Consider the following 56,673-nt stretch of genomic DNA (forward strand, 5'->3'; position numbering starts at 1 on the left):
CCCACGACGACGGGCCCGCCCCCGCCGCGAAGCCCCGGAAGGAGAGGGACACGGACCGCGCGGAGCCGAGGCACGAGCCGCGCGACGCCGCCCCCGGCGAGCGGGCGGGCCGGCACGAGCCCCGTTCCGCGGCGCACGACCGGGCGCCGCGCGCTGAGCGGCTCGACCAGCGGCCGCTGCCCATGACCGGCGTGTCGATCTGGATGCTGGTTCTCGGGACGGCGGTACTGCTGGCGATCGGCCTGCTCGTACGCTATTTCTCCCGCCGCGACCGGGCCAGCGGGATCCCCTGATTCCAGCCGCTGCGCGGCGCCAGCGCGTCACGCGTCCACGTCCCGAGCACCAGCAGCGTCTTCGTGCCCGTCACGTCGCCGGCCCTGCGCAGCCGGTCGATGACCTGCTGGAGGTGCCCGAGGTCCCGCACCCGTACGTGGATCAGCGCGTCGGGGTCGCCGGCGATGGTGAAGACCTCCTGCACCTCGGGCACGTCGGTGGCCGTGCGGACGATCTCGCTGACCGGGGTGGTGCCGGGGTAGCGCAGCTCGGTGAACGCCTCGATGCCCCATCCGAGCTTGGCGTAGTCGATCTGCACGGTGAACCCGGTGATCACGCCCAGGTCCCTGAGCCGGTCGACGCGCCGCTTGACGGCGGCCACGGACAGGCCGACCCGCTCGGCCATCTCGGAGAACGTCCTGCGCCCGTCCTCCCGTAGCAGGCGCAGCACCTGGTGGTCGATGTCGTCGACGTCCGGCATGCGAGAACCTTCCCCTGGGCGCAAACAACTTCGACCATCAGGCGTGCCGCCGTACATTGTTTGCGTCTTGCGAGCGCTTTCTCATCTCATACTTGCGCATCGTGTGCCCGCATTGCTGTGCTGGGAATCCCACGTACGAAGCCAGGAGGTCCGCATGAGCCCCAGCGAGACTCCCGCCCCCGTGTCACTCGACGACAAGTACGCGGCGCTCGACGGTCGGGTGCTCATCTCGGGCGTTCAGGCCCTGGTGCGCCTGACGCTGGAGCAGCGCAGGCTCGACCGGGCGCGCGGGCTGGACACGCGGGCGTTCGTGTCCGGCTACCAAGGGTCCCCGCTGGGCGGTGTGGACCTGGAGATGGGGCGGGCGTCGCGGTTCCTGGGCGAGATGGGCGTGGTGTTCAAGCCGGGCCTGAACGAGGAGCTGGCGGCCACGGCGGTGGCCGGCACCCAGCTGCTCGACCAGGTGCCGGGACGCCGCCACGAGGGCGTGACGGGCTTCTGGTACGGCAAGAACCCCGGCCTCGACCGGGCCGCCGACGCCATCAGGCACGCCAACACGGCGGGCACGGCCCCGCTCGGCGGCGCGGTGGCCTGGATCGGTGACGACCCCGGCTGCAAGTCGTCCACCCTGCCCAGCTCGTGCGAGCCGATGTGCCAGAGCCTGGCCATGCCGCTGCTCGCGCCCGGCTCGGTCGCCGAGATCATCGAGTTCGGGCTGCACGCGGTGGCCCTGTCGCGCGCGACCGGGCTCTGGGCAGGGCTGAAGATCGTGGCCGACATCGCCGACGCGTCCGCCACCGTCGACCTCGGCCCGCTGCGCGCGCACATCCCCGCCCCGGACCGCGCCGCCCGCGCGTCGTCCCCGATCCTGCTGGGCGCGGCGGCGCTGGACGCCGAGCACGACCTGCTGACCCGCCGCCTCGACCTGGCCCGCGCGTACGCTCGCGCACACCGCCTGAACCGGGTGATGTCCGGCGAGGGCAACACCGCGCTGGGGATCGTCGCGTCCGGCACGACGTACGCGGTGGTCCTGCGGGCGCTGGCCGACCTGGGCCTCGACCGCTCCGCTCTGAACGACGCCGGGCTGCGGCTGATCCGGCTCGCGATGCCGTTCCCGCTCGACCACGCCGAGCTGGCCACCATGACGTGCGACCTCGACCGGGTGCTCGTGGTCGAAGACAAGGTGCCGTTCCTGGAGGGGCAGCTCAAGCAGGCTCTGTACGGCCGCGACCGGGTGCCGGCCGTGCTGGGCAGGGAACTGCTGAGCGCCCGCGGCACCCTGAGCGCCGAGGACGTCGCCAAGGCCCTGGTCGCCTGCCTGGATCCCGACCGGCTGCCCCGGTCCGCCGTCACCGCCGCCCCCACCGGCCCGGCCGAGGGCCAGCGCGAGGGCCAGGCGAAGAAGCCGCGGCCGCTGCTCCCGCTGGTCGCCGCGCGCACCCCGTACTTCTGTTCGGGCTGCCCGCACAACACCTCCACCCGCACCTCCGACGGGACGCTCGTCGGCGTCGGCATCGGCTGCCACGCCATGATCGCGCTGGACGGGCACGGGCGCGGCACCCAGGTCGGCATCACGCAGATGGGCGGCGAGGGCGCGCAGTGGATCGGGCTGGCGCCGTTCACCGAGGACCGGCATTTCGTACAGAACCTCGGCGACGGCACCTTCCACCACTCCGGCTCGCTGGCGATCAGGGCGGCGGTGGCCGCCGGGGTGACGATGACGTACAAGCTGCTCTACAACGACGCCGTGGCCATGACCGGCGGGCAGCGCGCGGAGGGCCGGCTCGACGTGCCCACGCTGACGCAGGAGCTGGCGCTGGAGGGCGTGCGCCGCGTCGTGGTGACCACGCCGGAGCCGGAGACGTACCGCGGGGTGCGGCTGGCGCCGATCGCGTCCGTACGGCACCGCGACGACCTACCCGAGGTCGAGAAGGAGCTGGCCGCGCTCGACGGCGTGACCGTGCTCATCCACGACGACCGGTGCGCCGCCGAGGAGCGGCGGCTGCGCAAGCGCGGCAAGCTGCCCGCGCCCACCGAGAAGGTCGTGATCAACGAGCGGGTCTGCGAGGGCTGCGGCGACTGCGGCGACGTCTCGACGTGCCTGTCCGTGCAGCCGGTCGAGACCGAGTACGGCCGCAAGACCCGCATCCACCAGGCGTCCTGCAACACCGACCTCAGCTGCCTCAAGGGCGACTGCCCGTCGTTCCTGCTGGTCGAGCCGGGCACCAAGCGGCCACACCAGGCTCCGCCGCTGCCCGCCGAGCCGCCGGAGCCCACCGTCCGGGTGGGTGACGACGTGCTCATCAGGATGCCCGGCATCGGCGGCACCGGCGTCGTCACCGTCTCGCAGATCCTGCAGATGGCGGCGCACCTCGACGGCCTGCACACGGCCGGGCTGGAGCAGACCGGGCTGGCGCAGAAGGGCGGGCCCGTGGTCAGCGACGTGCGGATCTCACCGCGCCCGCTCGCGGGCTCCGTACGCGCCTCGCACCGCATGGCCGACGTGCTCATCGGGTTCGACCTGCTCGGCGCGGCAGCCGACGCCAACCTGGCCGTGGCCGCACCCGAACGTACCATCGCCGTGCTGAACACCTCCGTCGTGCCCACCGCCGCCATGGTGACCGGCCGCGCACCGGTGCCGGGCCACGCCGGCGCGGTCGCCCGCGTCGAGCCGGCCGTCAAGACCGTCGAGTGCGTGGCCGCCCACGAGCTGGCCGACGTCCTGTTCGGCGACCACATGCCGGCAAACCTGCTGCTGGTCGGCGCCGCCTACCAGCTCGGCTGCCTGCCGGTCTCGGCCGCGTCCATCGAACGGGCCATCACCCTCAACAGGGCCTCCGTCGAGCAGAACCTCGCCGCCTTTCGCTGGGGCCGCACCGCCGTGTCCGACCCCGCCGCGGTGCGCGAGATCATGGCGCCCGCGCCGGTGCCGGAAGGGTTCGACGAGGTGGTGGCCGCGCGCGCCGCCGACCTGACCGGCTACCAGAACGCGACGTACGCCCGCTCGTACACGGAGGACGTGCTGCGGGTGCGCGCCACCGCGGTCCAGCGCGCCGGTGAGCAGGCAGGCGCCGAGATCGCCCTCGTCTACGCCCGGGGCCTGCACAAGCTCATGGCCTACAAGGACGAGTACGAAGTCGCCCGCCTGCACCTCGACCCGGCCGAGCAGGAGCGGCGCGAGCGCGAGTTCGGCGCCGACGCGGCCGTGTCCGTGCTGCTGCACCCGCCGCTGCTGCGCGCGATGGGCATGAAGCGCAAAATCAAACTGCGCCGCTCGGCCCCCGTGCTGTTCCGCGGGCTGCGGGCCGCGCGGGTACTGCGCGGGACGGCGCTCGACGTGTTCGGCCAGGCAAAGGTACGCCGCGTCGAACGCGAGCTCGTCACCGAATATCGTGAACTGGTGCGCGCCGCCCTGTCCCGGCTCACCCCCGGCACCGCTGCCGTGGTCGCCGAAATCGCGGGCCTGCCCGACCTGATCCGCGGGTACGAGGACATCAAGCTCGCCCGGGTCGCCGACTTCCGCGAGCGCGCCAGGACCGCCCTGGCGCGGCTGGACGAGCCCGCCGCCCCGACCCAGGAGTGACCGTGACCGTCGACCGTCTGCTTCCCGACCAGGACGCCAAGGACCTCATCGACCTGACGCGCGAGATCGCCGACAAGGAGCTCGCCCGCCGGGTGGACGAGCACGAACGCGCCGAGACCTACCCCGACGGGCTGTTCGCCACGCTGGGCGGCGCCGGGCTGCTCGGGCTGCCGTATCCGGAGGAGCTGGGGGGCGGCGGGCAGCCGTACGAGGTCTACCTGCAGGTGATCGAGGAACTGGCGATGCGGTGGGCGGCCGTCGCGGTCGCGACCAGCGTGCACACCCTCGCCTGCTTCCCCGTCTACGCCTACGGCACGCCCGAGCAGCGCGAGCGGTGGCTGCCCGACATGCTGGCAGGACGCCTCGTCGGCGGCTACAGCCTGTCGGAGCCGCAGGCCGGATCCGACGCCGGCGCCCTCACCTGCAAGGCGGAGCGGGTCGAGACCGGCTACCGGATCACCGGCAACAAGACGTGGATCACCCATGGCGGGATCGCCGACTTCTACGCCCTCTTCGCCCGCACCGGTGAGGGGTCTCGCGGTGTCTCCTGCTTCCTCGCCCCTGGAACCGCCGAAGGGCTCTCCTTCGGACGCCCGGAGGAGAAGATGGGCCTGCACGCGATCCCCACGACCAGCGCCCACTGGGACGGCGCCGTCCTGGCCGGCGACCGGCTCATCGGCGAGGCGGGGCAAGGGCTGCAGATCGCGTTCGGTGCCCTCGACTCCGGCCGGCTCGGCATCGCGGCCTGCGCCACCGGCCTCGCCCAGGCCGCGCTCGACGAGGCCGTCGCCTACGCCAAGGAGCGGCAGACGTTCGGCAAGCGCATCATCGACCACCAGGGGCTCGGGTTCCTGCTCGCCGACATGGCGGCCGGGGTGGACAGCGCACGGGCGACGTACCTCGACGCGGCCCGCCGCCGCGACGCGGGGCTGCCGTACGGCAGGCAGGCGAGCGTCGCCAAGCTGGTCGCCACGGACGCGGCGATGAAGGTGACGACGGACGCGGTGCAGGTGTTCGGCGGGTACGGGTACACGCGGGAGTTCCGGGTCGAGCGCTACATGCGCGAGGCCAAGATCATGCAGATCTTCGAGGGCACCAACCAGATCCAGCGCCTGGTCATCAGTCGGCATTTGGCCAAGTAGCCCCTGACATGCGAGGACTCCACTCCCCTGTGCTGGGATGCGGGGTTCTTTGTGTGGGGATCGGGCCTGCCGACCGCCGCCAACGACCCCCTGGTGGAGTTGCTCGGCCGGACCCGCGCTGAGATGTTCCGCTGATCGTGGCCACGCGGGACTGCACCACGAGCGGGCTCCATCGCCGGGCGGGATGAACCAGGACGGGAGGAAGCCCTTGGTCGACCAGAGCGACAGGCGTTGCCCGGCGACACCCATGCCTCACCACCCACGCCACTGACCATCCCCCCGGGCAGCGGGCCGTCCTCGCTGATGCGCAGGAAGCCGGAAGGATGGTCAGTCGTGGTGCGGTTCCTCGCTGGTCCAGCCTGCCATGTGGACGTCGGTCTCCTCCAGGAGAGTGCCCGGCCCCAGCCCGCGGAACGACCCGCCCTTGACGGTCTTCCTGCCGCTCACGAGCTGGTAGGTATTTGGCTCAAGAGTGATCGTGTACTCGAAGGCGGCGCTGCCGTCCCGCATCTCGCCGTCCGCGGCGATCGCGATCCCGCTACGGCCGTCGGAGGTCGTCACGCCCTTCGTGGTCCGTACACCGGGCAGGCCGGCGAGCAGACGGAACGTCGCGGCCCTGACCTCGGAGGAGGACGCCTCCAACAGCAGGAAGGAAAAGCCCCGCTGCAGCTTCTCCGCCGCACTCCAGCTTTCGGAGCCCGGCGGGAAGATCAGTTCCTGGAACCGGCTGGGATCCGCGGCCATCTCCTGCCGTTCGGGGGCCTTGGCGGCGGTGACGGCGTCTTTGGCGGCGGCCTCCTCACATCCCTTGGGGTCCGGCTCCTGGGCGCACATCCGGCTGACCAGCCGCTTGCTGTCCTCCGGGGTGGTCTTTTGCTCCTTCCAGCCGGTGTCGGCGGGGGCGCCGGTGGCCACGTACCGGCTGTCGCGGTAGGTGAAGGACGTGGGCGAGCCCGCCCGTTCCCACGCCCGCCTGTCCCTCTGCGTCAGCGGGCGCGCGGAGAGTGTTCGTTCGAAGGCCACGTGGGTGCCCTCCTTCGAGCGGGGGCGCCAGATGTCTATCTCCTGCGGGACGAGGATCGTGTACGGCTCGGCCCCGTCGACCAGGCCCGCGAGGGCCTCCACGGCGTGGGCCCTCCAGAATCGTCCCTCCGGTTCCGCCTCTGCCCGCTCGGCCGCGGCGAGGAGGATCGTCCTGGCGGAGAGCTCCCCCCGGGAAGTCGGCGGGACGGGTGTGCGGCCGACGCCGGTGATCGTCAGGGTGATCGTCACCGCGGCCGCGGCGGCGATGGCTCCCAGTGTTACGGCCCGCCTGTGCCACCGGGGACGGGCACGGATGGATGCCGCGCCGCCGCCCGCCTCCAGCGCGAGCCTCGCCCGGATGCCGTGCTGCAGCCGCGCGTCGGGCGTGATCTCACCATAGGCCTCACGCACCATCTTCAGGTCATCCACGGCCAGGGGTCCTTTCTGAGCTGCCGGGCTGGGCGTCGTGCATGGGGTTGGTGTCGCCGAGGGCCGCGCGCACCTTTTTCCTGGCGCGGTTGAGCCGGGACCCCACGGTCCCGTACGGGATGCCGAGTGCGGCGGCGATCTCCTCATGGCTCAACTCGGCCAGGGCCACGAGCAGCAGCACGTCACGGTCGCCGTCGTTGAGCGAGCTGATCGCTTGGGCGATGGCCGGCTGCAGTTCCTGGGCCGTGACGCTGGTGACGACCCGGTTCTCTGGTCCCTCGACCGTGAGGTCGGGTGGCTGGCGGCCCATCGCCCGCAGGGCGCGCATCTCGGCACGGCGCTGCATGCTGATCAGGTTGGTCGCGATACCGTACAGCCACGTCCTGGCGCTGCTGCGGGCGGCGTCGTAGCGCGACCTGTTACGAAACGCGGTGAGGAAGGTGTCGGCGACGACGTCCTCGGCGGCGCTCAGCCCCAACCGGCTCGCCACATAGCGGTGGATCTCGGCAAAATGCGCGTCGAATATCGCGGCGAAGCGTTCGGGTTCGGCGGCGGAGAGCCGCAGCTCGGTGGATTCGTCCATATGTTGGGGAGCTGTCACGTAGGGGGCCTGGGCATCGGTCGCCTCTCGACGAGGTGGGCTATGTCGGTGTGTATAGTCCGATCTCCCTCATTGCTTTCACGGTCGGCGGAAACCCGCAGTGGCCTCTCCAGCCCTCGCTCGGCAACCCCGCCTCACATCCGGAACGCAGGCGACGGCGGAGGAGAGGTCAACCGGGCCTCACCGCATCACGTTCCCATCGCGCCACGCTGAAGAGCTTGAAGAGGCTGAGCCGGAAGAAGACGGCCCTTCATCAACCTCTGGAGCGTCTCCTGACGGTTCGTGCACGGAAGGTGCTGAGTCTGACTGCGGTGGAAGCCGGCACCTGTGGTCACAACCAAGTCACTGCCGACCACCTCTTGATGGGCTCGTCCCGTCTGAACGAGAGGGTAGCCGTCACGGCGCTCGGCAGCGATCTTGCTCACAGATGGATGTCCGCCGTCGAGGAAGTGCGCCATCAGCGCCTATTCAGGCACCTGCCCGGGCTCTGTCCCCGGCTGGAGGGAGTCACCTCCGGCAGGGGAGACGTACCCGGTGAAGCGGCGCAACTCTCGGCTGAGCGTAGCTACAGCAGCAGTCACGCCAAGCAGCCCGCCCAGTACGACGAGCGCCACCGCGCCGCCCAGTGCCGCAGCCGGTGTCCCGCCGAGAACCGGGCCGAAGGGTTTGAGTGCCATGCCGCCCACTGCGGCCGAGGACCCTGGTGATCGGGGTGGAACCGGACCTGGCCTCGGATGCGGCGCAGAGCCTGCGCGAGGGCCGGCGCGTCGCGTGGGAACCCGAGCAGACGTACCGGACCGTGGCCGACGGCCTGCGCACCACTGGCCTCGGCGTGGTGCCGTGGGAGCAGATCCGCCGCCATCTGGACGAGATCGTGACCGTCGGCGAGGAGCAGATCCTGGACGCCGTACGGCGCCTGGCCGTGGACGCCCGGCTCGTCGCCGAACCCAGCGGCGCGGTGACCTTCGCCGCCTACCTCGCCGGGGAGACGGCCGGCAAGCACGTGGCCATCCTCAGCGGCGGTTCGGTGAATCCCGAACTGCTCGCTCGCGTACTGACCCAGCCCGACCTCCAGGAGGCTCTTCATGACCACTGATCCGCAACATCCGTACAGCCCGGCCACGGTCGCCTGCGGGCTGGTCTTCGTCTCCGGCTCGCTGCCGCTGCGGGAGGATGGCACCGTGGTGGCCGGCGGCCGGGCGGCGCTGGACGCGGCGGTGGACACCATGCGGCGGCGGATGTCCACGGTGGGGGCGCGGCTGGAAGACGTGGTGAAGCTGACCTACTTTGTCACCGACATCGCCCTGCGGGATGTGGCCAACCAGCAGTTCCTCGACCTCTGGCCCGAGCCGAGGCCTGCCCGCACCGTCGTCGGGGTGTCCGAACTGCCCTATGGCAGCCCGGTGGAGATCGACGCGGTGGTGAAGGCGCCCTGACCTGCGCTCACCCGCCCCGGCACACGGATGTCGCGGTCGCCCAGGAGCCTTCCGGCATGGCCATGGCCGGTTCAGGCGGTGGCGAAGCGGGTGAGCACCGCGTCGGGACGGACGGCGGGCAGCGCCCGCCGGAAGATCCGGTAGTAGGCGAGTTCTTCCTTGGTACGCAGCTCGATGCCGGACTCCTGGACCGCCGCGGCCAGTTCGCCGTCGCCCACGCGTGCCTCGAAGTGCGGCGTCAGGAGGTCCTGGGCGCCGCTGCCGGTGCCGAACTGCACCTTGCGCCGCCACAGCAGCCGCTCGGGCAGCCAGCCGGTGAAGGCGCGGCGCAGGTGTCCCTTCTCCATGCCGTCGGGCTCCAGTGACTTGAGCTCGGGCGGCAGGGACATGGCGTGCGCGATGACGTCCGCGTCGAGGAAGGGGACGCGGGCCTCCAGGCCGTGCGCCATCGTGACGCGGTCGCAGCGCTGGAGGTTGAGCCCGTGCAGCCGGCCGAGGGTGCGCTTCAGCTCGCGCTGCAGCCGGCCGGGTGCCGCGTGGCCGCGGTGGTAGTAGTCGTAGCCGGCGAACAGCTCGTCGGCCCCTTCCCCGGTCAGCACCGCCTTGACGTGCTGGGCAGCCAGCTCGGACAGGAACCAGTTGGGTACGGCGCTGCGGATCAGGCTGGCGTCGAACGACTCCACCGAGGCCACCACCCGGTCCACGACGGAGATGGCCCGGTCGGCGTCGAGAAGGGTCTCGTGGTGCTCGGTGCCGAGGAACTCCGCCACCTCGCGGGCCGCCAGCAGGTCGGGCGATCCAGGGGCGCCGACGGCGAACGTCTTCAGCCGTTCGCCCCTCGATCCGTACTCGGCGGCGGCGACGGCCGCGACGATGCTGGAGTCGAGGCCGCCTGAGAGGAACACGCCGACGTCCACGTCCGCCATCAGGTGCCGGATGACGGAGTCGGCCAGCACCTCGCGGGTGGCCGACTCGGCGCCGGCGGCCGGGACGCCGTCCCACCGGCGTGTGCGGCCCCGTGGTACGGCCTCGGCGAAGCGCACCAGGCCGGTCTCCGGAGTCCAGTAGCACCCGGGCGGGAACGCCTCTGTGGCGGCCTGCGCCTCGGGCGGGAAGGCCCGCAGCTCGGAGGCGAAGCGCGCGCCGTCCGCGGTGCGCGCCCAGTACAGCGGCTTGATGCCGAGCGGGTCCCGGGCGGCGACGAACCGGCCGTCGGGTGCGGCGGCGCACAGCGCCCACATCCCCTGGAGCCGGTTCAGCGCGTCCGGCCCGCACATCCGCAGCAGCACGAGCGCCGCCTCGCTGTCGGAGGCGGTGGCGAACCACTCCTGCCCGAGGCCCTTGCGGATGTCGGTGTGGTTGTAGATCTCCCCGTTGCAGACCAGCGACCAGCCGTCGGGTGCGGCCATCGGCTGCCTTCCCCCTGCGAGGTCGACGATGGACAGCCGGGTGTGCCCGAGCCACGCCCGCTCGCCGACGAGCCGGTGATCGTTGTCGTCCGGGCCGCGGTGCGTGATGCGTGAGAGCATCCACTCGCCCGCGGCGCGGGTATGGAGGGGGTCGGTTCCGGTCGGTTCGCTGTAGAGAGCCGCAATGCCACACATGGTATTCGAACGTAGTCCCGACCGGCGGTCATCGACAAACCATCCCGCGGCAGGAGGCGACGAGCTCCCTCGGCCGCGCCTTCCGTACGCGGCCTTCCGTATGGGTGCGCGCGTGGTCGGTGATCGCGCGCATACCCTGCTGGCCGTGCTCGCCCTGCACGGACGGGCAGGGGCCGGTGACAAGCGCCTGGTCGAGGAGTTGTGGCCCGACGAGGCGCCGGCCAACCCGACGAAGGCGCTGCAGGTGGTCGTCTCGCGGACCAGGGCGGCGACCTGCGCCGACGTCGTGGTGCGGGTCCCGCGCGGTTACCGGCTCGGGCTGGCCGCCGATCAGGTGGACGCGCTGCTGCTCGGCGCGCTGGTGGAGCAGGCACGGGCCGCGCTGGGCCAGGGCGACATGGCGCTCGCGGTCCGCCGCGCGGAGGAGGCCATGAGTCTCGTGGCGGGCGGCGTGGACGGCGCCACGGGCGCCCTCGCCGAGCTGAAGGACGTCGCGGCGACGCAGGTCGCCGAGGCGCGTCGCGTGGCGGCGATCGCACGGGGCAGGAGCGGCGCTCACGAGAGCGCGCTGCCGCTGCTGGAAGAGGCTGCGGCCGACCGGCCGCACGACGAGGAGCTGCTCGCCTGCCTGCTGCGCAGCGAGGCCGCCGTACGCGGTGCCGCCGCCGCTCTGGAGCGCTACGAGCGGTATCGCGCGGGCCTGGTCGCCCGGCTCGGCACCGGGCCAGGGCCCGAGCTCGCCCGCGTGCACGCCGAGCTCCTCGCCGCGGACCGGCCGGTGCGCGCGGGCATCCAGTTCGACGGTTCCTCGCTGCTCGGCCGCGACGGCGACATCAGCGCGGTGCACGCCCTGGTGCAGGCCCATCGCGTGGTCTCCGTCGTCGGCCCCGGCGGGCTGGGCAAGACGCGGCTGGCTCACGTCGCGGGCAGGAACGCCGCGCAGCCCGTCGCTCACTTCGTCGAGCTCGTCGGCGTCTCCTCGCCGGAGGGCGTGGTGGGCGAGGTGGGCTCGGCGCTCGGAGTCCGCGACTCGGTCAGCGGGCGTCGTGCCCTGACCGCCGAGCAGCGCTCCGACGTTCGCGCCCGGATCGCCCGGCATCTCGACCAGGCTCCGGCGCTGCTGATCCTGGACAACTGCGAGCACGTGATCGAGGCCGTCGCCGACCTGGTGGCGTTCCTGACCGTGACGACCCGCGACCTGCGGGTGCTCATCACCTCACGTGCCCCCTTGTCGATCCCCGCGGAGCGCGTCTACCTCCTCGGCGAGCTGCCCACGGGCGACGCGGTCGAGTTGTTCCGCCAGCGCGCCACGGCCGCCCGCCCGGGTGTGCGGATCGAGGAGGGCGTGGTCGAGAAGGTCGTCGCCCGCCTCGACGGGCTGCCGCTCGCCATCGAGCTGGCCGCCGCCAAGGTGCGGGTGATGTCGGTGGAGGAGATCGCGCGCCGCCTGGCGGACCGGTTCGCCCTGCTGCGCGGCGGGAACCGTACGGCCCCCGACCGGCACCAGACGCTGCTCGCGGTCATCGACTGGTCGTGGAACCTGCTGGGCGAGCAGGAACGGCGGGCGTTGCGATGGTTGTCGTTGTTCGGCGACGGTTTCACGCTGGCCGCGGCCGAGCACGTCCTCGGCCTGGACGCCCTGGGCGCCGTGGACGCGCTGACCCAGCAGTCGATGCTGAGCGTCCGCGAGACGGCGTACGGCCTGCGCTACCGGATGCTGGAGACCGTCAGGGAGTTCGGGCGGATGCGGCTGGAGGAGGCCGGCGAGGAGGCGCCCGCCCGGGCGGCGCAGCTGGCCTGGGCGACGGCGTACGCCGAGGAACACGCCTCCGCCCTGTTCGGCCCGGCGCAGTTCGCGGCGGCGGAGGCGTTGCGGGCCGAGGAGAGCAATCTCGCCGACCTGCTCAGACAGGCCCTCGGCGAGCCCGATCCCGCCACGGCGGTCCAGTTGCTGGTCGGTGTCGGCGCACTGTGGTCGATCCGCGGCGACCACGTCAGGATCCTCGTGCTCCTGGACGCGATCACCGACGTGGTCAGCGGCTGGGCGCCGCCGCCGGACCTCGTCGAGTCGGCCAGGGTCGCCGTTCTGATCACGCTCATGAACACCATGATCATCACTGGCCGCCACAGCGACCCGCTGCGCGACCTCCTGCGTACGCTGCCCACCAGTGACGCGACGGATCCCCGCGTGGCGGCGACGGCCACGGTGGTGCTGGCGTGCGGCGACGGCGACGACGTACGCCGCCGGCTGGAGGAGTTGCGCGGGAGCCCCGACCGTCACGTGGCCCTGGCGGCGGCGCAGGCGAGCGTCCACTTCCTGGAGAACGCGGGAGACCTGACCGGGGCGACCGAGGCCGCCGAGCAGACCCTGTCGATGCTCCACGACGATGAAGGACCATGGATCGCCGCGACCACGCATGCCGTGCTGGCTCACCTGGCCACGCACCTCGGCGACCATCGGCGGGCGGTCGGGCACGCGCGCACCGCCATCCCGGCGCTGAGCCGGCTGGGCGCCGTCGACGACGAGACCCAGCTCCGCGCGGTGCTGCTGACCTCCGCGCTGGCCGACGGCGAGGTCGGCGCCGCGGAGGCCGAGCTCGCGACGATCGTCCGGATCAACGACAACGAGGCGGTGCTGGGCGGGGCGGCGCTCGTCTCGTTGTGCGCGGCCGAGCTCGCCCTAGCCCGCGGCGAGACGGCCGCCGCGCTCGCGGAATACCGCCGGGCCGTCCAGCGGGCTCGCGACCTGCGGTTGCCCGGGGTGCCGCGCACGGACACCATACCTTGGACGATCATCGCGGAATCGGTCACCCTGACGGCGTACGCGTACCACGCCCAGCCGGAGGACGTCCGCTACGGCGAGGAGCTGTTCTCCGCCGTGCGGAGCCACGACATGCTGGCCGTGTCCGCCCCCGTGCTCGACTTCCCGCTGTGCGGCTCGATGCTCTTCGCGCTCGGCGCGTGGGGGTTGCTACGGGAGGCGACGGCTCCCCGCGACGCCATCAGGCTGCTGGTGCTGGCCGAGCGTTTCTCGTTCAACAGCAGCATGCCGACCATGGCCTTCGAGCGGATCGAGCCGCACGCGGAGCGGGCCGCGCCCGGCATGATCGCCGCCGTGCGGGCCGGATACGGCGGCCGACGCGGCTCCGACCTGCTCGACGAGGCCCGCAGGCAGGTCGAACAGGTCTCCGGCCGTGACGGCGGCGGTCACATGTGCCGCTTGTAGCTGCGTACCGACAGCGGCGCGAAGATCGCGATGACGATCAGGCACGCCAGGAGCGTCCAGGCCACCTCTCCGCTGACGAGGGCGCTGTTGGCGAGGTCGCGGGCGGCCGTGACCAGGTGTGAGACCGGGTTGACCCGGACGAACGCGGCCAGCCAGCCGGGCAGGGTCTCGACGGGGACGAACGCGTTCGACAGGAACGTCAGCGGGAACAAGATCATCATGGAGATGCCCTGCACGGCCTGGGCGCTCCTGGCGATCGTGCCGACCCACGTGAAGACCCACGCCAGCGACCAGCCCGTGAAGATCGCCAGCAGGATCGCGGCGAGCACGCCGCCCGCGTTGCCGCCCGGACGGTAGCCCATCACCAGGCCCATGCCGAAGGTCAGCGTGGCCGCGATCGTGTAGCGCAGGAGGTCGGCCACCATCGGCCCGGCGAGCGGCGCGATCCGGGCGATCGGCAGCGACTTGAACCGGTCGAAGACGCCCTTCTCCATGTCCTCGCGGAGTTGTGCGCCGGTGGCCATGCACGTCGTCAGCACGGTCTGGGCGAGGATGCCGGGGACCATGAGGGGGAGGTAGCTCTCCACGTCGCCGGAGATGGCGCCACCGAAGATGAAGGCGAACATCGCGGTGAACAGGATGGGCTGCAACGCCACGTCGAAGAACTGCTCCGGGTTCCGGAGCATCTTCTTGAGCGCCCGCCACGCCATCGTCATGGTCTGACCGAGCGTCTCCCCCACGGTGACGCGCCGCCTGGCGGCCGCCACGCGGTCGGCGGCACTGACCGCCTCGCGGGCGGGTGCCATCGTGGTGGTCATCGCTCCTCCCCCGTTCCATGGCCCGTGAGGGCGAGGAACACCTCGTCCAGGCTGGGCTTGGCCACGCTCACCGAGGAGATCGACACCCCGGCGGTACGCAGCTCGATCAGTACCTCGCCGGCCAGGTCGGCCTGGTCGAGGGCGACGTTGAGGCGGCCCCGCTCCGGGCTGAGCACCGGGTCGGAGCCGAGGACGCGCCGGACGACCTCCACGGCGGCGGGCACGTCGTCCGGCTCGGTGAGCAGCAACTGGAGGGCGGAGTCGCCCACCGCGGTCTTCAACTCGTCGGGGGTGCCCTCGGCGACCTTGCGGCCGTGATCGATGACGGCGACGCGATCGGCCAGCTGGTCGGCCTCGTCCAGGTATTGCGTGGTCAGCAGCACCGTGCACCCTTGGGCGACCAGGCCGCGGATGGTGCCCCACATCTGGCCGCGCGTACGCGGGTCGAGACCTGTGGTCGGCTCGTCGAGGAAGATCAGCGGAGGCCTGGTGATCAGGCTGGCCGCCAGGTCGAGGCGCCGGCGCATGCCGCCGGAGAACTGCGCGATGGCCTTGTCGGCGGCCTCCTCCAGGCCGAACTGCCCCAGTAGCTCGGCGGCGACGCGCCGGGCGCGCGGCGCCGCGATGCCCTGCAGGCGGCTGAAGAGCCAGAGGTTCTCGCGGGCCGTCAGGTTCTCGTCGACCGACGCGTACTGTCCGGTGACGCCGACCAGCTGGCGGATCACGTGCGGGTTGCCGGCCACGTCGACCCCGAAAATCTCGGCGCGGCCCGCGTCGATCGTCAACAGGGTGGCCAGCATCCGCAACATGGTGGTCTTGCCGGCCCCGTTCGGGCCGAGGACGCCGAAGATCTCACCGGCGCGTACGTTCAGGTCGATCCCGTCGACGGCACGGTGCTCGACGAACGTCTTCACCAGCCCTTCCGTGCGTACGGCGGGATCGGTGCCCCCGCCGGGTGCCGGGCCGCCGCCGGTACGTCCGAGTTCTGTGATGCTCATGGCCCCACTCTCGGCGGCGGCGGTTTCACGGCACCCTCGACCGGGTTTCACCGGTTGCAGGGAGCTCGGCCGGGAGGTTCGGTCACGCGGTCTCCCCGGAATGGGGCGGGAGGCCGAGGCGGGTGCGGATGGCCTGCTGGACCGTGGTCTTGTCGGCGCGGGCGTCGATCGTCATGACGTACTCCTTGCGCCGGAACAGCTCCACGACCGGATCGTTCTTGGTGTGGTAGTCGCGCAGCCGCCTGGCCAGGGCGTCAGGGGTGTCGTCCGTCCGGGTGACGAGCTCCCCGCCGCACACGTCGCAGCGCCCCTCGGTCGAGGGCCGGTGCGCGATCAGGTTGTAGTCCATGCCGCAGCGCGAGCACAGCCGCCGGGCGAGGACGCGCCGGCGTACCTCCTCGTCCGGCAGGTCGAGATGGATCACCCCGTCGAGGTCGTAGCTCTCCAGGAAGAACTCGGCCTGGCGGCGGTTGCGCGGGAAGCCGTCGATGATGAACCCGTAGTTCCAGTCGTGCTGCTGGAGCCGGTCGCGGACGACGTCCTCCACCAGGTCGTCCCCCACCAGCTCCCCCGCCGCGACGAGGCGGCGCACCTGGGCGCCGAGCTTGGTGTGGTTCTTGACGTGCCAGCGGAAGATGTCGCCCACGCTGATGTGCACCAGATCGAGGTCATCGGCGAGCAGGGCGCTCTGGGTGCCCTTGCCGCTCCCTTGCACGCCCATGATCACATATTTCCGCATGTCACACTTCCCGGGGGTCATTTCTTATCTCTTGCGCATCGTCACCATCCCATCAGTGTTCATGCAGGCCGGAACGGAAAATCCCGTCATGAAGGTGGGATGACGATACGTAGATTTCCCGATGCTTTACAGACCGGTTGCGCCTATTGTCAGCCGGATCGAGCGCCTTCGGAGAAGGTGGGTCCATGCGTACGCCGCCGCCCGTATTCCTGTCGTTCCTGTCCTTCCTGTCCTTCATGTCGTTGCTGTCAAGCCTGCTCATCGCCACGACGTCCGCCGCTCCGGCGGGCGCGGCGGCGGGCTCGGCGGCGGGCTCGGCGGCGGGGACCGCGGACGTCACCCCGGACGTCGTCTTCCAGCGGGCCGACTTCGCCACCGGCACGGCCGAGGGCACCACGGCGGGCGACGGGCTGACGTTCGGCTCGGCCGCGGGCACCGTCTCCTACACCGACGCGCTCGGCACCAGGACATGGGAGCACGCGCGCTGGACGGGCACCGAGCGGGCCGTCGGGTTTCCCGCCACCGAACTGGTCGCCTCCTGGACGGCGGACGTCCCGCCGCGCTCATGGATGCAGGTCGAGACCCGCGCCAGGAACGCCGAGGGCCTCACGAAGTGGTACTCACTGGGCAGGTGGGCGTACGCGGAGGGCGACATCCGCCGCACGTCGGTGCCCGGGCAGGGCGACGGCGACGCGTCGGTGGCCGTGGACACCCTGGTCGCAGCCGCGGGCAAACCCATGACCGCCTACCAGCTGCGGTTGACCCTCTACCGCGCGCCCGGCTCCTCGGTGACGCCGCGGGTGCGCACGTCCGGCGTCATGGCCTCCCACGTGCCCGACCGCAAGTCGGTGCCGGTCAGCCCCGGCGGCGGTGCTTGGGGCACCGAGCTGGACGTGCCGCGCCGCTCGCAGAACGTGCACCAGGGCCACTACCCCGAGTGGGACGGCGGCGGCGAGGCATGGTGCAGCCCGACCTCGACCACCATGGTCCTCGGCTACTGGGACAAATGGCCCAGCGCCCAGGACACCTCCTGGGTCGACCCCTCCGATCCCAATCCCGAGGTCGACTACGCCGCCCGCTACACCTACGACCACGCCTACGAAGGCGCGGGCAACTGGCCGTTCAACACCGCCTACGCGGGACGGTACGGGATGGACGGGTTCGTCACCCGGCTGCGCTCGCTGACCGAGCTGGAACTGCTGATCAAGGCGGGCATCCCGGTCGTCACCTCGCAGTCGTTCAAGGAGAGCGAGCTGCCCGGAGCCGGATACGGCACCAACGGCCACCTCATGGTGATCGTCGGCTTCACCTCCGCCGGCGACGTGATCGCCAACGACCCGGCCTCCTCCGGCAACTCCACCGTACGCCGCGTCTATCCGCGCGCGAACTTCGAGAACGTGTGGCTCCGCAGTTCGAGCAGCGGCGGAGTGGCGTACGTCATCCACCCGCCCGGCCACACCCTGCCCGCCACGACTCCCGGGCTGCCCGCCAACTGGTGACGGCCGACTCGACGACGGGCGGAGACCTGCGTACCCTGTCAATCGGGAAAGGCGGGCCAGCTCGCCTGATTCCCTGCGTACAACGCCGATCGGGGGGTCGTCCGGTGAGCTGATGTCGCTGCGCACGGCGCCCTCGACAACCGTGCCCGACCCATCTCCCCATGCCGTGGAGCGCCGGATGACCGAGGACGATGCTGCGACGCTCGAGAAGACCCGGCTGGTGTGGCCTCCACGGCGAAGCCGTCCTTCCCTGCTGCTGTCGGACGAAGGCGCCCGCGTGCTGGTCGCGGGCACGGGCGCGCACCGTGCGCCGTCGCGGCTGCCGCAGGTGCCCGCCGTGCCGCCGACTGTCAACGACGTCGCCCAGTGCCTGGTGGAGCGGGCGGGCCTGGCCACGTCCGGCCTGAACGTGCTGCTCGACCCGGCGACCCCGGCCAACCTGGGCGAGGCGCTCGAGCGGGCGGCGCGCGAGGCCACCTCCGTGCTGATGTTCCACTACATCGGCCACGCCGTGTTCGGGCCCGACGACGAGCCGCACCTGGCGACGCGGGCCACCATCGACCTCGGCGACGGGGTGCCCGGCTACCAGGCGCTCCCCTACTCCGCTGTGCGCGACATCCTGTCGTCCTCGCGGGCCGAGCTCACCGTCGTGGTCCTCGACTGCTGCTTCACCGGCGCCGGCCGCCCCGTGCCGGCGAAGGCGATGGAGAAGGTGATCGACGCGCCCTGGCCGGGCGCTCACGTGCTCGCGTCGTCCGCCAAGGACGAGAACTCGTGGGCGCTGCCCGGCGTCCGGCACACGGCGCTCAGCGGGGCGCTGCTGCGGCTGCTGAACGAAGGCGATCCCGCAGGGCCGCACGACTTAACCCTCGACCACGTCCATCACCACCTGGCCCGCGTGCTCCCGGAAGGCGGGTTCCCCCGCCCTCGCCGCCAGGCCGCCGCCGGCCTGGGCGAACACCCGCCGCTCGCGCTCAACCCCGCCCAGACGGCCCGCCGCCCCCATGCGGGCCCGCCGATCGCCTCGCCCGGCGACCTGTCCAGCCCCTACCGCGGCCTTGTCCCCTACACGGCCGAGCAGGCCGAGCTGTTCTTCGGCCGGGAGAGCGCGACGAGGTCGCTGGCCACGCGGGTGCGGCAGGCCCTGCGGGAGGACCCTCCGCCCGTCGTCGTCGGCTCGCAGGCGTTCGAGGCCGGCGGGCCGCTCATCGTCACCGGCGCCTCGGGTTGCGGGAAATCGTCGTTGTTGCGGGCCGGGCTGATCCCCGCCATGCGGCGCGACCTCGGTGACGAGCTGCCGTGCGTCGTGCTGACCCCCGGCGCGGAGCCGACGGCGGCGCTGGCGCGCGAGCTGGCGGCGCTGGGCGGCGGCGCGCCCGACCGGCTGCGCGCGGTCATCGAGTCCGATCCCGGCGCGGCGCGGCGGGCGCTCACGGGCGTCAAGGGACGCACGCTGCTGGTGGTCGACCAGTTCGAGGAGCTGTTCATCGCCTGCACCGACGAGCGGGCTCGGCGCCGGTTCGTCGAGGCGCTCGCCGACCTGTCCAGGAACGTGGCCGTCGTGCTCGCCGTGCGCGCCGACTTCTTCGGGCGCTGCGCGGCCTACCCCGGCCTGCTGGAGGCCATGAAGCGGCCCGAGATCGTCTCACCCATGACCGGGGCCGAGCTGCGCGCGGTGATCGAGCAGCCCGCCCTGCGCTCCGGCCTCTCGCTGGAGTCCGGGCTCACCGACCTGCTGCTGGAGGATCTCCAGGCGAACGCCGACGCGCTCGAACGGTCGGGCGGCCCGCTGCCGCTGCTGTCCCACGCCCTGCTGGCCACCTGGCAGCGGCGTTCCGGCGGCATGCTCACCATGGCCGGCTACCGGTCGGCCGGCGGCGTCACCGGGGCGCTGGCGAGCAGCGCCGAGGACACCCTGCGAGGACTCGGCGCGGAGTTCGAGCCGATGGCGCGCGACCTGCTGATCAGGCTGGTCCAGGTGGACGACCAGATCGGCGGTACGAAACGGCGGGTCGCGCTCGCCGAACTGCTGCCGGGCAACCCGTCGGTGGCCGGGCAGGTGCTGGCCGAGTTCGTCCGCACCCGGCTCGTCACCGTGGGGAACGACGAGGCGGAGATCACCCACGAGGCGCTCATCCGAGCCTGGCCCAGGCTCGGCGGCTGGATCGACGCCGGCCGCGCCGGGCTGCTCGTCCAGCGCCGCCTGACCGAGGACGCCCAGCTCTGGCAGCAGCAGGAGCAGGACCCCGCCTACCTGTACGACGCGGGCCGCCTCGCGGCCGCGCTCGCGGTGGTGGGCGGCCGTCCCGCCGGCTCCGCCTCCCACGGCCCCGTGCCGAGCCCGGCGGGCCCCGGCGGCGCCGCGCGACCTGGCCCGGCGCCGGCCGCGCCCGTCGAGGACGTGATCTCCAGGACGGAGCGGGAGTTCCTCGACGCGTCGGAGCAGCGGCAGAACCGCCGCGTGCAGATCGCCCGCGGGGTGATCGCCGCTCTCTCGGTGCTCCTGCTCGTGGCCGTGAGCGGCGCCGTGGTGGCGCTGGTGCAGCGAGGTCAGGCGAGCAGCCAGGCCACGACGGCGGCCACGCAACGCGACCAGGCCCTGTCGCGCCAGGTCGCCGCCACCGCCGGCCACATGCCCGACACGTCGCTCGCGGCGCAGCTCGCGCTCAGCGCCTTCCAGGTCTCGCCCACGGCGGAGGCCCGCGGGGCGCTGCTCAGCACGCTCTCGCGCCCGGTCGGCGCGCGGCTCGTCGGGCACACCGCGCCCGTCGAGCGGGTGGTCTACCGCCCCGACGGCCGGGTGGCCGCGACCGCGTCCAGCGACCTCACGGCCCGGCTGTGGAACGTCGCCGACCCCCTCCGCCCGAAGGCTTTGGGCGTCGTGAAGGGCCACACGGGCAGCGTGGAGGCGGTGGCGTTCAGCACGAACGGGCGGATCCTCGCCACCGGGTCCACCGACGAGACCGCCCGGCTGTGGGACGTCTCCAACACCGCCAAGCCCGCAGCCATGGCCACGCTCAAGGGGCACAAAGAGCGCGTGCTCTCCGTGGCGTTCAGTCCCAAGGGCACCATCATGGCCTCCGCCTCCGCCGACCGGACCGTCCTGCTGTGGGATCTCACCGACCCGCGCAAGCCCAAGCGGGTGGCCGTGCTGCAGCAGAGCTCCGACATCTCCGAGGTGGCCTTCAGCCCCGACGGCAGCCTGATCGCCGTGACGTCGTCCACCGGCGGCGTCGCGCTGCTCGACGTACGCACTCCCGCCAAGCCGACCAGCCTGGCGGTGCTGCCCGCGCAGGACGGCGCGGTCAGGAGCGTGGCGTTCTCCTCCGACGGCGTCTACCTCGCCACCGGCTCCGACAGCGGCAAGGTGCACGTGTGGAACGTCACCGCCACCAAGCTCGTCGGCACGGCGAGCGGGCACGGCTCGACGGTCGGTGACGTGGCGTTCAGCCCCGACGGCAAGATCCTGGCCAGCTCCTCCACCGACGGCACCGCCCGCGTGTGGGATCTGTCCAGCCCCAGCTCGCCGCAGGCCGTCGCCACGCTGGCGGGCTCCGGCGGCGCGGTCACCGGCGTGGCGTTCAGCCCGAACGGCCAGAACCTCGCCACCTCCGCCGTGGATGGCACGACCCGCCTGTGGAACGTCGCCAACGCCGCCCGCGTATCGCCGCGCGCCAGGCTCACCGGCCACACGTCCACCGTCGGCGGGCTGGCCCTGTCCAAGGACGGCGACACCCTCGCCACCGCCTCCGACGACGAGAGCGTGAAGCTGTGGGACGTCTCCGATCCCGCGGTGTCCACGCCCCTGTCGACGTTGTCGGGACACACCGCCGCCGTCGTCGCGGCCTCGTTCGCCCCTGACGGCGAGCACCTGGTCACGGCCTCGCTCGACAGGACCGCCCGGCTGTGGGACGTCTCCGAGCCCGCCACTCCCAAGCTCGTGGCCACGCTCAAGGGGCACACGGACGGCGTGCGGTCAGCGGCGTACAGCCCGGACGGCACGAAGGTCGTGACGGCGGGCAAGGACGGCAAACTCTACCTGTGGGACGTGTCCACGCCCGCCGCCCCCAAGCGGGTGGCGGCGCCGGGCGTGGCCGACGAGATGCTCGACACGGTGGCGTTCCGGCCGGACAGCCGCGTCATCGCGACCAGTTCGCGCTCCTCCTACCTGCGGCTGTGGGACGTGTCCAAGCCCGCGGAGCCGCGCCGGCTGGCCAACGTCCCCGCCCACACCGGCGGCGTGCTCGACGTGCGGTTCAGCCCGGACGGCAAGACGCTCGCCACGACGGCCACCGACGGCACGACCCGGCTCTGGGACGTCGCCCAGCCTGAGCGGCCGCGACGGTTGTCGATCCTGCCCGGGCACTCCGCCGACGTGACCGGCGCCGCGTTCAACGCCAACGGCAGGACGCTCGCCACGGCGTCACGGGACGGCACCATCCGGGTGTGGAACATCGCCGACCGCGCCCGGCCGGTGTTGTGGGCGGTGCTCACGGGGTCGGGCTCGGTCAACGACGTCGAGTTCGGCCCCGAGGGCACGGTCCTGGCCGGCACCTCCGGCGTCGCGGCCCAGCTGTGGGGGCTCGACGTGGAGCAGGCGCGGGCGAACGTCTGCGAGACTTCGGGGATGACGATCACCAAGGCCGAATGGGCCCAATATCTTGCCGGCATCCCGTACAAAGCGCCCTGCGCGGCCTGATCCCCGCCCGGGGCCCGAGTGAGGAAAGCCGGTGCTACCCGATCCGGACGCCGCCGTCCGGATCGGGGACGGGATCGTGGGAGTAGCCCACCCACCCTCCGCGCTCCTGCCCGAGCGGCTCCTGTCCTAGCCTCGAAGGTATGAACAGGGACAACCTGCTCGGCCAGTTCCTGCGAGCCCGCCGCGAGGTGCTCCGGCCCGAGGATCTGGGCCTGCCGCCGGGCGCGCGCCGCCGGGTGGCGGGACTGCGCCGCGAAGAGGTGGCGCAGCTGGCCGGCGTGAGCACCGACTACTACGTACGGCTGGAGCAGGGCCGCGAACGCCACCCGTCCGCGCAGGTGGTCGACGCGCTGGCCCGCGCCCTCGCCCTGGAGGAGGACGCGGCCGCCCACCTGCACCAGCTGGCCGGCCCGTCCGTCAGAAGGCGCCCGGCGCTCCGGCGCGAACAGGTCAGCCCGCACCTGCTGCGCATGATGCAGGCCTGGCCCCACACGCCGGCGGTGGTGCTGGGCCGCTGCCTGACCGTGCTGGCAGGCAACACCCTGGGCAAGGCCCTGTTCGCCGGACACGCCCACAGCGGCGACCTGGTGCGGCTGGTGTTCCTCGACGCGGACGCGCGGGAGTTCTATCCCGACTGGGACCGGGTGGCGGTCAACACCGTCGCCGGGCTGCGCGCGGCGGCCGGCGCCGACCCCGACGACCCGCAGCTGATCGAGGTGGTGGGCGAGCTGTCGCTCAAGAGCGAGACCTTCCGCACGCTGTGGGCCCGCCACGACATCCGCCAGAAGACCCACGAGACCAAGCGGTTCCGCCACCCGCTGGTGGGCGAGCTGACGCTCCGCTACGAGTCGCTGACCGTGAACGGCGCCCCCGGCCAGCAGCTGGTCGTCTACCAGGCCGACCCGGGCAACCCTTCTGAGGAGGCGCTGGCCCTGCTGGGCAGCCTGACGGCCGAGGAAGAAGTACGGCGTCCGGCGCACGCCGCCGAACGACCGCCCGTCACCGAGGACTGATCCCCCACCGGCCACGCGCCCGCCGAGATGGCCGGCGCGCCGGTCGGTCATGCCCGAAAACGAACGCCCGGGAACGACCACACCGACCAGCGACCACAGCGCACGACCAACGACCACACATCGACCACTGACCGCGTATCGACCACTGACCGCGCACGACGACGACCGCGTGAACACGTAGACCACCACCACGTTGGAGTGACTCCTCGCATGACCACCAGTGACACGCCCGTCTGGTTCATCACCGGCTGCTCCACCGGTCTCGGCCGGGCGCTGGCCGCCGCCGTCCTGGAGGGTGGCGGGCGCGCGGCCGTCACCGCCCGCGCCCCGGAGCAGGTCGCGGACCTGGCCGCCCGCCACGGCGACCGGGCCCTGCCCCTGCCGCTCGACGTCACCGACCAGGGTCAGATCAAGGAGGCCGTCGCGCGGGCCGAGTCCGCCTTCGGCCGCATCGACGTCCTGGTCAACAACGCCGGGTACGGCTATCTGGCCGCCGTCGAGGAGGGCGAGGACCGCGAGGCCCGCGCGCTGTTCGACACGAACGTCTTCGGCCTGCTGGACGTCACCAAGGCCGTGCTCCCCGGCATGCGCGCCCGCCGCGCCGGCCACATCGTGAACGTCTCCTCGCTCGGCGGCCTGGCGGCCTTCGGCGCCACCGGCTACTACCACGCCACCAAGTTCGCCGTGGAAGGCGTGTCGGAATCGCTGGCCGCGGAGGTGGCACCGCTGGGCATCAAGGTCACGATCGTGGAGCCCGGCGCGTTCCGTACCAACTGGTCCGGCCCTTCCATGCGCCAGTCTCCCGTACGGATCGACGACTACGCGCAGACGGCGGGCGCGCGCCGCGCCGCCACGCTGGCGACCTACGGCAACCAGCCCGGCGACCCTGAACGGGCGGCCCAGGCGATCATCGCCGCGGTCGGAGCCGACGAGCCGCCGCTCCGCCTGTTGCTGGGCAGGACGGCGTACGACGTCGCCTCGGCCCGGCTGGACACCCTCAGAACCGGCTTCGACGCCTGGCGTGACCTCACGCTCAGCGCTGACTTCCCGAAATGAGCCGGCTTCCCGAATGGAGCCGGCGTCTCGAAGCGAAAGAGAGCGCCCGACATGACCACCACTGAGAAGATCGTCCTGATCACCGGTGCCAGCAGCGGCATCGGCCAGGCCACCGCGCTGCGGCTGGCAGGCGACGGCAACCACGTCGTCATCGGCGCCCGCCGCACGGACCGTCTCGATGACCTGGCCACCCGGATCAAGGAGGGCGGCGGCACGGTCGACGTACACCGCCTCGACGTGACCGACCGCGAGGACGTCGCCGCGTTCGCCGACACCGCCGCGAAGCGGCACGGCCGGATCGACGTGATCGTGAACAACGCCGGCGTGATGCCGCTGTCCCGGCTCGACTCCCTGCTGGTGGAGGAGTGGGACCGGATGATCGACGTGAACGTGCGCGGCCTGCTGCACGGCATCGCCGCCGCACTCCCGCACTTCCAGCGGCAGGGCGGCGGCCATTTCGTCACCGTCGCCTCCATCGGCGCCCACGAGGTGGTGCCGACGGGCGCGGTCTACTGCGCCACGAAGTACGCCGCCTGGGCGATCACCGAGGGCCTGCGCCAGGAGCTCGACCCGAGCATCCGCGTCACCACCGTCTCACCGGGCGTCGTGGAGTCCGAGCTCGCCGACACCATCACCGAGGCCAGCGCCCAGGAGGCGATGCGCACCTACCGGGCGGACTCCATCCCGCCGTCCGCGATCGCCGACGCCATCGCGTACGCGATCGGCCAGCCGCCGGAGGTGGACGTGAACGAGCTGATCATCCGCCCGGCTCGGCAGCGCTGACCGGCGTGGCGCGGTCGGCACCGCGTCCGTGAGGGCTGGTCGGGCGGCAGCACCGCAGGCTCACCCGCGCCAAGCAGACCACGCAGGAGTGGCGTGACCGGGTGGACCTGGTCGACACCGGCGACACGACCATCGCCGCCGATCAGGACGGCTATCGTTACCTCGGGGTCGACAGCACGGGGATGACGCCCGAGCTGACGGTGGCGGAGATCAAGCGGGCGATCCCGGAGATCTACGGCCCGCCGGGGCTCTGATCATTCAGCCGGGCGGGCCGCCGTTGTGCGGGCCCTCGCCCTGCGGTTGGAGCGCGTACGCGATGCCCGCGTCGACGTCGCTGTCGTAACCCGTGGCGAACGCCAGGTGGTAGGCGGCGGGGCCGAGCGCCTCCTGTGCCCGCCGCTCACACGCCTTCCGTGTCGCGACCCACGCCGGCACGCTGGCCTGGGCCCGGCCGTGGGTGCTCCAGATGCGCTGGGCCAGCCCGAGCAGCCGCGCCGCGCGCTCGGCCTGGCCGGCCGCGCCCGCCGCGGAGGCCAGCAGGTCGACGGTCATGCCGATGCCGAAGCGGTCGTGCAGCCGCTGCTTGGTGCGCAGGGCCGCCTGGCCGTAGGAGACGGCCGCGCCGAGCCTGCCCCTGGTCAGCTCGACCCGCCCGCGCATGAAATCGACGTGTGAGCGCATCGACCGCTCGCCGCGCTGGTCGCACAGCGAGCGCACGTCGTCGAGCACGGCGATGGCGCCGTCGACGCGCGTGTCGACGGTCTGGGCGTGCGCGCGGCACAACAGCGCCAGCAGGTTGGGCAGGGTGAACGCGTCTTCCTTCCAGCGCGTCTCGTGGGCGTGGCGCGACGCGGCCAGCGCCCCGGCCGCGTCGCCGCGGATCACCGCGACCGCCGCTCTGAGCGCCCTGGCGCACGTGGCCGCGTAGGCGTCGCCGGCCTTCGCGGCCTCCTCGCACTGCGCGGCCCTGGTCGCGCAGCCGTCCGCGTCACCCTGGGTGCACGCCAGCAGGCCGTCGGCCCAGAGCGCCTGGACGAGGGCCGGGTCGGGAGGCGCGTCCGCGGCCGACGGCCGGACCGGACCTGGGGGCGCGTCCCCGGCCGTCGGCCCGGCGTGGGCCGGAGCGGGGGGCGCCTGGTGGCCGGCCATGGCCAGTGCCTGGGCGAGGTAGTGGCGGCCCTCCTTGGCGTGGCCGCAGCCGTACCAGAAGAAGGCCAGCGTCCCGGCCAGCTCCAGCGCCGGGCGGCCGTCGTCGCCGGCGAGGGAGGTCTCCAGCGCGGCACGCAGGTTGTCGTGCTCGCCGATCATCCGGTCGTACCAGGAGATCTGTCCCGGCCCGAGCCATCCGGCGGCGCCCCGGCCGGCCAGCGACAGGTAGTGGGCGCGGTGCCGCTGCTTGAACCGCTCCTCCTCGCCGAGCGCGCGCAGCCGGCCTGCGCCGTATTCGCGCAGCGTGTCGAGCATGCGGTAGCGCTCTCCCGCGCCCGTGGGCAGCCAGGTCAGGATCGACTCGTCCGACAGCGCGTCGAGCAGCAGGCCGATGTGCGACTCCGGCAGCCGGTCGTCGGCGCACACCACGCGGGCGGCGTCGGCGCCGAAGTCGCCCGCGAAGACCGACAGGCGGGCCCACAGCAGGCGCTCGGCCGGTTCGCACAGCTCGTGGCTCCACCCGACGGCGGTGCGGAGGTCCTGGTGCCAGGGCGGGTCGGCGTGCGCCGGGAGCCCGGAAGGGGTGTCGCCGAGCGCGGCGAACCGGTCGTCCAGCCGGTCGGCCAGCTCCTCGACGGGCAGCTCCCGCAGCCGCGCCGCGGCCAGCTCGATCGCCAGCGGGATGCCCTCCAGCCGCCGGCACAGCCGGATGACGGCCGCCTGGTCGTGGTCTGCGAGGTCGAAGCCGGGCACGACCTCTGCGGCGCGCTCGGCCAGCAGGGCCACCGCGTCGCCCCCGGCGGGCCCGGCGGGGGCGCCCGCGTCAGCTCCGTCGCCGGGGACCGGCAGCGGGGCGACCACGAGCACCAGCTCGCCCGGCGCCCGCAACGGGCGGCGGCCGGTGGCCAGCACGCGCAGCCCCGGCACGGCGGCGAGCAACGTCTCGACGGTGGCGGCGCAGGCGGTGACGAGGTGCTCGCAGGTGTCGAGGACGAGCAGCACCTCGCGCCCGGCCAGGTGCTCGGCCAGCACCTCCGCCATGGGGCGGGTGGTGTGGTCGGTGAGCTTGAGCGCTTCGGCGATGGCGTGCGGCAGCAGCGTGCCGTCGTCCAGCGGGGACAGCTCCACCAGCCAGGCGCCGCCGCTGAAGCCGGGTCGCAGCTCGGCGGCGGCCCGCAGGGCCAGGCGGGACTTGCCGACCCCGCCTGCGCCCGTGAGGGTCACCAGGCGCGAACGCCCGCAGGCCCGGCGCACCCGGTCGAGCTCCTGCCTGCGCCCGACGAAGGTCGTCGACTCCGCGGGAAGGTTGCCCGCCTGCCATCTGCCCGCCATCGTGATCGCCGCCTATCGCAGGGAGTTGAGCCAGCAGCTTGCCCGACGCTCCCACGCATCATCACGGAAAGTAAGCAAATAACTACACCGGTTCGGTGACAGATTGATATCGGCGGGCACGGCCGGGGCGCCGGCCAGGTCCGCGGTGGCGGCACGTCCGCGTACGCGCCGCCGTTCCGTTGCCGCGGCTTCCACGACGCGGGCATGTCGATGCGCCGGCCGTCACCGACGAGGTACACCTCCGCCCGGATCGGTAATGACAGCCACCCCGCCGAGAGATCGGGAGGTGTGCGGACGAGAACGCCTGGTCACCGCCGCGCCTTCGGGCGATTTCCATCGTTCCGTGAGAAGTTCGAGCGAAGGGACGGAACGCCCAGAAGGAACTCCAGTGCGACACGATCATGAGGGCCGGCGGGTCAGCCGGCGGCGGCTGATCGCCGGTGTCAGCTCGCTCGGGCTCGGCGGCCTGCTGTCGGCCTCCGGCGCCAGGGCCGGCACGGTGACCACGGACATCTCCTCGCTGCTCGCCGGCGCCGGCACGTGCACGCTGACGCCCAGCGCGACGCAGGGACCCTTCTACTTCGACGCCGGCAGGATCCGCAGCGACATCCGCGAGGGCAAGCCGGGCGTGCGGCTGCGGCTGGGAATCAGGGTCCAGGACAGCACGGCGTGCCGGCCGGTGCGCGACGCCGTGGTGGAGATCTGGCACTGCGACGCCGCCGGTCTGTACTCGGGTGCCGAGAAGGAGTCGAAAGGCGGCAGCCTCGGCAAGCCACTCATGACCGATATGACGCCCACCGACGACAAGCGTTACCTACGGGGCGCCCAAGTCACCAACCCCGACGGCATCGTGCAGTTCACCACGATCTGGCCGGGCTGGTACCCCGGCCGCACCGTGCACATCCACGTCATGGTCCACGTCAGCGACAAGCGCGTGTTGTGCACGCAGCTGATGTTCGACGAGTCGCGCAACGCCGAGGTCCTGGCGAGGCCCCCGTACTCCGCCCACCCGGGGCGCGACACGGTCAACGAGAAGGACGAGGACTACCGCGACGGCATGCTCACGACGGTCGTGGAGGACGGCGACGGCTACCTGGGCGCGATCGTCCTGTCGGCCGACCCCGACCGGGACGGCCGCTAGACCCGCCGGACGACGCGCAGCAGGTACTCCTTCCTGTTGAGCGGGTTGTGGTCGGTGCGCGGGCGCTCGGGAACCGGCCCGCGTACGGGCTGGTAGCGGTCGAAGGGGCACTCCAGCACGCCCTCGCCCTTGGTCAGCCCCGGCAGTTGCTGCTCCAGCGCGTGCACCCCGGCCGCCGGGATGTCGCCTGCCAGCAGGCCGGGGAACTGGGCGCGCGGCACGGCACCCAGCCGGGCCAGCACGGGCAGCACCTGACCGGCGGTGTCCTCGGGCAGGTCGATGCGGAAGCGGTGCATCGGCTCCTCCACCGTGGTGCCGGCCTGCGCCAGCGCGCTCATCAGGACCAGCGGCGTCAGGTTGCGGAAGTCTCCCGCGGTGCTCGACATGCTCTTGTCGAACCCCCCGCCCATATGGCTCTGCCTGGCCCAGTAGCCGGTATGGGTCAGGGTGACCACGCAGTCGACGACCTGCCAGCCGTGCACACCCTGCTGGAGCGTCTCGTGCACGGTCTCCTCGATCGTCCTCATGAACGCGTACGGCAGCGACCCCAGCTCCACCTCCAGCCGGAACTCCACGCCGCCGCCGCGCGGGCCCGGCTCGACGCGCAGCCCGACGGTGGCGAGGAATGGGTTGGGCTCCTTGGCGATCACCTCGACCGCGGCTCCCGTGCCGATCGGCCGCTCGACGCAGATCGTGGTCGTCTCCCGGAAGGTGACGTCGATACCGTAGTCGTCGCGCAGCGTGGCCTGGATGACCTCCTTCTGCACCTCGCCGTAGAGGGAGACCGACACCTCCTGCCGCACGTCGTCCTGGCGCAGGGCGATCAGCGGGTCCTGCTCGGCGAGCTGGGCGAGGGCCACGTGGAGCGCTCCCCGGTCGCCCGGCCGGACCGGTGTCACGACCGTCTCCAGCGTCGGCGGCGCGAAATGCCCCTGCGCCTCGACCTTCCGCGGCAGGCCGATCGTGTCGCCGATCCGGACCTCGGCCAGGCCCCGCAACCGGGCGATGCGGCCCGCGCCCACCTCAGGGACCGGCGCCGCCGTGCCGCGGTCGAAGACAGTGATCGCGGTGACCTTTCCCTCGCGGGCCGCGCCGGGCTCCCCCGCGAAGCGCAGCCGGTCGCGGGTGCGGATCGTGCCGGAGAACATGCGCACGTAGGCGATCTTCTCCCCCGCCGGGCCGCGTTCGACCTTGAAGACCGTGCCGGACAGCGGGCCCTCGGGGTCGCCCTCGGCGGCCGGGAGCAGCTCCTCGATGCCGGCGATCAGCGCGTCGACGCCGGCGCCGGTGATCGCCGAGCCCGAGAACACCGGGTGCGCCAGCGCCTCCCCCGTCTGGGCGGCGAGCTCGGCGCGGAGCCTGGCGTACGACACGGAGTCCTCGTCGTGCACGTACGCGGCCAGCAGCGCCTCGTTCTGGTCCGCGAGCACGTCGAGCAGGCGGCCCGCGAAGGCGGGCTCGCCGTCGAACGGCGTGAAGGACGCGCCGGCCGTGCCGTGACCGGCGGCCGACCCCATGGAGACGACGGCCGGGGAGAGCTTCTCGGCGAGCTCGCCCAGCACGCGGCCGGGGTCGGCGCCCCGACGGTCGATCTTGTTGACGAAGATCAGCGTGGGGATGCCGAGCCGGCGCAGCGTGCGCATGAGCACGCGGGTCTGCGCCTGCACACCCTCCACGGCCGAGACGACCAGGACCGCGCCGTCGAGCACGCTCAGCACGCGCTCCACCTCGGCGATGAAGTCGGGGTGGCCGGGCGTGTCGATGAGGTTGACCGTGGTGTCTCCGACGACGAACGAGACCACCGCGGACTTGATCGTGATGCCGCGCTGGCGCTCCAGGGCCAGGGAGTCGGTCTGGGTGTTTCCGTCATCGACGTTGCCGATCTCGTCGATGACGCCGGCGGCGTGCAGCAGCCGCTCGGTCAGGCTGGTCTTACCGGCGTCTACATGCGCGAGGATCCCGAGATTGAGCATACGCACCGAACGTCATGTCCTTCATTGAGATGGATCTTCCTTCCTGGGTGGACATGACAGGTGCTCGCATGGTGGTGCTCCTCTGATCGTTCGGCTCAGGTCAGCACACCAGAGCCGCGGCCGGCGGGGCAACCGGATTTCTTCCTGGACGATCGACCTGGGTGTATGATTTGGGCGACGGCCCAAGTCGTACGTACAGGAAGGTCGACGATGGCCTCTACCTCAGCAACCTCAGCGGAACGCGGCAGAGCCACCCGGCAGCGGCTGCTCGACGCGGCCGTCACGCTCGTGCCCGAGGTCGGGTGGGGCGGCGTCACCACCCGGCTGGTCGCCGAGCGGGCCGGGGTGGCTCCCGGCGTCGTCCACTACCACTTCGCCTCCGTGACGGATCTGCTCGTCGCGGCCGGGCTCGCCTTCACCGGCGGGCTGCTCGACTCCCTCGCCGACGAGCTCCGCGCCCGCCCCGGGATCGGCGAGGGAGTCGACTGGCTGCTCGGCGAGCTGTCGCGCTACGGCGGCACGGACCCCGCCTCGCTGCTGGTCGTGGAGATGTTCCTGGCCTCCACGCGGCTTCCCGAGCTGCGCGAGAGGCTGGCCGGGCAGATCGCCGCGTTCCGTTCCCGCGTCGCGGCGTGGCTGGCCGAGGCGGGCTATCAGGGCGACGCGCCGACCGCGGCCGCGATGCTGGCCGCGGCGCTGGACGGCGTCGTCCTCCACCGCTCGCTCGACCCCGGCCTCGATGTGGCGGCGATGGCGGGGCCGCTGCGGACCATGCTGGGCATCCCGGAGGAACCATCGTGAAGGCCCTCATCTGCGGCGCCGGCATCGCCGGGCTGACGCTGGCCTGGCACCTCGAACGCGCCGGCTGGGAGGTGGAGCTGGTCGAGCGCGCGGCGGCGTTCCGCGACGGCGGCTACATGATCGACTTTTACGGCCCCGGCCATCAGGTAGCCCGGCGGATGGGGCTGCTGCCCCGGCTGCTCGACGTCCGCTACCCGGTCGGCGAGGTCGGCTACGTCGACCGCCGCGGGCGCCACACCAGCGGCCTGACGTTGCCCTCCGACATGGAGGACATCATGAGCCTGCTCCGCGGCGACCTCGCACGGGTGATCGCCGGCGAGGTGCGCGCCCCCATCACCTACGGCGCCAGCGTCGCGTCGTTCGACCAGCACGCGGAGGGGGTGTCGATACGGCTGACGGACGGCACGTCACGCGCGGCCGACCTGCTCGTGGGGGCCGACGGCACCCGTTCGCGGGTGCGCGAGCTGGCCTTCGGCGACGTGGCGCCACGCTTCCTCGGGCACCACGTGGCCGCCTTCACCCTGCGTGACGCGCGGCTCAGCGAGCAGATCGGCACGCGCTACCAGATGCTCACCGAGCCCGGCGTGATGGCCGGCGCGTACGCGCTGCGCGACGGCCGGCTGTCGCTGTTGTTCCTGCGCCGTGACCCCGATCCGGCACTGCCAGGAGATCCCGTGGCCGAGCTGCGACGCGCCTTCGGGGAGCGCGGCTGGATCCTGCCAGAAGTGCTGGCCCGCTGCCCCGGCCCGCCCGAGCTCTACTACGACCTGGTGACCCAGGTCGAGATGGAGCGCTGGCACGCGGGGCGGGTCGCGCTCGTGGGCGACGCCTGCCAAGCGGTGTCGCTGTTCGCCGGGCAGGGGGCGTCGATGGCCATGGCGGGGGCGTGGGTCCTGGCCGACGAGCTCACCGCGGACGGCGACCTGCACGGCGCCCTCGGCCGCTACCAGGAGCGCATGGCGCCGAGCATCGCCGAGGTCCAGCGCTTCGGGCGGCGGTTCATCGAGTGGATGGCCCCGTCCCACCGGTGGCGGATCGCCGTTCGCCACCTGATGCTCCGGCTGACCGCCCTGCCGGGAGCCGATCGCCTGCTCGTCAACTCGCTCAGCCCGGGCGGCCACCGCCTGATCAGCGGCCGCTCGCACGTCCTGGAAAGCGTGCGCGAGGACTGACCACCCCACGCACCCCGTGCTCCCGCAGCGTGCGAAATCGGCCGCCGTGCTCAGGACGCCTTCACGCCGCGGAGTCGGCCTCGTCCTCCTCGTCCCTCTCGCCGTGCCGCCGCCCGGCCCGGTCGAGTTCCTGCTTGGCGATCCTGAAGCGGGCGCAGCGTGCTTCCAGCTCGCGTTCGTCGTCTGGGTTCGGTTCGTCGATCATGTCGACCGACGTGATCACACCCCGCCCACGGGCGCGACCGCCTTGGCGGAGTCTTGTGACTCCAGCGACTCGACCGTGCCCCGCTCGCCGTCGACCCTGATGCGGTCGCCGTCGCGCAGCCGCATGGTGGCGTTGCCGGTGCCGACCACGGCCGGGATGCCGAGCTCGCGGGCGACGATCGAGGCGTGCGACAGCGGCGCGCCCAGGTCGGTCACCACGGCGGCGGCCCGCGGGAACATCGGTGTCCAGCCCACGTTCGTCAGCGTCGTGACCAGGATCTCGCCCGACTTGAGCCGCTCGCCCTCCTCGGGGCCCGAGAGCACGCGGGCGACGCCCTCGACCACGCCCGGCGCGCCGGGGAAGCCGGTCACGGTGTCGCTCACAGTGACGGAGGATCCGCGCGCGTCGTGGAGGTCGGCCCGGCGGGCGGGGTCGGCGGCCCAGCGCACCGGGTCGAAGTGGCCGACGATCAGCGCCGGGTAGGGCGGCAGCGCGGCGTACCGCTCGTAGGTGGCCCGCCGCACGGGCACTCGCTCCAGCGCCGCCGGGTCGCCGCGCAGCAGGGCGAGCAGCTCCTCCAGGTACAGGAAGAACACGTCGTCGCCGTGCCCGGTCAGTTCCCCCGCGCGCACGGCGAAGGCCCGCAGCACCCAGAAGGCCCTGATGTTCTCAGAACGGGTCGCCTCGCGGTCACGCACCACAGCGCTCCACCGCTGGACCCGGGCGCGCGTCCTGGCCTCCTTGCGGGGATAACGCTCGGCGAAGCGCGCCCACGCCTCCTCCCTGGTCTTGGCCTGCCGGGTGAGCAGCGCCTCCGTGTCGTCCCGCAGGTCGCTCAGCCCCGCGAGCTGGGCGTCGATCCAGCCGGGGTCCTCGCCGGGGCGGGGCATCGACACCTCGAACTCGTGGGCGCCGCGATGCCCGTACGTGCGGGCGAACTCGTCTCTGGTGATCTCTCCCCTGGCCAGTCTCGACAGCCCCGTCACCGGGCCCAGGCTGGCCAGCTCGCCGCCGCTGCTGACCCCGGTCAGCATGGCCTCCGCGTCGATCTCGCCCATCAGCCGGCGCAGGCGGTCGCGGGTGAAGACCAGGGCCGTGCCGCCCTGGCGGCCGGCCGCCTCCAGCATGCTGCAGGCGGTGACCGTGTGCTCCCGGATCTCCGTGTCCCACAGGGCGGCGAGGTCGAGGGCGGAGCCGGTGGCGGCGATCCTGCCCCGCAGGTCCTCGCAGCGCTGCTGGGAGGTGGCCAGGAACGCGCGCATGCCCTTGAAATTCGTACGCACGCGTCGGCGGATGCGCACGGCCATGGGCAGCACGTGCTTGAGGATCTCCCACCGGGAGACCTTCACCAGGGGCACGTCGAGACCGGGCGGGACCTTGCCGAAGATCTGCTCGACCGCGCTGAGCCGGCTCTTCATGCCCAGGGCCGTGGCGATGGAGTGGACGACGCTCAGGTTCATGTAGAACCGGCCGCCGATGTTGCCGACCAGGTCGAAGCCGGGCAGGGTGGAGGCGGACATCGCCTCGGCGATGAACAGCCGCACGAACGACCACGTCAGCGGCGTCATCACGTCGGGGATGGCCTCGCCCAGGTTGCCTCCGGTCCACAGGTAGCCGCCCTTGAGGCTGTCGTTCCACTCCTCGACCTCGGGGGCGATGCCGGTGATCGGGCGGGCCTGCACGATGGCGAACGCGCCGTCGCGCGAGGTCCACTCGACGTCCATCGGCGTGCCGTAGAGCGTCTGGATCCGCGCGCCGATCCCGGCCAGCTCCACGGCCCGCGCGTCGTCGAGCACGGCCTTGCCGCGCAGGTCGCCGGGCACGGGCCGCTCTTCGGTGCCCGTGGGGGTGCGGACGGTCATCACGGTCTTGTCGGCGGTCCGCGACCGGACGACCGCTCCGCCGGACACCACCACCGTGTCGGGGGTGACCTGCCCGCCGACGACCGCCTCGCCCAGCCCCCATGAGGCGTTGATCACGGTCTCGTCGCGGGCGCCGGTGACCGGGTCGGCGGTGAACATGACGCCGGCCGCGTCCGCGTCGACCAGCTCCTGCACCACCACGGCCAGCGCCACATCATCGTGGGGGACGCCGTTCTGGTCGCGGTAGGCGATGGCTCGCGGGTTCCACAGCGAGGCCCAGCAGCGCTTGACCGCGTCGAGCAGGGCGTCGCCCCTGATGTTGAGGTAGGTGTCCTGCTGCCCGGCGAACGACATGCCGGGCAGGTCCTCGGCCGTGGCCGAGGACCTGACGGCGACGGGCACGTCGCCGCCGAGCGCCGCGTACGCGTGGCGGATCTCCTCGGAGATCTCCGCGGGCATGTCGTGCTCGGCGAACATCCGCGCGATCACGGCGGGGTCGGCCGAGGACGCCTTGAGGATCTCGTCACGGAACTCCGCCACGAACGCGCGGTAGGCGTCGGTCGTGACGTGGAACCCGCCGGGGACGGGCAGCCCCGCCCTGGCCAGCCGGGCCAGTGAGGCGCCCTTGCCGCCCGCGGTCGCCAGGTCGGCAGCGGCGTCGTCGAGAAGGATCACGGCCTTCATCGCGCGCTCCCCGCGGTGCTGGAGTAGCCGTTCATCGAGGCCGCCAGCTTCGTCTCCGCGATCTCCGTGACGGCGTCGAGGCATTCGCGCGTGGCCCGTGCCACGGCGTGCGCGTCGTCATCGGACAGCGGGCGGCCGGTGCTCATGGTGCGCTCGATGGTGTCGGCCACGAGGTCCGCGAGCTGGTCGTCGGAGGGCCGGGTGGCCCCATGCATGCCTTCGGGCATGCACAGGAACCCGTAAAGGATGGAGCCGACCACCGTGGCGTGATCTCCCGGTTCCTCGCGTACGGCGCCGCGCTTGATCAGCTCGGCCAGGTAGGAGTCCAGGGCCGGGAACAGCTCCGGTGTGCCGGTGCCGCGCAGCTTCTGGCGGGTCAGCTTGCCGAGCACTTCGGAGTCGTCACCCAGCAGCGCGTGGAGCAGGGGCCGGCGCAGCACCTCACGAGCGAACGAGCCGTAGAGCGCGCTGAGCGTGGCGGGCTCGCTGCGGCGCACGCCGTCCAGCATGAGGACCCGCTCGCGGCGCAGCAGCGCCGTGAACAGCTCGTCGCGGGTCTTCCAGTGCAGGTAGATGGTGCCCTTGGCGACGCCGGCGCGCTTGGCCACGTCGTCGATCGTGGTCTTGTCGTAGCCCCACCGCAGGACCAGCTCGGTTGCGGCGTCGAGGATCCGGTGCGCCCGCTCCCGCTGGCGCGCCGGATCCTGCGGCGGTCGTCCTGGCTTGACCATTCGTCTCACCCCGTTTGTTTGACCAGATGAGACTAATTGGTCATTTGATTAACCGCAAGTTCACCCTTTGCTCAGCCGATCTTCGCGAGCAGCGCCTCCGCCTCGGTGGCGAACGACGCGTCGCCGGTGTCCGCCGCCCTCCGCAACATCCGCCTGGCCTGCTCCAGATCGCCCCGCTCGTACCGGATCTCGCCCAGCCGGCAGGCCGCCTCGGCCACCAGATCCGGCTGCTCGGTCAGGCCCAGGGTCTGCTCGTAGTACCGCAGCGCCCCGTCGCGGTCCCCCAGCCAGTAGCAGAGCTCGCCGAGGTGCGCGGCGGCCAGCCCCGACTCCGAGTCGCCCGCGTCGATGACCCGCTGGTACCAGGTGAGCGCCTCGCCGAAGTCCCGCTCGCGCTTGGCCAGCGCGCCCAGGTACATGGCCGCCAGCGCGCCGTTGTGCCCGTCTCCCGCGGCGACGGCCCTGCGGTACCACTCGCGCGCCCGCGTCCCGTCCTCGTCGTGGTAGGTCTGCCCGATCGCGATCATGGCCCGCACGGCCCGGTCGGCATCGCCGGCGTCGAGCACCCGGCGATAGACCTCGCGGCCCTCGTCGACCTCGCCCGCCTCCACCAGCGCCTGGGCGAACGCGGTGAGCACGGTCGGGTCGCCGCCCTCCGCCGCGTCCCGCAGCGTGCGCAAGGACTGCTCGGTGTCGCCCTGGCTGCTCTGGAGCATGCCGAGCAGGCTGGCGAACACGCCTCTCGCGGGGCTGTCGGCGTCGCCCGCCTGACGCTCGGTCAGGTCGTAGAAGGCCTCGGAGTCGCCCTCCGCGTCGAGCAGCTCGAGCAGCCTGCCGCCGGCCACGAAGCGCACGTCGGGGTTGTCGTGTTCGTGCAACCGCTCGTAGATCGCGCGGGCCTCGTCCGTACGCCCGAGATCGGCCAGCCGCTCGGCCACCCGCAGCTCGGTGAAGGGCCCGGCTCCGTCCAGCTCGTAGTATCCGCGTACGGCCTCCGGGTCCTCGCAGAGGTCCCCCAGCTCGCGGGCCGACTCGGCGGCGCTCTCCCCCATCATCGCGAGCACCTGCATGGCCAGCGGGTGATCACCGCGCCCGCAGGCCTGGTAGGCGAGGGTTTCGAGGTTGTTCATCGCGGTCCTGGCCAGGTCGGTGCCCGTGCCCGCGGCCGCCTCGAAGGCCCGCGCGGCGCCGAGCTCGTCGCCCTCTTCGTGCCGCCAGACGCCGAGCTGCACGCCGCCCCTGGCCATCGCGTCCGGGTCGCCGCACTCGAGGGCCAGCCGGACCTCGCGGGCCGCCCCTTCCGTGTCGCCCAGCTCACGCAGCGCCCCGGCCAGGTCCACCCGCATGCTCGACGTGGTGCCGGGGAAGCCGGTGTCGATGCCCATGCCGTACGTGCGCGCCGCGGCCTCCATGTCGCCCCTGGCCTTGTGGGCGTCGCCCCACGTCCAGTAGGCCATGGCGACGGTCTCGGGGTCGCCGGTGGCCACGGCCTGCTCGGCCTCCCGCTCCAGGGCGTCGTGGTCCTGCTCCTGGAGCAGATGGACGAGCAGGTGGCGGCGGCATTCGAGGTCGCCCGCCGCCGCCCCCTCGGCCAGCGCCGCGCGCACGACGCCCGCGTCGCCGCGCTCGCGCAGCAGGTCGGCCAGGACGAGGGCGGTGGCGGGCAGTGCGGCCCTGGCCGCCTCCACGGCCCCGTCCAGGTCGCCGCGGCACCGGCGTACGACCGCGATGTTGCGCCAGGCCGTCTCGGCCGTCTCCGCCCGTTCGGTGGCGGGCAGGAAGCTCAGCTCGGCCCGGCAGTGGTGACCCTCGTTCGCGAGGACGGCGCCGAGCTCGATCCTGGCCTCCGCCGCGAGCGCGGGCTCGCCCAGCTCGGCGACCAGCTCGAAGAACGGGCCCGCCCTGCCGTCCTCCATGTCCTGCGCCCGGGACAGGACCTCCCGCAGGGCCTCCCCCAGATCGGCCGGGCCGGCGCCGGCCAGCAGGCCGCGGACGGCGGGCAGGTCCTCGGCGTCGAGCGCGAGCAGCAGCCCGGCCGTCAGCTCGGAGCCCGTCTGGTCCGTCAGCGCCGCCAGGGCGCCCTGCCGGTCGCCCTCCGCCGCCAGCACCCAGGGCAGCTCCTCCGGGGTGGCCCGGCCGAGGAGGTGGCGGGAGACGGCGGCGGCGTACGCGTCGTCCTTCTGCGCGGCGGCCCGCTCCAGGGCGAAGTGCGCGGACTCGGTGTCACCGGCCGCCATGAGGCAGCGGCCGGCCTCCAGCATGGTCCGCGGCTCCGAGGCCGGGTCGATGGCCGCCGCTCGTTCGAACGCCGCCCGCGCGGGCTCCAGGTCGCCGGTTCTGGCCAGCAGGGTGCCGCGCAGCCGTTCCGACTCCCCGCTCACCTCGGGCGGCGCGGCCGTCATGGCCGCGAGCGCGCCCTCGGCGTCGCCGTGGTCGAGCAGGAACCGGGCGAGGTGCAGCGACGCGTTCTCGCCCAGCGCCGCGGCCAGCCGCTCGCCGGCCTCGTCCACACGGCCGCAGGCCACCAGCGCCTCGCCGAGTCCCAGGGCCACCGTGACTCGCAGGCGCTCGTCGCCGGTCTCCGGCACGCCGGCGAACGCCTCGGCGGCCCCGGCGTGCTCGCCGAGCTCCATCAGCACCCGTCCCGCTGAGCGCAGCGCCACGCCGGTCAGGTGGCCGTCCGCGCCGCCCACCGCTGGGCCGGCCGCCTGCCGCCACGCGTCGACGGCGCCGCGCTTGTCACCGGAGTCCTCGCGCAGGGCACCCAGGTAGCAGCCGGCCCGCTGACGCAGGTCCGGGTCCCCTGCCGCGACCACCAGGGAGAGCGTCCGGTCGGCGGCGCCGGTCTGGCGGGCGCGCTGCCAGGCGTGCGCGCACTCCATCGCGAGCGCGCCGGCCATCCCGTGCGCGTCTCCCTCGGGGAACGCCGCCGCGGCGGCCTCGAAGTCCTGGCCGAGCAGCGCGTGCCCGAATGTGCTGACCTCGTCGGAGCCCCGGGCGAAGGCCGCGCGGGCGGCGTCGACATCGTCCAGCCTGACCCTGGTGTACCCCAGCGGCAGCGCGCTGCGCTCCCCCTGCCCCTCCGCGATCAGCCGCTCGTGCAGGCGGCAGGCGGCCAGCAGGTCGCCCTGCTTCTCGTACAGGCCCGCCAGGTCGGCGGCGGCCTCCACGCGCAGGCCCCGGTGCTCGGCCTCCGCCGCCCGCTCGTACGCGGCCCGCGCCAGGAGCGCGTCGTCCTCGGCGACGAGCCCGCCCAGCGCGTACGCCACCCAGGCCGCCAGCGCGGGATGACCGTCCGTCCAGGCCCGGCGCAGCAGCGCGGCCGCCTCGTCCGTGTCCGGCAGCACGTCCTTGCGGATCAGTGCGGTGTACGACAGCGCCAGCGGGTCGCCGGAGCCCGCCGCCCGCTCGAACAGCTCGGCCGCGTCGGAAAGGTCGAACCCGATGGAGACCAGCACCTGGGCGAACACGGCGGTCCCGATCGCGGCCACGGCGGGGTCCGGGTGGTCCATGGTCGCGCGGTAGCGGGCCAGCCCCTCCTCCCTGCCCAGCCGCTGGTGGTCGAGCATCGCCGCGAGCACGGGGTGCGGCTCCTCGCCCGGCTCGCGCAGCAGGTGCAGCAGGAAGGTCGCGCTGAACCCCTGGAGCAGGTCGTCACTCTCGGCCACGTACGTCAGCAGCTCGTCGGCCTGCTCCCGGTCGCCCTCGCCCAGCTCCAGCTCGGCCAGCGCCACCATGGCCCGCAGCGACTGCGCCGGCGCCTCCGAGTCGGCGGCCCTGCGCAGCAGCCGCCTGGCCTCGCCCAGATCGCCGTCCCGCAGCCGGGCAAGACCGAGGTCGGTGTCCTGGAGCGCCTGCTCCTCGACGGGGTCGGGCAGCGGCTGCTGCATGGCGTCGTGGTCGAGCAGCAGCCCGGCCTTGAACGCGGCGTCGGCGTCGGCGTGCCCCGCCGCGAACGCCGCCAGCTCCATGATCTCGTCGTGGGCGTCGGGGTGCTGTTCGAGCAGGATGCCGAGCAGGGTGACGCTGATCGAGGCCCACGCGCTCTCACCGGCCTCCAGCACCGCGCGCAGCGCGGCCAGCGCCTCGGCCACCTCGCCGGCCTCGGTGTGCATCTGGGCCAGGCACGCCTGGGCCTCGACGGCATGCTCGCGCTGCCCGCTGGCGATCACCCTGTGGAAGATCGCCTTGGTCTCGTCCTCGTCGCCGAGCTGCGCGGTCACCTTGGCCAGCTCCATCAGCGACGGCAACCGGATGTCGGGCCTGGGGTCCTCGGCGGCCACCCGGTAGGCGGCCGCGGAATCGGCGTACTCGCCGAGATCCACCAGGACGGCTCCGAGCAGCTTGTGCGCCATGGCCAGGTGGTCGGGGTGCCCGACGGCGATGGCGTGCTCGCACACCTCGCGGGCCGCGCCGAACTCCTCCGCCTCGGCGTACAGCTGGTAGAGCCGGAACGCCGACAGCGACACGACCTCGGGGTCGCCGCAGGTCAGCAGCGCCTGGTAGTCGTCCTCGCGTTCGGCCGCCTCGTACAGGTCGTGGGCCGAGGCAGGATCCTGCTCGAACTCCGGCAGTTCGAGCCGCGCGGCCAGCTCGGCCACGGCGGGGCTGTCACACCTGCGGGCACGTTCGAGCGCCTCCTGGGCGCCCTGCGCGTCGCCGAGCTGGGTGCACACCAGGACCATGGCCGTCTCGGCGAGCGCGGCCACCTCGAAGTCGGCGCCGTCGGAGGCGATCGTCAGCACCCGGTGGGCCGCCGGCCACTCCTTGGCGTTGACCAGCATCATGCCCATGGCCATGGCGGAGCGCTGTCCGAACACCGGATCACCCGACTGGATCACCGACCGGTGCGCCGCCTCGGCGCCGTCCAGGTCTCCCTGCTCCTGCAGCAGCCCCGCCAGCAGGTGGGACGCCTCCGGGTCACCCGTGGCCGCGATCTGCCTGAACAGCGCGGCGGCCTCGTCGAGATCTCCCGCTTCCCAGTGGTTCATGGCCGCGTCGAGCTGTTCTGACGCCATCATCTCTCCAAGGTCATCGAATAATGTGAAAAAGCTACACATGCACCACCCTTGGTCACAGCCATTCCGAGATCTCGGAGTCGACGCGCGGAGAAGCGGGGCAGCGCCGTAGCGTGGTGTCCATGGGCAAGGCGTTCTGGATCGACCAGGAGTTCGACAGGGATCGTGACGGGCGCTATGCCGTACACGTGCGCAAGAACCTTGAAGAGTTCGAGTGGGGTGACATCGCGCCCGTCAGGTTCGCGTGCGCGGCCTGGCGGCTGGCGACGCCGCCGTCGCTGACCCCCGGCTACGTACGGTGGGACCGCCGCGTCCTCGAGGCCACCTGCCACCGCAACACCTGGGACGGCACCCTCTACGCGCGCGTCAAGGTCGTCTCGCCGCTGCCGGAGGAGCTGACCCGGTCGCGGGCCTGGTGGCGCGACCGGGGATGGCTGGGCTGGCAGGAGACCTTCGGCCAGTACGTCGAGCCGACCCAGCAGGATCTCGCCAGGATCCCGTTCCTGCGGGCCACGCTGCTGGTCGAGGCGCCGGTGCCGCTCGACGACCTGCCACCGGAGCCAGAGGGCCCGCACGACGAGGTCGAGCAGCGCGCCCACCGGGCGGTGGTGGTGCTGGCCCGCGAGCTCAACGCCCTGGTGTCGCCAGTGCTCGACCAGCTGGGCTGACCGGCTCGACTGACCGGCTCGACTGACCGGCGATCAGCCGCTCCAGCATGCCCGGCGTACGGCCGGGTAGCAGGAGACGCATGAGAACCCCGTTCGTCGTGCCGGCGCTGGCCGTTCTCGCCGTCGCCGGCTGCGCCGTGGACACCGCCTCCCCCGTGCGTGCCGCGGAGCGTTTCCACGCCGCGATCGCCGGGCGGCAGGAGGAGAGCGCGTGCGCCATGCTCGCCCGCAGGACGGCCGACAAGCTGCCCGCCCCCGGCCAGACGTGCGCCGACGCGCTGCGCGAGGCGAAGCTGGGCCCCGGCGGCCAGCCCACCTCGGTCAGCGTGTGGGGCGACGAGGCCCAGGTGCGCCTGGCCGGCGACACGCTCTTCCTGCGCCGGTTCAGCGACGGGTGGCGGGTCAGGGCGGCGGGCTGCCGGCCGGTTCCCGACCTTCCCTACGAGTGCGAGGTGGAGGACTGATGCGGGTGATGTTCACGCTCACCACGCTCATCATCGTCGTGGGGCTGGCGTGGTTCTTCGCGATCGGATGGTCGCGGCTGTGAGGCGGCTCAAGGACAACGCCCTCTCCCTGATGTTCCTCATCATGTTCGTGTTGTCGGTGTGCGGGCAGGCCGTGGCGGGGCTGCTCGACTACAACGACCGGCAGGTGGCCGCGGGCGCGGAGCCGGTCTCGCTGCCGGACTACGTGGCCTCGTCGTCCTTCACGGTCGACGTGGCCGAGAACTGGCAGTCGGAGTACCTGCAGTTCTTCCTGTTCATCATGATGACCGTCTGGCTCGTCCAGCGCGGCTCGCCCGAGTCGAAGGAACCGGGCGAGGAGGGGGCGGAGTCCGACGAGCAGCAGCGGGTCGGCCGGTACGCCGAGTCCAGCTCGCCCGCCTGGGCGCGGGCCGGAGGGCTGCGGTTGTGGGTGCTCAGCAACTCGCTGGGGCTGGTGATGGGCGCCGTCTTCCTGCTGTCGTGGCTGGCCCAGTCGGTGGCCGGGCAGGCGGCGTACAACGCCGGACGGCTGAGCGATCTGCGCGATCCTGTCTCGTGGAGCGCGTACGTCACCTCGCCGGAGTTCTGGAACCGGAGCCTGCAGAACTGGCAGTCGGAGTTGCTCGCCGTGTTGTCGATGGTGGTGCTCTCGATCTATCTGCGGCAGCGGGGCTCGCCCGAGTCGAAGCCGGTCGGGGCGCCGCACGCCTCGACGGGGGTGGAGGGCTGACCGGTGACCACGGCGACGACGCGGGTGCCGGGGTCGAAGGCACCCTGGTGGGCGAGGTCGAGGATGCCGTAAAGCATTTTCGCCACGTAGATCCGTTCGACACGATATTTCGCGATAAATCGCTCTAGATCTGGCGTTGACTTGGCGTATCCGCCGAAGTGGTAGTCCTGGTTGATTTCCCAGTTCGACCACGTACGGCCGTACGCCTCCCGCTGCAACCTGGCCACCTCGCCGGCCAGGAACCCCGCCCCCTTCAGCACCGCGAACCCGATCGCCCGCCTCCCCTCGGGCAGCCCTGCCGAGATCCCGGCCAGCGTGCCGCCGGTGCCGACCGGGCAGCAGATGACGTCGTAGTCCTCGATGATCTCCGCCGGCAACTCCGCGCACCCGCGCACGGCCGCGGCGTTGCTCCCGCCCTCCGGCAGGATCATCACGTCGTCGCCCCACCGCTCCCGCAGCCGGGCCTGCACCTCGTCGGTGTGCTTGAGCCGGTAGGAGGCCCGGTCGAGGTAGGTGAGCGTCATGCCGCAGGCGGCGGCGTGCGCCAGTGCCGGGTTGAGCGGCCGGTGCTCCTCGCCCCTGATGACGCCGATCGTCTCGATCCCGTGCCGCCGGCCGGCCTCGGCGACGGCCCTGATGTGGTTGGAGTAGGCGCCGCCGAACGTCAGCAGCCGGGGATGGTCCAGGTTGTGCTTGAGCTTGCGCGGTTTGTTGTCGTCGTGTGTCAGGAACACCCGGACCTGACCGAGCCCTGGGTCCAGGAGTTCCTCCATGCCGCTAGTCTACGGTCGGGCCTATGTTGAGGAGTGTTCGATTATGCGCGTTGTTGAAGCTTTTTGTGCCGCCTATGGCGCGTCCCCCGGTACCGTCTGGCACGCGCCCGGCCGGGTCAACCTGATCGGCGAGCACACCGACTACAACGACGGCTTCGTCCTTCCCTTCGCGGTGCCGTGGGGCGTCACCGCGGCGGTCACCCCGCGCGCCGACGGGATCGTCCGCCTGCTGTCCCTCCAGGCCGACGGTGGCCCCATCACCCTGGCGAGCCGCGCCGAGTCGACGGGCTGGACCCGCTACGTCGTGGGCGTCCTGGCCATGCTCGGCGACAGCGTCTCCGGCGCGGACATCGCGATCGACGGCGACGTCCCCCGGGGCGCGGGCCTCAGCTCCAGCGCCGCCCTTGAGGTGGCCGTCGCCTCCGCGCTCAACGACCTGCACGACCTCGGCATGACCCCCATGGAGATCGCCCTGCTCGGGCAGAAGGCCGAGAACGACTTCGTCGGCATGCCCTGCGGCATCATGGACCAGGCGGCCTCGGCGCTGTGCGAGGAGGGACACGCGCTGTTCCTCGACTGCCGCTCCCTCGCCTCCAGGAACATCCCGCTCGACCTGGCCTCCCACGGCCTCGCCATGCTCATCATCGACACCCACGTGCACCACGAGCACGCGAGCGGCGAATACGCCAAGCGCCGCGCCGAGTGCGAGTCGGCGGCGCGCAAGCTCGGCGTCCCCGCGCTGCGCGACGTCACCGACCTGGCCGCGGCGCTCGGGCTCCTCCAGGGCGACGAGCGCAAGCGCACGATGCACGTCGTCACGGAGAACCACCGCGTGGAGGCCCTCATCGGGCTGCTCCGCGCCGGCGCGGTCACGGAGATCGGCGCGCTGCTGAACGCCTCGCACCTCTCGCTCAGGGATCAGTACGAAGTGTCGTCGCCCGAACTGGACGTCGCCGTGGAGGCGGCGGTCAAGGGCGGTGCCAGGGGAGCGCGCATGACGGGCGGGGGCTTCGGCGGCTCGGCCATCGCCCTGGTGCCGGTCGATCGGCTCGACCGCGTCCAGGAGTCGGTGGCCGCCGCGTACGCCGAGCGCGGCTTCCAGGCTCCCCGGTTCCTGCCCGCCACGCCGGCCCGCGGCGCCCACCGCGTCTGATCCGCCCGTGGGGTTCCCGCCCGCTGATCCGCCCGCGCCGGCGGATCAGACACGGGTCAGAGGGCGGGGAAGCCCGGCGGGCGGCGTTCGAGGAAGCTGGCGACGCCCTCCGCGAAGTCCGGCCGCTCGAAGGAGGCGAGCATCTCCCGGGTGGCCGTCCGCGCGGACTCCTCCAGCGTCGTCTCCCAGTCGTGCCAGACCTGCCGTTTGATCACCGCCATCGACGCGGGCGAGCTGTGCGTCGCCAGTTCGAGCGCGTACGCCCGCGCCTGCTCCACCAGCAGTTCCCCCGGCACCGCCCGGTTGACCAGCCCCAGCTCGTACGCCTCGCGCCCCGTGAACACCCGGCCCGACAGCAGGAGGTCCATGGCCCGCTGCTGCCCCACGAGGCGCGGCAGCACCCAGGAGAGCCCGTACTCGGCGATGAGCCCGCGCCGCGCGAAGGCCGTCGTCCACTTGGCCTCCTCGGCCGTCAGGACGAGGTCGCAGACGAGCGCGTGGACCATGCCCAGCCCCGCGCATGCCCCGTTGACCGCGGCGATGATCGGCTTGCTGATGGTCGTGGGGAAGGTGTGGGGCCGGGGGTCAGGGCGCTCGTCGTAGGTGCCGGTCCGGACGGCGTCGAGCGTCTTGAAGTCGGCGCCCGAGCAGAAGCCCTTGCCCGCGCCGGTGACCACGACGGCCCGGACCGCGGGGTCCTTCTCCGCCTCCGCCAGCAGGTCGAAGTAGCGCCGCCCCATGGCGTCCGTCCACGCGTTGAGGGTGTCGGGACGGTTGAAGGTCAGCGTGAGCACGCCCTGGTCGACCGTTGAGAGCACGAGTTCCGCCATGACCCCAACCGAACCATGTTCTAGCCCCGGGTGGCAAGGATCCCAGCGGCATCTCCGGAACGCAACGAGGCCCCCTCCCGCAGCCGGGAGGGGGCCTCTTGTCGCTTGCTCCCGCGATAGGACTCGAACCTATAACCTGCCGGTTAACAGCCGGCTGCTCTGCCGTTGAGCTACGCGGGATCGGGCTTTCGCGCATGTCACCGGGGCTTTCGGGCCCCTCCGCCGTGCGCACGAATAGATTAGCGCACTCTGGGAGTGCGTGTCGCATCATAAGCAGGGTAGGCCCGGAGGCAGCGGAGGTGCGAAATGCGTTATCGGATGACATTCGCTGTTGGACTGGCGGTCGGCTACGTGCTGGGCAGCCGGGCAGGACGCGAGCGGTACGAGCAGATCAAGCGGACGGCGCAGCGCGTCGCGGACAACCCCAGGGTCCAGGAGGTGGCCGGGGTGGTGGGCGCGCAGGCGTCGAAGTTCGCCGGGATGGCCAGGACGAGGATGGGTGACACGCTGCAGCAGCGGATCCCCTTCCTGCATGACGACCACAAGCCCGACACGGGCACCGGCTGGCCGGACGGCGGCGTCGAGGGCAGGAGCGCGAAGGAGACCGGCATCCCCTACTGAGCGGCGCGTGGGCGTGGGGCCCGCGGCTCACACGCCCATGCTGCGCCGCATCCCCTCCAGGGCCTGCTCGGCCTGCGCGCGCAGGCCGGCGTCCTCGGGGTCGAGGCCGTCGTCGAAGACGAAGGTCCAGCCCAGCACCTCACCTCCCGGCCGGCGCCGGGCCACCAGCCGCACGCCGCCCCTGCCCGGCAGGTTGACGTGCTTGTTCACCACGATCGTCGCGTTGACGCGCTCGCGCAGCGTCTCGGGCAGCATGCGTGGCTCGGCGATCCGCTCGGCGTGCCACCTGCCGTCGGTGGTGAGCACCCGCACTCCCTCGTCGTCCCACGACGCCCTGTCGATCTCCTCGTACGGCAGCCGCGTGCCGTCGGCCAGGTGCAGGGCGAGGTTCGTGGCCACCACGTGGCCGTCCTCGGCGGGGGTGAACGTCAGCACCCGCTCTCCCCGCTCCATCGTCAGGGACCTGCGCGCGTCGGCGGGCAGCCGGCGGAAAATGCTCATTCCTCAACGGTATCGGCGAGCAGATCCAGGGTGAGCGCCGCACTCCAGGAGAAGTCCCGGCACCCGCGCCCGCTGCCGTCGAAGGGGTCGAAGCACTCGCGGAAGCCGGCCTGCCGCACCAGGCGCAGGGTGCCGTGGGTGAGCTGCCGGGCGAGCGGGCCGAGTGAGTGCACGGCGGCGGCCCTGCGCAGCAGCCAGTTGGTGTTCACCCAGGAGGGGCCGCGCCAGTAGCGGGTGCGGTCGAACTGGGCGGCGCGGATCTCGCAGCTCGGCACCGGGTAGCCGGTGGCGCCCATGAACCTGGCCGACTCCAGCACCTCGACGGTGGCGCGCACGTGGTCGCCGGGCAGCCACGGGTCGAGCAGCGGCCCGAAACCGCCCACCGTGCACACCTTGATCAGCCGGTCGGTGCGCAGGTCCTTGGCGTAGAAGCAGCCGTCCCAGAGGCGCTCGATCATGGCCAGCCGGATGCGTTCGGCCTGCTCGGCGTGGGGCGCGGGGTCGGCGCGGGCCAGCGGCGCCAGCTCCGCCAGCGCCTGGCAGGAGGCCAGCCAGATCCCGTTGAACATCGGGTCCTCGATCGCGAACGGATGCTCGTCGCGCAGGTAGCCGGCGCCGTATCCGGCGTCGCGGTAGCGCATGGCCAGCCAGACGTAGCGGTCGTGGGCGCTGTCGGGGTGGCGCTCCTCCATGCCGGCGTTGCGGTAGCCGTACCTGATCACGGGGAGCGCGGCGAGCGCGTCGTCCCAGGCCGGGCTGTCGTCCATGCCCGACTCCCACGGATGCACGATCGCGGCCAGCCCGGCACCGCCCAGGTCGCGGGTCGAGGCGAGGTAGTCGTGCTGGGCCACCAGCGCGGGGAACGCCTTCCTGACGAAAGCGACGTCGCCGGTGTACCGGTAGAGCCACCACAGGGCGAATCCCTGCAGCGGCGGCGAGATGAGCCCCGAGGTGAGCACGCGCGGCGCGGCGTCGTGCTCCTGGGAGCGCCATAAGGAGGGTCCTGGGAAGTACGCCTCCCGCGTGTGGAAGACGATGTGCGGCACCATCCCGGTCGCCCACTGCCCGCGCAGCAGGCTGAGCAGCTCTTCGCGGGCCCGGTCGGGCCGCTGCCTGGCCAACCCGATGACGACGAACGCGGAGTCCCAGCTCCACTGGTGCGGGTAGAGGCCCGGCGCGGGCACGGTGCCCGTGCCTGTCCAGTTCGCCTCGAGCACGGCCAGCGCCTCGCGCCCGAGCGCGGCGTCGTCGACCGCCGGCCGCGCCTCCATCACCCAACTATGCCTGGGGATCCCTCGGGAAGCTACTGCGCGGGAACCCGCCGCTCGTCAGGCCCTCTTCGCCCACTTCGCCAGGAACATGACGCCCAGCGCCACACCGCCGATGATCAGGCCCCACTTGAGCAGCGTGAGGGCGAAGCCCACGAGGGGGCCGAGGAGCATGAGCGCGGCGGCAACGGCCACGATGATCAGAAGAATACGTCCCATGTTCGAAACGGTACGAGATCTTTTAAGTCGTTTGCAGGTGGCACAGGGTTGAATCAGGGACAAGTCAGGGGTTCCCCCCACCCCGGAACCAACCGGCGCAACCTTCGCGTTGAGTCGGTAAGGAGCACCGGGGCATCGGGGGCCCGCTTCACGGGGAGCGTGATGAGCCTGGGACCGCCCATGAGCAGGGAAGCCGCGGAATACGCGCTGCGTGCCCGCGCGGACGAACGCGACCGGATCTCCGGCGACCTGCTCGATCTCGAATCCCACACCACCTACCAGGTGCTCAAAGGCGCCTCCTTACGCGGGTCCACCGAACAACGATGGACCGCGACGCAGGAGTCCCTGACCACCCTGTGGCAGCTCAACGACGCCTACCGCGCCGTGCTGCGCCGCGCCGAGCAGATCAGGGCTTCACGCGCCCGGCCCGGCGCCGAGCAGCTCGCCGCGCTCACCGAGCTGCTCGCGGGCTCCTCCGTCATCCTGCGGGCCGCCGCCAAGCCGGTCGAGCGGCGTTCACTCATCCCCCAGACGGACCTGCGGCTGACCCTCGACGAGGCCGTGACCCGGATGAACGCCGCTTTCCGCGAGGTCACCTCCGCGCTCAACGACATCGACGCCGTGTGGAACCGTGTGCTGCCGCGACTCGACGGCGCCGACGCCGACCTGAGCAAGATCCACGACCTGGAAAGCGAGCTGGGCGAGACCGCCGGTCTGACCGCCGAGGAGAGCGAGCTGGCGCGGTTGAGGACCGCGGCGGTGGAGGACCCGCTCGGCGCGACCGTCGAGCCGCACCTCGACCGGCTGACGCGCCTGCTCGCCTCCTCCCGCGCGGAGCTCGACCTGGCGATCACGGTGAAACGGGAGTTCGCCGCGCGGCGCGAGAACCTGGTGGCCGCCCTCGACCTGGTACGGGCGGCCGAGAGCGAGGCCCGCCTGGCCCACGGCGCGGTCGTCGTCAAGATCGCCCTGCCGCCGCAGGCCCAGCCGCGCAGCCGGGTCGGCGCGCTGGCCGGCGAGCTCGACGCGCTCGACGTCTCGGCCGACCCCTGGGTGCTGCGGGCCAAGCGCCTCGCCCGTCTCGAAGACGACGCCCGTAAGGCCGCCGAGCAGGCGCGGACCACGGCGAAGGCGCTCTACGGCCTGATCGGCAGGCGCGACGAGCTGCGCGGGCGCCTCGGCGCCTGCGAGGCGATGGCCGCCCGCAAGGGCCTGGCGGAGGACCCGGCGGTGTCCGAGTCGTTCGCGCGCGCCCACGCGCTGCTGTGGAACGCCCCCTGTGACCTGACGAAGGCGGCGGCGGCCGTCGAGAACTACCAGCGCGCGATCCACGGAGGTAAGTGATGACCCGCTGCGCGCAGCCCGGCTGCACGGGAACGATCGAGGAGGGCTACTGCGACTGGTGCGGCACCGCCGAGAGCCCGCCGCGGCCCGCGCCGGCGTCCTCTGCTGCGCCCTCTTCTGAGCCCTCTTCTGCGCCCTCTTCTGGGCCCGCGCCGGGATCCGCTTCTGGATCCGCCCCTGGGCCCGCGTCCGTTCCGGTGGTGACCCAGCCGGTGAGCAGGTCGATGAGCGGGCCGACGGGCAGCAGCGGCAGGTCGCGGGCCGGCGTGCTGGCCACCATCGCGGACCTGCCGTCCGTGCCCTACCGCGACCCGGCCACGGCGGTGATGGCCGACCCGGAGGTGCCGGAGAACAAGCGGCGCTGCGCCAACCCGGCGTGCGGGAAACCGGTGGGCCGCTCCAGGAACGGCCGGCCGGGCCTGACGGACGGGTTCTGCCCGCACTGCCGTACGGCGTTCTCGTTCACCCCCAAGCTGGGCAAGGACGACCTGGTGGCCGGCCAGTACCGCGTGCTCGGCTGCCTGGCGCACGGCGGGCTCGGCTGGATATACCTCGCCTCCGACGAGAACCTCGACGGCCGGTGGGTCGTGCTCAAGGGCCTGCTCAACACCAACGACGCCGAGGCGCTGGCGGCGGCCGAGGCCGAGCGGAAGTTCCTCACCACGGTCGACCACCCCAACATCGTCAAGATCTTCAACTTCCAGCGCTCGGCCGGCCTCGGCTACATCGTCATGGAGTATGTGGGCGGCCAGTCCCTGCACGAGCTGCGCCGCCAGGGCCCGCTGCCGCTGCGCGAGACCCTCATGTACGGCAGGGAGATCCTGCACGCGTTCGGCTACCTGCACGAGCACGGCCTGGCCTACTGCGATCTCAAGCCGGCCAACGTGATCAGGGTCGGCAAGCGGCTCAAGCTCATCGACCTGGGCGCGGTGCAGCCCATCGGCTCGCCGCCCGGCTCGTCGTGGGCCACGGTCGGCTACCACGCCCCCGAGCTGGAGACCCTGCCGACGTCGGTCGCCTCCGACCTTTACACCGTGGCCAGGACCCTGGCCGTCCTGGCGATCCCGGGGCTCAGCCCGGCCAAGGACGGCGTGGCGGTCCCGCTGCCGGTGGACTGCGGGCATCCGTCGTTCACCCGGCTGCTGCGCAAGGCGACCGCCGCCGCCCCCGCCGACCGGTTCCAGAGCGCGTGGGAGATGGAGGAGCAGCTGGTCGGGGTGCTGCGGGAGATCAGCGCCATGGAGGAGGGGGTGCCGTACCCGGCGCTCTCCACGTTGTTCGGGCCGGAGCGCACCGCGGTGGGAACGGCGCTGTCGGACGCGCACGACGAGGTGTTCGAGCCGCTCGATCCCGCGGCGGTCGCGACGGCCTTACCCGTGCCGCTGGTCGATCCGGCGGACCCGGCCGCCGGCTCACTGGCCGGGCTGCTCGGCCGCGACGGCGCGACGCTGATCGACCAGCTCGCCGCGATGCCGCAGACCCCCGAGACGAAGCTGATGCGCGCCAGGCTGCTGGCCGAGCGCGGGGCGGCCGAGGCGCGCGACGTGCTCGACGAGCTGGCCGCGGAGCTGCCGGGCGACTGGCGGCCCACCTGGTATCGCGGGGTGCTGGCGCTGGCCCTGCGCCAGGAGCAGGTGGCCGTGTCCATGTTCGACGCCTGCCTGTCGGCGCTGCCGGGAGAACCGGCGCCGAAGCTGGCGCTGGCCTTCGCGCTGGAACACGCGGGCAAGCCGGCCGCCACCTGGTACGAGTGCGTCTGGCGGACCGACCACTCCTACGTGAGCGCGGCGTTCGGGCTGGCCAGGACGGGCCGGATGAGCGTGCTCGACGAGGTGCCCGCCACGTCGTTCTACCGGGTCGCGGCGCAGGTCGCGCTGGCCGCGTCGGTGGTGCGGCGGCCCGACCTGAGCGGGCTCACCGCCGCCGACCTGACGGGCGCGGTCGAGCGCGTGGCCGCCCAGGCCGACCTCGATCCGCGCCGCCGCGACCTGCTCACCGCCGAGCTGCTCGGCGCGGCGCTGACCTGGCTGGAGACGAACAAGCCGCCGGGGAACGGGCAGCTCGCGGGCGTGCCGTTCACCGAGCCGGGGCTGCGCAGGCGCATCGAGTCCATCTTCCGCAGGCTCGCCGGGGCGGCCGGCTCCCGCCAGGAGCGCCACGCGCTCATCGACCAGGCCAACGCCGTACGACCGAGGACGTGGGTGTGACAGATCCCCAGGCCATCCAGCACGACGCACCGGGCGCCGCCTGCCCGGTGTGCCAGGCCTCCGTGCTCGAAGGCGACGTCTACTGCGAGGCGTGCGGCCACGCTCTCGGCTCACCGGTGTGCGCGTTCTGCGACGCCGCGGCGGTCGACTCCGAGGGTTACTGCGAGCGGTGCGGCCTGCGCCAGCCCACCGGCAGGGACCACGCCGAGATCGTGCTCGACGGCGGCGCCGCGGGCGTCACCGACAGAGGTCTGCGCCGCAGCCGCAACGAGGACGCGATGGCCCTGGTGACCGCCGGCGACGCGACCGTGACCGTGGTCTGCGACGGCGTGGGCAGCTCGCCCAGGGCCGACGAGGCGTCCGCGGTCGCCGTCGAGACCGCGGCGGCCGCGCTGGCCGGGGGGCTGTCGCCGGAGGAGGCGTTCGACCTGGCCGGGCGGGCGGTGAGCAAACTCGCCACCTCCGTGCACGACGCCCCTGCCTGCACGTACGTCTCCGCCGTGGTCGAGCCGGGCCGCGTGACGCTCGGCTGGGCGGGCGACAGCCGCGCGTACTGGATCCCCGACGGGACCCCGCTGACCACGGACGACGCCGTGCCGACCGGCGAGATCACCGCCTGGCTGGGCGCCGACGCCGTCGGCGTCACGCTCAACGTGCGAACGCTCACCCCACGCTGGCCCGGGCACCTGCTCGTCTGCAGCGACGGCCTCTGGCGCTATCTGGACGGCTACGCCTTCCCCCGCGCGGGGACCCCGCTTGACCTGGCACGCGAGATGCTGCGCCACGCGCTGGACTCCGGCGGCCAGGACAACGTGACCATTGTCGTGATCCCCCTAGGAGAAGCACATGAGTGACCAGGCCGCTTTCACGTTGACCATCGACCAGAACAAGTACCTTCCTCTTGACGGGCGCGAGGTGCACGCCATCCTCACGGTGAGCTCGACCGGCGGCCTCACCACGCAGGCCGTCCCGGCGGAGGCCGCCGAAGTGATCATCGTGGACACGTCGGGCTCGATGAGCGGCTCCAAGATCCGCGAGGCCCGGCAGGCCGCCGCCACGGCCGTGCAGACCTTGCGTGACGGCGTCTACTTCGCGGTGGTCTCCGGCACCGGGAGCGCCAAGGTCGTCTATCCGGGTGGCAGAGAGCCGAGCCTGGTCCAGGCCAATCCGGCCACCAGGACCGAGGCGGCCAAGGCCATCGACAGGTTGCTCTCGTACGGCGGCACCGCCATGGGCGAGTGGCTGAAGCTGGCCGGGCACCTGCTGTCCACGCGCCCCCAGGCGATCAAACACGCGCTGCTCATGACCGACGGCCAGAACAACGAGCGCGCCGACGTGTTCGCCTCGGTGTTGTCGGCGTGGAGCGGCAAGTTCGTGTGCGACTGCCTCGGAATCGGCGCCGACTGGGCGCCCGCAGAGCTGCGCAAGGTGGCCGAGGCGATGCTCGGCACGTTCGACTACGTGCGCGACCAAGGGGACCTGCCGGAGTATTTCCGCCGGCTCACGCAGGCGTCCATGAGCAAGACCGTGGCCGACCTGTCATTGCGCGTGTGGGTGCCGCAGGCCGCGCGGCTGATGTTCGTCAAGCAGGTCGACCCGGTGCTGCTCGACCTCACCGGCAAGCGCGCCGACGTCAACCCGATGACCGGCGACTACCCGACGGGCTCCTGGGGCGCTGAGGAGCGCAAATACCATATCTGCGTCGAGGTGCCCTCCGGGCAGATCGGGCAGGAGATCAGGGCGGGCTGGGTCAAGCTCGTGCACCCCGACACCCAGGACGTCCTGGCCAGCGGCAACGTGCTCGCCCAGTGGACCGACGACCTGGCGTTGTCCACCCAGATCAACGGCAACGTCGCCCACTACACCGGCCAGGCCGAGCTGCACGACCTCATCCAGGACGGGCTCAGCGCCCGGGCGATGGGCGACGTCGAAACAGCGACGGCCCGCCTGGCCAAGGCCAGAGACCTGGCCAGCGCCTCAGGGCGCGAGGACACCGCCAAGCTGCTCGACCGGGTGGTCGAGGTCGATCCGGCCACCGGCACGGCCCGGCTGCGTAAGAACGTGGACAAGGAGGACACGATCGAGCTGGACACCGGCTCCGTCCGCACCAGCCGCCTGCGCAGGGAAGAAAGCTGATGGCGACCTGTCCGCAAGGGCACCCGTCGGGCGCCGACGACTACTGCGACGTGTGTGGCACGCAGATGGCGGGGGCCTACTCGGCCCCCTCCGTGTCCCAGCCGCCGGCCCAGGAGAGCCCCGGCACCGAGAGCTGCCCGGTCTGCCAGACGCCGCGGGCCGGGCAGTTCTGCGAGGTGTGCGGCCACGACTACAGCGGCGTTGCCGGCGCCGTCCCGCTCCCCGTGACCGGAGCCCGCTGGGAGGCCGTCACCGCCGCCGACCGCACCTACTACGAGAAGGTCATCGCCGAGGGCGGCCCCGACGCCGACGCGGTGGCGTTCCCGCCCTACTGTCCTGAACGCTCGTTCGGGCTGCACGGCGAGCAGGTCCGCGTCGGGCGGCGCAGCAAGGCCAGGAACCTGGCGCCCGAGATCGACCTGACCGGCCCGCCGGAGGACCCGGGCGTCTCACACCTGCACGCCGTGCTGCTGGCCCAGCCGGACGGCTCGTGGATGCTGGTCGATCCGGGCTCGTCCAACGGCACCCAGGTGAACGGCAGGCCGCTCCAGGTCAACGTGCCGGTCAGGATCGGCCCCGGCGACCGCATCCACCTGGGCGCCTGGACCGTGATCACCATCAGGGAGGGCACGCCGTGACCCTGGTGCAGACCCGGCCGGGCACCCCGTTACCTGCGGAGCGCGGCGTACCCGGTCGCATCCGGGTCGTCTCCGGCATCACCGTCGCCTCGCTGGCGCTGCTGTTCGTGGCGCTCGCCCTCGGCAGCTCGGCGGCCCGCGACGGGCTGCAGGTCATCGGCCGCGACGCCGGCCCGCAGGTCGTCGCCACCGCCGGGCTCTACCTGGCGCTGAGCGACATGGACGCGCAGGTGGCCAACGTCCTGGTGATGGGCGACGGCTACCCCCGGGAGCGGGAAGCCGCGATCACCCGCTACGAGCAGCAGCGTTCCGTCGCCAACCAGGCGCTGCTGAAGGCGTTCGAGCTGTCCGGCGACAACCCTGCGGAGCGGCGGACCGTGCAGTCGGTGCTCGACGGGCTCGGCCGCTACGAGCGGCTCGCCGGGCAGGCGCTGCTGCTCGACGAGCGGTCCGGGCACGCGCCAGGACCGCCGCCTGACGAGGTGGTCCTGGCTTACCGCGACGCCACCGACCTGATGCGCAAGGTGCTGCTGCCGCAGGCGTACAACCTGACCTTGGAGAACGGCACGATCGTGCGGCGCACCTACGACGAGAAGGCGTTCACGGTGCCCCTCGTGCGCGACGCGGTGGTGGTCGCAGGGGTGGTCGCGATCGGCTGCCTGATCTGGCTGCAGATCTTCCTGGCGCGGCGGTTCCGCCGGATCTTCGGGCCCGCGCTGATCGCCGCCACGCTCACCACGGCGGTCGCGCTGGTGTACGGGGTGGGCGTGCTCGGCCAGGACATGCAGGCGCTGCGCACCGCCAAGTCGGACGGCTTCGACTCGGTGCTGACCCTGGCCAAGGCGCGCGCGATCAGCAACAGCATGCAGGGCGACCAGAGCCGCTACCTGCTCGACAAGGAGCGGGCCGACACCTACGAGCACACGTACCTCGACAAGTCGATGTCGGTCATCTACTTCGAGGCGGGCAACCTGGACGCCTACCACCGCAAGGTGACCACCGGCTCGAAGGACTTCCTCGGGCTGCTCGGCCCTGAGCTCGTCGGCAAGGAGGGCAGGGACGCGCTGGACGCCTACCGCGACTTCCAGGCCGCCGACGTGAAATTCCGCCGGCTGGTGCTGGGCGACCGGGCCAACGAGGCGGTCGCCGAACGGCTCGGGCCGGTCACCACCACGTTCACCGCCTACGACGAGGCGCTGCTCGAACTCGCGGAAACGCACCAGGGCGTCTTCAAACGCGCGATCGACATGGGCGAGAGCGCGCTGAACACCCTGTGGCTGCTGCTTCCCTTCTCCATCGGCGCGATCGGCCTGCTGGTGATCGCCGGAGTGTGGCCCCGACTCAAGGAGTACCGGTGAAACGGGCGCTGGCAGTGGTGCTGGCCGTGGCCGCGGTCCTCGTGACCGGCTGCGGTTTGAGCGACCAGGAGTCGATCCTGGACAAGGACGAGATCGTCATCGGGGTACGCCCCGACCTGCCGCTGGTCGGGTTCCGCAGAGCCGACGGCCGGTTCGAGGGCTTCGACGTCGACGTGGCGCGCTACGTCGCCGGCAAGCTGGACAAGGAGTTCACCTTCCTGCCCACGCTGGCGGCCGCCCGCGACGACGTGCTGGTCGACGGGCGGGCCGA

General features: G+C 72.5%; 46 protein-coding genes and 1 tRNA gene (1 of these 47 only partly in view). 27 read left to right on the forward strand and 20 right to left on the reverse strand.

Annotated elements, in window-relative coordinates; all coding sequences use genetic code 11:
* Positions 1-293: LPXTG cell wall anchor domain-containing protein (locus tag E1294_RS14795; protein ID WP_132508837.1), on the forward strand; the 293-nt coding region annotated here is incomplete at its 5' end.
* On the opposite strand, the gene E1294_RS14800 is transcribed toward E1294_RS14795, so the two are convergent.
* The gene (locus E1294_RS14800) at positions 254-754 is read right to left on the reverse strand and encodes an Lrp/AsnC family transcriptional regulator (RefSeq protein WP_132508840.1); all 501 of its coding nucleotides are present in this window, start codon (positions 752-754) and stop codon (positions 254-256) included. The genes E1294_RS14795 and E1294_RS14800 overlap by 40 nt on opposite strands.
* Positions 755-908: 154 nt before the next feature.
* Between E1294_RS14800 and E1294_RS14805 the strand changes: the two genes are divergently transcribed.
* Together E1294_RS14805 and E1294_RS14810 are read left to right on the forward strand one after the other, a co-directional pair.
* On the forward strand, positions 909-4,337 hold the full coding sequence (locus E1294_RS14805; RefSeq protein ID WP_132508842.1) for an indolepyruvate ferredoxin oxidoreductase family protein: 3,429 nt from the start codon (positions 909-911) through the stop codon (positions 4,335-4,337).
* Positions 4,338-4,339: 2 nt separating this feature from the next.
* Positions 4,340-5,479, forward strand: a complete 1,140-nt coding sequence (locus tag E1294_RS14810) for an acyl-CoA dehydrogenase family protein (protein ID WP_132508844.1) — start codon at positions 4,340-4,342, stop codon at positions 5,477-5,479.
* 327 nt (positions 5,480-5,806) lie between these two features.
* On the opposite strand, the gene E1294_RS14815 is transcribed toward E1294_RS14810, so the two are convergent.
* Together E1294_RS14815 and E1294_RS14820 are read right to left on the reverse strand one after the other, a co-directional pair.
* Positions 5,807-6,931 carry a hypothetical protein gene (locus E1294_RS14815; protein WP_132508846.1) on the reverse strand — a complete coding sequence of 375 codons (1,125 nt, stop codon included), beginning with the start codon at positions 6,929-6,931 and terminating at the stop codon, positions 5,807-5,809.
* Complete coding sequence (locus E1294_RS14820; RefSeq protein ID WP_132508848.1) at positions 6,924-7,514, reverse strand: RNA polymerase sigma factor; 591 nt, start codon at positions 7,512-7,514, stop codon at positions 6,924-6,926. Before E1294_RS14820 ends, E1294_RS14815 begins: the two co-directional genes overlap by 8 nt.
* Before the next feature lie 688 nt (positions 7,515-8,202).
* On the opposite strand from E1294_RS14820, the gene E1294_RS14825 reads away from it, so the two are divergent.
* Together E1294_RS14825 and E1294_RS14830 are read left to right on the forward strand one after the other, a co-directional pair.
* The gene (locus E1294_RS14825; protein WP_132508850.1) at positions 8,203-8,628 is read left to right on the forward strand and encodes a pyridoxal-phosphate dependent enzyme; all 426 of its coding nucleotides are present in this window, start codon (positions 8,203-8,205) and stop codon (positions 8,626-8,628) included.
* Positions 8,618-8,968, forward strand: a complete 351-nt coding sequence (locus tag E1294_RS14830; RefSeq protein WP_132508852.1) for a RidA family protein — start codon at positions 8,618-8,620, stop codon at positions 8,966-8,968. The genes E1294_RS14825 and E1294_RS14830 overlap by 11 nt, the downstream gene beginning before the upstream one ends.
* 71 nt (positions 8,969-9,039) lie before the next feature.
* Here E1294_RS14830 and asnB read toward each other — a convergent pair whose 3' ends face one another.
* Entirely contained in the window at positions 9,040-10,572 is a 1,533-nt protein-coding gene (asnB, locus tag E1294_RS14835; protein ID WP_132508854.1) for an asparagine synthase (glutamine-hydrolyzing), read from the reverse strand.
* 112 nt (positions 10,573-10,684) lie between these two features.
* On the opposite strand from asnB, the gene E1294_RS14840 reads away from it, so the two are divergent.
* Positions 10,685-13,798: an ATP-binding protein gene (locus E1294_RS14840; protein WP_246083020.1), complete on the forward strand. Its 3,114-nt coding sequence runs from the start codon at positions 10,685-10,687 to the stop codon at positions 13,796-13,798.
* On the opposite strand, the gene E1294_RS14845 is transcribed toward E1294_RS14840, so the two are convergent.
* From E1294_RS14845 to E1294_RS14855, 3 genes are all read right to left on the reverse strand, one after another.
* Entirely contained in the window at positions 13,780-14,616 is an 837-nt protein-coding gene (locus E1294_RS14845; RefSeq protein WP_132508858.1) for an ABC transporter permease, read from the reverse strand. The genes E1294_RS14840 and E1294_RS14845 overlap by 19 nt on opposite strands.
* Positions 14,613-15,614, reverse strand: a complete 1,002-nt coding sequence (locus E1294_RS14850) for an ATP-binding cassette domain-containing protein (protein WP_132508860.1) — start codon at positions 15,612-15,614, stop codon at positions 14,613-14,615. Before E1294_RS14850 ends, E1294_RS14845 begins: the two co-directional genes overlap by 4 nt.
* 82 nt (positions 15,615-15,696) lie before the next feature.
* Positions 15,697-16,353 (reverse strand): adenylate kinase family protein, encoded by a 657-nt coding sequence (locus E1294_RS14855; protein ID WP_132508862.1) that lies wholly within the window; start codon positions 16,351-16,353, stop codon positions 15,697-15,699.
* A 185-nt stretch (positions 16,354-16,538) separates the two neighbouring features.
* On the opposite strand from E1294_RS14855, the gene E1294_RS14860 reads away from it, so the two are divergent.
* The 6 genes from E1294_RS14860 (at position 16,539) to E1294_RS52685 (ending at position 25,657) form a co-directional block, all read left to right on the forward strand.
* Positions 16,539-17,852 (forward strand): C39 family peptidase, encoded by a 1,314-nt coding sequence (locus E1294_RS14860; RefSeq protein ID WP_281284433.1) that lies wholly within the window; start codon positions 16,539-16,541, stop codon positions 17,850-17,852.
* A 178-nt stretch (positions 17,853-18,030) separates the two neighbouring features.
* Entirely contained in the window at positions 18,031-22,551 is a 4,521-nt protein-coding gene (locus E1294_RS14865; protein WP_165977284.1) for a WD40 repeat domain-containing protein, read from the forward strand.
* 140 nt (positions 22,552-22,691) lie between these two features.
* Entirely contained in the window at positions 22,692-23,564 is an 873-nt protein-coding gene (locus E1294_RS14870) for a helix-turn-helix domain-containing protein (RefSeq protein ID WP_132508866.1), read from the forward strand.
* 210 nt (positions 23,565-23,774) lie between these two features.
* Positions 23,775-24,620 (forward strand): oxidoreductase, encoded by an 846-nt coding sequence (locus tag E1294_RS14875; protein WP_132508868.1) that lies wholly within the window; start codon positions 23,775-23,777, stop codon positions 24,618-24,620.
* A 51-nt stretch (positions 24,621-24,671) separates the two neighbouring features.
* Positions 24,672-25,403, forward strand: a complete 732-nt coding sequence (locus E1294_RS14880) for an SDR family oxidoreductase (protein ID WP_132508870.1) — start codon at positions 24,672-24,674, stop codon at positions 25,401-25,403.
* Between the two features lie 101 nt (positions 25,404-25,504).
* Complete coding sequence (locus E1294_RS52685; protein ID WP_165977285.1) at positions 25,505-25,657, forward strand: hypothetical protein; 153 nt, start codon at positions 25,505-25,507, stop codon at positions 25,655-25,657.
* Between the two features lie 4 nt (positions 25,658-25,661).
* Here E1294_RS52685 and E1294_RS14885 read toward each other — a convergent pair whose 3' ends face one another.
* Complete coding sequence (locus E1294_RS14885) at positions 25,662-27,884, reverse strand: ATP-binding protein (RefSeq protein WP_132508872.1); 2,223 nt, start codon at positions 27,882-27,884, stop codon at positions 25,662-25,664.
* Positions 27,885-28,272: 388 nt separating this feature from the next.
* Between E1294_RS14885 and E1294_RS14890 the strand changes: the two genes are divergently transcribed.
* Positions 28,273-29,025, forward strand: a complete 753-nt coding sequence (locus tag E1294_RS14890) for an intradiol ring-cleavage dioxygenase (RefSeq protein WP_165977286.1) — start codon at positions 28,273-28,275, stop codon at positions 29,023-29,025.
* On the opposite strand, the gene E1294_RS14895 is transcribed toward E1294_RS14890, so the two are convergent.
* Complete coding sequence (locus E1294_RS14895) at positions 29,022-30,998, reverse strand: elongation factor G (RefSeq protein ID WP_246083026.1); 1,977 nt, start codon at positions 30,996-30,998, stop codon at positions 29,022-29,024. The genes E1294_RS14890 and E1294_RS14895 overlap by 4 nt on opposite strands.
* Positions 30,999-31,208: 210 nt before the next feature.
* On the opposite strand from E1294_RS14895, the gene E1294_RS14900 reads away from it, so the two are divergent.
* Together E1294_RS14900 and E1294_RS14905 are read left to right on the forward strand one after the other, a co-directional pair.
* Positions 31,209-31,799 (forward strand): TetR/AcrR family transcriptional regulator, encoded by a 591-nt coding sequence (locus E1294_RS14900; RefSeq protein ID WP_132508878.1) that lies wholly within the window; start codon positions 31,209-31,211, stop codon positions 31,797-31,799.
* On the forward strand, positions 31,796-32,971 hold the full coding sequence (locus E1294_RS14905; RefSeq protein ID WP_165977287.1) for an FAD-dependent oxidoreductase: 1,176 nt from the start codon (positions 31,796-31,798) through the stop codon (positions 32,969-32,971). Before E1294_RS14900 ends, E1294_RS14905 begins: the two co-directional genes overlap by 4 nt.
* Positions 32,972-33,032: 61 nt before the next feature.
* Here the strand turns inward: E1294_RS14905 and E1294_RS52690 are convergent, their stop codons facing one another.
* From E1294_RS52690 to E1294_RS14920, 4 genes are all read right to left on the reverse strand, one after another.
* Positions 33,033-33,176, reverse strand: a complete 144-nt coding sequence (locus E1294_RS52690; RefSeq protein WP_165977288.1) for a hypothetical protein — start codon at positions 33,174-33,176, stop codon at positions 33,033-33,035.
* A 14-nt stretch (positions 33,177-33,190) separates the two neighbouring features.
* Positions 33,191-35,722 (reverse strand): PEP/pyruvate-binding domain-containing protein, encoded by a 2,532-nt coding sequence (locus E1294_RS14910; RefSeq protein ID WP_132508882.1) that lies wholly within the window; start codon positions 35,720-35,722, stop codon positions 33,191-33,193.
* On the reverse strand, positions 35,719-36,453 hold the full coding sequence (locus tag E1294_RS14915) for a TetR/AcrR family transcriptional regulator (RefSeq protein ID WP_132508884.1): 735 nt from the start codon (positions 36,451-36,453) through the stop codon (positions 35,719-35,721). Before E1294_RS14915 ends, E1294_RS14910 begins: the two co-directional genes overlap by 4 nt.
* Before the next feature lie 71 nt (positions 36,454-36,524).
* Complete coding sequence (locus E1294_RS14920) at positions 36,525-41,474, reverse strand: tetratricopeptide repeat protein (protein ID WP_165977289.1); 4,950 nt, start codon at positions 41,472-41,474, stop codon at positions 36,525-36,527.
* Positions 41,475-41,593: 119 nt separating this feature from the next.
* Here E1294_RS14920 and E1294_RS14925 point away from each other — a divergent pair, with 119 nt between their 5' ends.
* The 3 genes from E1294_RS14925 to E1294_RS14935 all read left to right on the forward strand — a co-directional run bounded on the left by E1294_RS14925 (position 41,594) and on the right by E1294_RS14935 (position 43,354).
* A complete protein-coding gene (locus E1294_RS14925; RefSeq protein WP_246083021.1) occupies positions 41,594-42,139 on the forward strand; it encodes a hypothetical protein in 546 nt (181 codons plus the stop codon).
* Between the two features lie 80 nt (positions 42,140-42,219).
* Positions 42,220-42,603 carry a hypothetical protein gene (locus tag E1294_RS14930; protein WP_132508890.1) on the forward strand — a complete coding sequence of 128 codons (384 nt, stop codon included), beginning with the start codon at positions 42,220-42,222 and terminating at the stop codon, positions 42,601-42,603.
* Positions 42,604-42,682: 79 nt separating this feature from the next.
* Entirely contained in the window at positions 42,683-43,354 is a 672-nt protein-coding gene (locus tag E1294_RS14935) for a DUF6766 family protein (protein WP_220447748.1), read from the forward strand.
* Here the strand turns inward: E1294_RS14935 and E1294_RS14940 are convergent.
* Positions 43,279-44,127 (reverse strand): 1-aminocyclopropane-1-carboxylate deaminase/D-cysteine desulfhydrase, encoded by an 849-nt coding sequence (locus E1294_RS14940; protein ID WP_132508894.1) that lies wholly within the window; start codon positions 44,125-44,127, stop codon positions 43,279-43,281. The two genes, E1294_RS14935 and E1294_RS14940, sit on opposite strands and share 76 nt — an antisense overlap.
* Positions 44,128-44,170: 43 nt before the next feature.
* Here E1294_RS14940 and galK point away from each other — a divergent pair, with 43 nt between their 5' ends.
* A complete protein-coding gene (gene galK, locus E1294_RS14945) occupies positions 44,171-45,280 on the forward strand; it encodes a galactokinase (RefSeq protein WP_132508896.1) in 1,110 nt (369 codons plus the stop codon).
* Between the two features lie 56 nt (positions 45,281-45,336).
* Here the strand turns inward: galK and E1294_RS14950 are convergent, their stop codons facing one another.
* Positions 45,337-46,110: an enoyl-CoA hydratase-related protein gene (locus E1294_RS14950; protein WP_132508898.1), complete on the reverse strand. Its 774-nt coding sequence runs from the start codon at positions 46,108-46,110 to the stop codon at positions 45,337-45,339.
* A gap of 108 nt (positions 46,111-46,218) precedes the next feature.
* Positions 46,219-46,290, reverse strand: a tRNA-Asn gene (locus E1294_RS14955).
* A 126-nt stretch (positions 46,291-46,416) separates the two neighbouring features.
* On the opposite strand from E1294_RS14955, the gene E1294_RS14960 reads away from it, so the two are divergent.
* Positions 46,417-46,731, forward strand: coding sequence for a YtxH domain-containing protein (locus E1294_RS14960; protein WP_132508900.1), 315 nt, complete (start codon positions 46,417-46,419; stop codon positions 46,729-46,731).
* A gap of 27 nt (positions 46,732-46,758) precedes the next feature.
* Here E1294_RS14960 and E1294_RS14965 read toward each other — a convergent pair whose 3' ends face one another.
* From E1294_RS14965 to E1294_RS52695, 3 genes are read right to left on the reverse strand one after another with little or no spacing between them, the layout of a single operon-like run.
* Positions 46,759-47,232 (reverse strand): hypothetical protein, encoded by a 474-nt coding sequence (locus E1294_RS14965; RefSeq protein ID WP_132508902.1) that lies wholly within the window; start codon positions 47,230-47,232, stop codon positions 46,759-46,761.
* Positions 47,229-48,503 (reverse strand): amylo-alpha-1,6-glucosidase, encoded by a 1,275-nt coding sequence (locus tag E1294_RS14970; protein ID WP_165977290.1) that lies wholly within the window; start codon positions 48,501-48,503, stop codon positions 47,229-47,231. The genes E1294_RS14965 and E1294_RS14970 overlap by 4 nt, the downstream gene beginning before the upstream one ends.
* 57 nt (positions 48,504-48,560) lie before the next feature.
* Positions 48,561-48,719 carry a hypothetical protein gene (locus tag E1294_RS52695; protein ID WP_165977291.1) on the reverse strand — a complete coding sequence of 53 codons (159 nt, stop codon included), beginning with the start codon at positions 48,717-48,719 and terminating at the stop codon, positions 48,561-48,563.
* A 180-nt stretch (positions 48,720-48,899) separates the two neighbouring features.
* On the opposite strand from E1294_RS52695, the gene E1294_RS14975 reads away from it, so the two are divergent.
* Positions 48,900-50,063, forward strand: coding sequence for a hypothetical protein (locus tag E1294_RS14975; protein WP_132508906.1), 1,164 nt, complete (start codon positions 48,900-48,902; stop codon positions 50,061-50,063).
* Between the two features lie 46 nt (positions 50,064-50,109).
* Here E1294_RS14975 and E1294_RS55765 read toward each other — a convergent pair whose 3' ends face one another.
* Positions 50,110-50,343 carry a hypothetical protein gene (locus E1294_RS55765; RefSeq protein WP_246083022.1) on the reverse strand — a complete coding sequence of 78 codons (234 nt, stop codon included), beginning with the start codon at positions 50,341-50,343 and terminating at the stop codon, positions 50,110-50,112.
* Between E1294_RS55765 and E1294_RS14980 the strand changes: the two genes are divergently transcribed.
* The 6 genes in view from E1294_RS14980 to E1294_RS15005 are tightly spaced (each overlapping or abutting the next) and all read left to right on the forward strand, a layout consistent with a single transcriptional unit that may run on beyond the window.
* Complete coding sequence (locus E1294_RS14980; RefSeq protein WP_246083023.1) at positions 50,330-52,270, forward strand: serine/threonine-protein kinase; 1,941 nt, start codon at positions 50,330-50,332, stop codon at positions 52,268-52,270. The two genes, E1294_RS55765 and E1294_RS14980, sit on opposite strands and share 14 nt — an antisense overlap.
* On the forward strand, positions 52,267-53,124 hold the full coding sequence (locus E1294_RS14985; protein WP_246083024.1) for a protein phosphatase 2C domain-containing protein: 858 nt from the start codon (positions 52,267-52,269) through the stop codon (positions 53,122-53,124). Before E1294_RS14980 ends, E1294_RS14985 begins: the two co-directional genes overlap by 4 nt.
* On the forward strand, positions 53,117-54,406 hold the full coding sequence (locus tag E1294_RS14990) for a vWA domain-containing protein (protein ID WP_132508910.1): 1,290 nt from the start codon (positions 53,117-53,119) through the stop codon (positions 54,404-54,406). The genes E1294_RS14985 and E1294_RS14990 overlap by 8 nt, the downstream gene beginning before the upstream one ends.
* Positions 54,406-55,044: an FHA domain-containing protein gene (locus E1294_RS14995; protein WP_132508912.1), complete on the forward strand. Its 639-nt coding sequence runs from the start codon at positions 54,406-54,408 to the stop codon at positions 55,042-55,044. The genes E1294_RS14990 and E1294_RS14995 overlap by 1 nt, the downstream gene beginning before the upstream one ends.
* Entirely contained in the window at positions 55,041-56,402 is a 1,362-nt protein-coding gene (locus tag E1294_RS15000) for a hypothetical protein (protein WP_132508914.1), read from the forward strand. The genes E1294_RS14995 and E1294_RS15000 overlap by 4 nt, the downstream gene beginning before the upstream one ends.
* Positions 56,399-56,673, forward strand: partial view of a transporter substrate-binding domain-containing protein gene (locus tag E1294_RS15005; protein WP_132508916.1) — the beginning only. The gene runs 532 nt beyond the window's last position; the window shows 275 of its 807 coding nt (coding positions 1-275); it begins with the start codon at positions 56,399-56,401; the stop codon falls past the right edge of the window. Before E1294_RS15000 ends, E1294_RS15005 begins: the two co-directional genes overlap by 4 nt.

The organism is Nonomuraea diastatica (assembly GCF_004349015.1).
Classification (GTDB): Bacteria; Actinomycetota; Actinomycetes; order Streptosporangiales; family Streptosporangiaceae; genus Nonomuraea; species Nonomuraea diastatica.

What these genes read in the sequence shown, in the direction of transcription:
- E1294_RS14800 (WP_132508840.1), bottom strand. Translation starts at nt 754, where the DNA reads ATGCCGGACGTCGACGACATCGACCACCAGGTGCTGCGCCTGCTACGG.
- E1294_RS14805 (WP_132508842.1), top strand. Translation starts at nt 909, where the DNA reads ATGAGCCCCAGCGAGACTCCCGCCCCCGTGTCACTCGACGACAAGTAC.
- E1294_RS14820 (WP_132508848.1), bottom strand. Translation starts at nt 7,514, where the DNA reads ATGGACGAATCCACCGAGCTGCGGCTCTCCGCCGCCGAACCCGAACGC.
- E1294_RS14830 (WP_132508852.1), top strand. Translation starts at nt 8,618, where the DNA reads ATGACCACTGATCCGCAACATCCGTACAGCCCGGCCACGGTCGCCTGC.
- asnB (WP_132508854.1), bottom strand. Translation starts at nt 10,572, where the DNA reads ATGTGTGGCATTGCGGCTCTCTACAGCGAACCGACCGGAACCGACCCC.
- E1294_RS14845 (WP_132508858.1), bottom strand. Translation starts at nt 14,616, where the DNA reads ATGACCACCACGATGGCACCCGCCCGCGAGGCGGTCAGTGCCGCCGAC.
- E1294_RS14850 (WP_132508860.1), bottom strand. Translation starts at nt 15,614, where the DNA reads ATGAGCATCACAGAACTCGGACGTACCGGCGGCGGCCCGGCACCCGGC.
- E1294_RS14855 (WP_132508862.1), bottom strand. Translation starts at nt 16,353, where the DNA reads ATGCGGAAATATGTGATCATGGGCGTGCAAGGGAGCGGCAAGGGCACC.
- E1294_RS14860 (WP_281284433.1), top strand. Translation starts at nt 16,539, where the DNA reads ATGCGTACGCCGCCGCCCGTATTCCTGTCGTTCCTGTCCTTCCTGTCC.
- E1294_RS14865 (WP_165977284.1), top strand. Translation starts at nt 18,031, where the DNA reads ATGACCGAGGACGATGCTGCGACGCTCGAGAAGACCCGGCTGGTGTGG.
- E1294_RS14870 (WP_132508866.1), top strand. Translation starts at nt 22,692, where the DNA reads ATGAACAGGGACAACCTGCTCGGCCAGTTCCTGCGAGCCCGCCGCGAG.
- E1294_RS14875 (WP_132508868.1), top strand. Translation starts at nt 23,775, where the DNA reads ATGACCACCAGTGACACGCCCGTCTGGTTCATCACCGGCTGCTCCACC.
- E1294_RS14880 (WP_132508870.1), top strand. Translation starts at nt 24,672, where the DNA reads ATGACCACCACTGAGAAGATCGTCCTGATCACCGGTGCCAGCAGCGGC.
- E1294_RS14885 (WP_132508872.1), bottom strand. Translation starts at nt 27,884, where the DNA reads ATGGCGGGCAGATGGCAGGCGGGCAACCTTCCCGCGGAGTCGACGACC.
- E1294_RS14895 (WP_246083026.1), bottom strand. Translation starts at nt 30,998, where the DNA reads ATGCTCAATCTCGGGATCCTCGCGCATGTAGACGCCGGTAAGACCAGC.
- E1294_RS14900 (WP_132508878.1), top strand. Translation starts at nt 31,209, where the DNA reads ATGGCCTCTACCTCAGCAACCTCAGCGGAACGCGGCAGAGCCACCCGG.
- E1294_RS52690 (WP_165977288.1), bottom strand. Translation starts at nt 33,176, where the DNA reads ATGATCGACGAACCGAACCCAGACGACGAACGCGAGCTGGAAGCACGC.
- E1294_RS14910 (WP_132508882.1), bottom strand. Translation starts at nt 35,722, where the DNA reads ATGAAGGCCGTGATCCTTCTCGACGACGCCGCTGCCGACCTGGCGACC.
- E1294_RS14915 (WP_132508884.1), bottom strand. Translation starts at nt 36,453, where the DNA reads ATGGTCAAGCCAGGACGACCGCCGCAGGATCCGGCGCGCCAGCGGGAG.
- E1294_RS14920 (WP_165977289.1), bottom strand. Translation starts at nt 41,474, where the DNA reads ATGATGGCGTCAGAACAGCTCGACGCGGCCATGAACCACTGGGAAGCG.
- E1294_RS14925 (WP_246083021.1), top strand. Translation starts at nt 41,594, where the DNA reads ATGGGCAAGGCGTTCTGGATCGACCAGGAGTTCGACAGGGATCGTGAC.
- E1294_RS14930 (WP_132508890.1), top strand. Translation starts at nt 42,220, where the DNA reads ATGAGAACCCCGTTCGTCGTGCCGGCGCTGGCCGTTCTCGCCGTCGCC.
- E1294_RS14940 (WP_132508894.1), bottom strand. Translation starts at nt 44,127, where the DNA reads ATGGAGGAACTCCTGGACCCAGGGCTCGGTCAGGTCCGGGTGTTCCTG.
- galK (WP_132508896.1), top strand. Translation starts at nt 44,171, where the DNA reads ATGCGCGTTGTTGAAGCTTTTTGTGCCGCCTATGGCGCGTCCCCCGGT.
- E1294_RS14950 (WP_132508898.1), bottom strand. Translation starts at nt 46,110, where the DNA reads ATGGCGGAACTCGTGCTCTCAACGGTCGACCAGGGCGTGCTCACGCTG.
- E1294_RS14960 (WP_132508900.1), top strand. Translation starts at nt 46,417, where the DNA reads ATGCGTTATCGGATGACATTCGCTGTTGGACTGGCGGTCGGCTACGTG.
- E1294_RS14965 (WP_132508902.1), bottom strand. Translation starts at nt 47,232, where the DNA reads ATGAGCATTTTCCGCCGGCTGCCCGCCGACGCGCGCAGGTCCCTGACG.
- E1294_RS14970 (WP_165977290.1), bottom strand. Translation starts at nt 48,503, where the DNA reads ATGGAGGCGCGGCCGGCGGTCGACGACGCCGCGCTCGGGCGCGAGGCG.
- E1294_RS52695 (WP_165977291.1), bottom strand. Translation starts at nt 48,719, where the DNA reads ATGGGACGTATTCTTCTGATCATCGTGGCCGTTGCCGCCGCGCTCATG.
- E1294_RS14975 (WP_132508906.1), top strand. Translation starts at nt 48,900, where the DNA reads ATGAGCAGGGAAGCCGCGGAATACGCGCTGCGTGCCCGCGCGGACGAA.
- E1294_RS55765 (WP_246083022.1), bottom strand. Translation starts at nt 50,343, where the DNA reads ATGGTGGCCAGCACGCCGGCCCGCGACCTGCCGCTGCTGCCCGTCGGC.
- E1294_RS14990 (WP_132508910.1), top strand. Translation starts at nt 53,117, where the DNA reads ATGAGTGACCAGGCCGCTTTCACGTTGACCATCGACCAGAACAAGTAC.
- E1294_RS14995 (WP_132508912.1), top strand. Translation starts at nt 54,406, where the DNA reads ATGGCGACCTGTCCGCAAGGGCACCCGTCGGGCGCCGACGACTACTGC.